Origin of the sequence: Neofamilia massiliensis (genome assembly GCF_001299475.1) — a bacterium.
Taxonomy (GTDB): Bacteria; Bacillota; Clostridia; order Tissierellales; family Peptoniphilaceae; genus Neofamilia; species Neofamilia massiliensis.
Map to the genome: position 1 here is coordinate 863,978 of NZ_CYUJ01000002.1, position 57,671 is coordinate 921,648.

Sequence of the window (57,671 nt, forward strand, 5' to 3'; positions counted from 1 at the left end):
TACTTTAATGGATGTAATCGGATGCGGTGATGAGGACAATGAAGGATCTTTAATTGCCAATGGAATTAAATACTCTGAAGTAGACCTAGTTAATAATAAAATTGACGTAAAAAGTGTATTAAAGAAAATTACTCCTAGGACGAAAGTTTTAGCTATTCAAAGGTCAACTGGCTATAGCGACAGGAGAGCCCTTACAATTGATGATATGGAAGTAGCAATCAAAGAAATAAAAAATGTTTATCCTAATATTATTATTTTCGTGGATAATTGTTATGGAGAATTTACAGATATTAAAGAACCTACAGATGTTGGTGCAGATATAATTGCAGGTTCATTAATAAAAAATATAGGTGGGGGAATTGCCTATTCTGGCGGCTATATAACAGGGAAAAAACGCCTAGTCCAACTTGTTTCCAGAAGACTTACTGCTCCTGGATTGGAAAAAGAAGTAGGCCTATCCTTTGGAACAACTAGATCAACCTTACAAGGCTTATTTTTAGCTCCACTAGTTGTTAATCAGGCTATGAAAGGCGCTACATTAATGGGCAAGGTTTTTTCAGATTTAGGATTTAGAGTGGTTCCACATTTTGACGATAAAAGATCTGATATTGTTCAGGCCATTCAATTAAATAAAGCAGATCTCGTAGAAATATTTTGTAAGTGTATTCAAGAAGCGTCTGCAGTAGACTCTCATGTTACGCCAGTTCCAAGTCCAATGCCAGGATATAACAATGACATTATTATGGCAGCTGGTGGTTTTGTAGATGGGTCATCAATAGAAATGAGCGCAGATGGACCCTTGCGAGAACCATATTTTGTTTATTATCAAGGTGGTCTTACAATAGACCAAATTAAGTTAGGAATTTATTTGACTTTAAATGAATTTCTAAATAAAGGATTCATTAATATTTAAATAAAGCTTGCTGGTGGATTAAAATAAAATTCTAGATTTTAAGTTAAATACCATCTAATTATTTTAAAACACCAGGAAAGTAGTAGTAAAAGTTTTAAATGACAAGTAAAATAATTTACTCAATGTCGTATAATAATAATTATGCGACATAATTGGAGGGAAATTGAGAAATTTAATAGTAACTGATTGGATCAAGTATTTAGAGTCTATTAAAGAAAACTCTTCAAATACGATTAGATCTTATGAGTTGGATGTGATACATTTTTTACAATTTCAAAAACACAGATATTTTTTATCAGATAAATCTTTAGATGAAGTGCCTAACATAGATATCGCTGATATTGATGAAGACTTTATAAAAAAAATTAATGTTAGAGATATTATTGCTTATATAAATTATACTGATAAGGTTCTTGAAAACTCAGCACCTACCAGGTCTAGAAAACTTTCATCTCTTAGAAGCTTTTATAATTATCTGCATAAAATCATTGCCTTAGTTGACGATAATCCTATGTCTTTAATCGATGGTCCTAAAATTCCTAAAAGACTTCCTCACTATTTAGAATTAGAAGAAGTCAAAAATTTATTAGAGGCTATTTTAAAAAATGAGGATCCTTATTATAGGTCTAGAGATTATGCTATAGTTATGATGTTTCTAAATACAGGTCTTAGGCTTAGCGAGCTTGTTAACTTAACCTTAGGCCATATACAAAGAGATGACTCTCTTATAAAAGTAATTGGTAAAGGTAATAAAGAAAGATCTATTTATTTAAACGATTCAGTCAAAGAAGCTATTGATGGATATCTAAGTCTTAGGCCTGAATCAGAACTTGAAAATATATTTTTAAACAAAGCTGGTAGTGATTTTTTAGGCCAAAGAGGAATTCAACATATGCTGAATAAATATTTAAAGGAATGTGGCTTAGCTCATAAATATTCACCTCACTCTTTGAGACATACAGCAGCAACTTTGCTCTACCAGTATGGAAATGTAGATATAAGGACCCTCCAAGTAATTTTAGGCCATGAAAGTGTATCTACAACTCAGATTTATACTCATGTATCTGACAAACAAGTGAAATCAGCTTTAAAATCAAATCCTATAAAAGATTTGGATTTAGACATATAATTCCATTAATATTTATTTTTAAAACCTTAAAATGCATTTAAACGCTAAAAAATCCTGGGTGAATTTACTAATAATTCTAATTCCAGGATTTTTTATTTATTTTATATGCTTTTTGGTAATTTTATTATTTGGCCTGATTTAATGTCACTTCCGCCATTTAAATCTACAACTATATCAACAACATCTCTAAAGTTTATATAAATAGGTTTAGAAATTTGATTATAATTTTCTTCTACAAGTTTCCATATTGAATCGCCAGACTTTACGTAGACAATAATATATTCTTCATCTTGGACTTTATTTGTAGCATATACTAGCGCTTGACTAGCAAAATTATTGAATTGAATAATATCATTTTCTGATACTAAATTTAATCCTAGGTTCATTGTTAGTAAAAATAATATTAATCCGGCAATTCTTAATTTATATTTAAATTTTAAATTTTTCATTTTTTCAATCCTTTCGAATAATTGTTCGGAACGTTTGTTCATTTATAATAATACCAGAACACTCGTTCGCTGTCAACTATTTTTTTAATAAAAAGGAACTAATGTTTGTTTTTTTATAATTTCTATGGTAAAATAAATTTAAAGATAGGGTGATAATAAAATGTATGAAGATTTAAATCAGAAAGAATTAGAAATATTATTTTTTATAAAAAGGAAAATTGAAGAACAGGGTTACCCTCCTTCAGTTAGAGAAATTGGCAATGGAGTTGGCTTAAAAAGTCCATCTTCTGTTCATGGATATATTGAGAGACTAGTAGCAAAAGATTACTTGGAAAAATCTCCTATGACTAATAGGACAATTTCTTTAAAAAACCCTGATGCTGACTGTCTGTTAACTAAAAAAACAACTGTTGATGTGCCAATTCTTGGAAAAGTTACTGCTGGACAACCTATTTTTGCAGCTGAAAATATTGAAGATACTTTTCCAATTTTAGCAAGCGTTTCAGAAAATAAGGATTTATTTATGCTAAGGGTATCTGGCGAGAGTATGATTAATGCTGGTATACTTGACGGCGACTATGTCCTTATAGAAAAAAGAAATGATGCAAGAAACGGAGATATAGTTTTAGCTTTAATAGATGATTCTGCTACTATAAAAACTTATTATAGAGAAACAAATAGAATTAGACTGCAGCCTGAAAATGACTTTATGGATCCAATTTACTCTGACAATGTTCAAATTCTAGGTCATTTAATTGGCCTGTATAGAAATCTAAAATAAAATTCTCAATTTTTAATTCTTAAAATTAAATTTAAATTTTAAATATAAAACTGACCTAAAAAGCTTGCTTACTGCATACTTTAAGGTCAGTTGTTTTTTATTTTAAGTTAAACTACTAAATCTTTTTTATTGTAAATTAAAATTCCTAATATAGAAAAAATTACTGCTGGCAATAACTTCCCTACTACTAGAACTGTATAAACTAGATTTTGAGAATACTCATCTAAAACCCTAATTGATCTTAGTGGAATCAATCCTTGTACAAATGGACTTGTATTAAAGACTTCAATTGTAACTAAAAGATTTAAAACCAATAGTATTATAAATATGAAAGCCGCAATATATCCTACACTTGCAGTTCTCTTACACAAGCTAGAAATAAAAGTTCCTAAGGCTAAAAACAAAAGTCCATCTACAAATATTACAATAAATGTAAATAGATAGTCCATAAGTGCATTAACATAGTCAATTTCAGCTACATATGAATATATATAAACACTAGTTATAAAAGTTATTGCTACTAAAAATAATAAATTAATAGTGTTTGCTAAAAACTTATCTAAGAAAATTTCACTTCTGCTAACAGGATTGATGTATAAGTAATCGATAGTACCAAAACCTTGTTCTTTTGCTAAAGAAATCAAACCAATATTTAAAGAAAAAATACAAATCATAAACTGAACAAAGATTAATGTTGATGTAAAATACAATTTAACATTATCAAAGATTTCAAGACCAAAAGGAAGTAAAATTTTATTTACTGCTTCTGGTAGCTTTGTTAAAGAGTCTATAATTATTGGCGAAACACTTTTGTCAGTTATAATTGGATAAGCCAACATAGTCATTACACTGATAATAATTAAAAATATTATCCAGGTAAATTGCTTGCCTAAATTAGAAGAAAATTCTCTATTAAAGATTGACATTTTCATCCTCCTTACCTTGTTCTTGCTTATTAGCAGCTTCAATTAATTCGTCATAGTTAGAATTAGAAATTATGACTGTATTTTGGTCATAAAGATTTCTTTCGACTTGCTCTTCTTTAACAGCCTCGTTATTTTCTGCTTTATCTTCAACTTTTTTATTTACTTCAACTTTTTCTAAATTATCTGAAGAATCTTTGTCAAATTTTACATTAGAGCTAGGAAGAATTCTTTCTTTTTCTATAATTGAAATCTTTTCATCAAGAGTTGAATCTTCTACTGTATAATCTATTAGACCAGATTTATAAATAGCTTCAGCAAGTAGGTCTAAAGGGCCGTTATAATAAAATATACTTTCATTTCCAGCCTTAACTAACTTACAACCAATTTTATAAAAAATTTCTTTGTTGACATCTTTGTCATAAAATCTCAAAATTTTGTCATTGGATAATTTATTTCTTTGATCTTCAGTTTCAATAAGTTCACCATCCATAAAATAAATAATTCTATGACATATACTTTGGGCTTCTTTCAAATTAGACGTTAAAAGTATTACAGTCGCCCCTTCCCTATTCTTTTCTTCTAAAATATCATAAAGTTTTATTCTAGTCGAAGTATCTGGGATATTGTCAGGTTCATCTATAATAATTAGTCGTGGATTGGTTACTAAGGCATTAATTAAAGCTAGTTTTCTCTTATCTAAATATGACAAGTCGCCAATCTTTCTTCCAAGTTTTAAATCAAAATATTCAATTAAAAACTCAATTTCTTCAAAAGTTTTCTTTCCTCTACTTTTAATAGTTTGTTTTAAAAGAGAAACTGGTCGCATGTTGTCGATATACCAGTTGCTTTGAGGTGCTGCTCCTATCTCCATTTTTATTTCCTTAGATTCGCTTTGAGTGTCTAGTCCAAAAATTTCTATATTGCCTTTACTTGGTTTAAAAAAATTAAGCATAAGTTTGTATAAGGTACTTTTGCCTGAATCTTTTTTCCCTAGTATACCTAGTATTTCCTTTTCTTTTACATAAAAAGATGTCGGCTGCAATTTAAAATTAGATAGATTTTTACTTACATTGTTAAACTCTACTATATTCATAATAATTCTCCTTGTCTTTCTATAATTATAGGAAATAAAAAATATTAATTCAATAATTAAGTATTTCAGAACAATTACATTTGTATACAATACGTAAAAATATTTATGGCGCACCCTAGAGGACTTGAACCTCCAACCTCTTGGTTCGGAACCAATTGCTCTATCCAATTAAGCTAAGGATGCCTTTAATGTTTTCCTTTATAAAAAAACACAGTCCAACTACAAATGTTAGACTGTGTTCTTATTAATGGTGCGGGAAAGAGGACTTGAACCCCCACGTCATAGACACTAGATCCTAAGTCTAGCGCGTCTGCCAATTCCGCCACTCCCGCATGGGGTGAATAGTGGGATTCGAACCCACGGTCTCCAGAGCCACAATCTGGCGCCTTAACCAACTCGGCTATATCCACCATATGCTCTCATAAGAGAACATTTATAATTATAGCAACTATTCCTATGAATGTCAAACACAAAATTTACTTTTTTTACATTCTACTAACACAAAATTAAGCTTCTATACATTAAATCTAAATAATACTACATCTCCATCTTTCATAACATAGTCCTTGCCTTCAGACCTTACAAGACCTTTTTCTTTAGCTAGGTTCATGGTTCCACAAGATATTAAATCTTCAAAAGATATTACTTCAGCTTTAATAAAACCTCTTTCAATATCAGAGTGTATCTTTCCTGCTGCTTCTGGTGCCTTAGTCCCTTTTTTAATGGTCCAAGCCCTAGTTTCCATAGGTCCAGCTGTTAAGAATGATATAAGACCTAAAAGTGAGTATGAGGCCCTAATAAGTTTATCTAAGCCAGATTCTTTTAAGCCAAGTTCTTCCAAAAACATTTGTCCATCTTCTTTGCTAAGTTGGGAAATTTGTGATTCTATTTCAGCTGAAATCATAACAATATTAGAACCCTCCTTATCTGCAACTTCTTTTACTTGATCTACAAGATAGTTGCTTTCAGAGTTTATGTCATTTTCTGAAACATTAGCTGCATAAATAACCTTCTTTAATGAAAGCAGGTTATAGGACCTAAGTATTTTTTCTTCCTCTTCACTAAATTCTAAATTTTGAACTGGCTTATTTGCTTGTAAATTTTCTATTAAAGTATTAACCAAGTCTAATTCAACTTGTAAGGTCTTGTCACCTTTTACGCCTTTTACAAGTCTTTGTTTTCTCTTTTCCAATAATTCTAGATCAGAAAATATAAGTTCTAAGTTAATTGTTTCTATGTCTCTCTTTGGATCAATACTACCATCAACATGGATTATATTTTCATCTTCAAAACATCTTACAACGTGAACAATTGCATCAACTTCCCTAATGTTAGATAAAAATTTATTGCCAAGTCCTTCGCCTTCGCTGGCTCCTCTTACAAGACCTGCAATATCATAAAACTCAATTGTTGCTGGTATAATATTTTTTGATTCATTTATTTTTGCAAGCACCTCAAGCCTGTTATCTGGAACAGATACAACTCCAATATTTGGATCTATAGTTGCAAAAGGATAGTTTTCCGCCTCAACTTGAGCGTGGGTTATTGCATTAAATAAAGTACTTTTGCCAACATTTGGCAAACCGACTATTCCTAATTTCATTTGTATATTACTCCTAAAAATAATTTTTTTCTTACATTAAAAAAGCACATAAAGTGCTTTAATTAAATTAGTTTTTTAGTTGTTGTCTATTGTCATTAATAATTCTTATAACTTCAGATAGATTTTCTTGAGTATTTTGAAGAACTTCATCAGCATAGTCTCTAGCACCTTGTCTGATTTGTGCAGCTTCTTCGTTGGCCTCACCAACAACCTTTTCAGCTTTTTCATAAGCTAATTTCATTATATAGTTTTCATCTAAAAGATTTTTTGACTTTTCTTCTGCTTCTGAAACTTTTTGATTTGCTTCAGTTTCTGCTTCAGATAAAATCTTGTCTCTTTCATCTTTTACCCAAGTAGCTTCTTTAATTTCGTTAGGAAGCTCTAATCTTAATTTTTGTATTAAATCAAGTAGTTGGTTTTTATCTACAGCAACTTTACCAGTTAAAGGAATAGATCCTGCTGTTTCAATAATTTCTTCTAGGTCATCAATGCTCTTTAAGATATCCATAATTTTCCTCCATTATTTATATTTTTCTTTTAATTGTTTACATACAACTTCTGGAACCATGTTTTTTACGTCCCCGTTAAAGCTAGCAATTTCTTTTACTACACTTGAACTTAAAAATGTATATTCAGATTTTGAAACCATAAATATTGTTTCAACATCGTTGTTTAAAGAATTATTAGCAAGGGCATTTCGCATTTCATTTTCATAATCAGAAATGGCCCTAAGTCCTCTTAAGACTGTATTTGTATTTGATTTTGCTACATAGTCTACTAATAGGCCTGAAAAGCTATCTATATTAACATTTTCAAGTGATTTAGTTGCTTCTTTTAACATCGCTATTCGTTCTTCTATTGTAAAAAGTGGACTTTTAGATTTATTATCTAAAATTGCCACTGTAACTTCATCAAAATTTTTTGCTGCCCTCTGAATAATATCTAAGTGGCCATTAGTTACAGGATCAAAGCTCCCTGGATAAATTACTTTCAACTTCTTCCTCCTTAAGAAAATATATAACAGTTGACCTATAAGTTCTCTGGTCTAAAATCTTAAAGAGACTTAAATTATCTAATTTCATATTTTTATCAGTTTCTACAATTACTAAAGCTTTCTTAAAGTTTTTATTACTAGCAATATTTTTTAAAGAAGCTTCATATATATTCTTTTCTTGATATGGTGGATCAATATAAATATAGTTAAATTTGATATTAGAAAGATCTCTTAGGGCTTGAATATAGTCAGATTTTATAATTTTACATCCTGGAAGATTAATTTTTTCAACATTTTTATTTATGACATTAATTGCATCCTTGTTATTATCAACTAAATAAACTTCCTTCGCCCCTCTACTTAAAAACTCTAAACCAATATTACCAGTTCCAGCAAACAAATCTAAAACTAAAGACTCAGATACATTTCCTAAAATATTAAATACTGACTCTTTAATTCTATCTTCTGTAGGTCTTGTATCAAAATTTTTATTACTATTTAATTTTAATCCCTTACGTTTGCCTGTTATAATTCTCATAGTTCTCCTAATAAGATATTAGCACAATTATAGGACTTTAACAAGTTAATTTTTGCTCTCAAATCTAACATTTACCATGTCTGTGATATAATAATCCAGCTGAGAAAAATTATTTTTATTATTCTGAATTTTTTGGTATATTTCTTTATAGCTTTTCTTTACAAACTCTATTAATTCTAAGTCATTACTAAAATTAATAAATTGAAAATCTGATATACCATGTTGCTTCGTCCCCATTAATTCGCCTTGACCTCTTAATTCTAGGTCTTTTTCTGAAATATAGAAACCATCAGTAGATTGTTTCATAACTTTCATTCTTCTATATGCCAGCTCAGTTTTATTATTATTTACTAAAACACAATAGGATTTTTCCTGACCTCTTCCTACCCTGCCCCTAAGTTGATGAAGTTGAGAAAGCCCAAACCTATCTGCATCATATATGATTATTAAGTTTGCATTTGGTACATTTATTCCAACTTCAATTACTGTAGTAGAAATGATAATATCAATTTTCCCCTTGGCAAAGTCATTCATAATTTCATCTTTTTCAGAATTTTTCATTTTGCCATGGAGAAATACTGTCTTTATATGGTTTTTCTTAAAGTCATTTGATACATATCTATTATAAACTTTTTCTACAGAATTTAAATTCATTGTCTCGCTATCTTCAATCAAAGGGCAAACTACAAAAGCTTGTCTACCTGCCTGAATTTGTTTTATAACAAAGCTATCGAGTCTAGTTAAGTAAGAATCATCTATTACAATTGTGTCAATTGGCTGTCTGCCAGGTGGAAGCTCATCAATTGATGAAATCTCCATATCTCCATAGATAATTAAAGCCAAAGTTCTAGGTATTGGTGTAGCAGTCATAGAAAGATTATGGGGATTATTTCCTTTTAAATATAAAATTTTTCTTTGATCAACTCCAAACCTGTGTTGCTCATCTATAATAGTTAATCCTAGATTATTAAATTCTACTCCCTCTTGGATTAAAGAATGAGTTCCAATTAAAATATCAATTTCTTGGTTTTTTAATTTATCTAATATAATTTTCTTATCACTTTCAGAAGTTGATCCTGTTAAGAGCTCTATTTTAGGACCAAAGTCTGAAAGATCCTTGTAAAAACTTTTAAAATGTTGTTTAGCAAGGATTTCTGTTGGAACCATTAGGGCTGTTTGATATCCATTTAAATAAGTCAAATAAGCTGCTAGAGAAGCTACAATAGTCTTTCCTGAACCTACATCTCCTTGTAAAAGCCTATTCATACTTGCTGACTCTAAGTCTGTAAAAATCTCTTCAGTGACTTTCTTTTGAGCATTAGTTAATGAAAAAGGAAAAGAGCTGATATATTTATTGATCTCTTTTTTATATTTTGTGTAAGAAATATTTGGTCCACGTTTTATAGCTGACCTATAGTTAGTCCTATCTAAACTTGCTTGTAATACAAAAATTTCATCAAAGGAAAGTCTTTTTCTTGCGCTTTCTAAGTCCTCATAAGATTTTGGGTAATGAATATTTTTTATAGCTGTTTTTAAATCTACAAGTTTTAAATCTTTTAAAAGTTCATTTGATAGATAATCTTCAATGTAGTTAGAATAATCGTCTATTGCTAGTTTTAATAGTTTCCTCAAAAAATTATTAGTTAAACCTGCGGTTAAATTATAAATAGGATTAAAAACTCCTATATCGGCTTTTTTTATAATCTGCCCTTGGACAATTTGTAAGCCGTTTTTATTATTTTTTATTTCTCCATAAATATATTTTTTATATCCGATTTTAAAATAATTTTTTAAAAAAGAGCTGTTAAAAAATATTAGCTCTGCTGTGTCTACTCCATCTGAAACTAAAACTGACATAATGTCTAGATTAGGTCTAGGTCTTCTTACTGTTGGGTTAGATAAAATTTCAACATAAAAAAGGCCTTTTTCCGCTATTTTATCCTTAAACTTATATGTAGTTGATAAGTCCTCATAAGCTCTTGGATAATATCTAAGGCAGTCATACACAGTAAATATATTTATTCTATTAAGGAGCTGGTTCATTTTTGGACCAACTCCTTTTAATTCAGATATTTTTATTTTTTTTAAATCTCTCATTATTCTATTGAAATAATATAATAATATAGTGGCTGACCACCATAGTTAAGTTCAACGTCCATGTCTGGATAAAGTTCTTCGATTTTTTCTAAAAATTCTTCTGCGTCATCTTCACTAGTGTCTTCACCATAATAAATAGAAATCAAACTTAAATCTTCATCATAAAGTTTCTTCACTAAGTCTACAGAAACTTCATTTACATCTTTACCTTTTTGAATAATATCCTTGCCAGTAATAGCTATAATGTCACCTTGATTAATGTCCGAACCATTAAACTTAGTTTCTCTAACTGCATAAGTAACTTCTCCTACTCGCATATGTTCAATAGCGTCTTTTGCAGCTGCCATTATGTCATCAGGATTTTCTTCGCTGATTCCACTAAATATAGCTGTTACTCCTTCTGGCATAGATCTACTTGGTATTACATAAACATTTTTATCTGAAAGGGATTTTACTTGTTCTGCAGATAAAATAATATTTGAGTTGTTTGGAAGAATAAAAATATTTTCAGCCTTTAAATTATTTACAGCTGACAGTAAGTCTTCTGTAGAAGGATTCATGGTTTGTCCACCTGCAATAATTTTAGCAACACCTAAGCTTTTAAATACTTCTGAGAAGCCATCTCCTGCAGAAACGGCGATAAAAGCATTTTTATATACTTTATCTTCCTCAGTTTTTGATTTGTCCAAATCTTCAGATTTTAATACATTATTAGAAATCTCTATATTATACAACTGACCATAAACAAGGCCTTTTTCTAATACTTTTCCTGGATTATTAATATTTAATGATAGGTATAATGAATCTTCATTGTTGTTTATTTCTATATTACTTGCAATATCATTTAAAAAGATTTTAAATTCTGCCACAGCAATTTTAGCAATTTTTGGATTTTTTAATTTAATGTTAAATGAAGCTGAATACTCATATTCATTTGTACTTGTAGCTTTAACTTTTATAGCTTGGGCTTCATCAGAATCTAAAATGCTTTTGTCCCCCATTAGATAAATAAAAGTTCCTTCCACTAAGCATAGAAGTCCTTTACCTCCAGCATCTACTACCCCAGATTCTTTTAATATTGGCAACAATTCAGGTGTTCTGTCAAGAGATTTTACTCCTTCATTATAGACAAATTCAATAAATTCAACTACATTGTTTTTATTTTTTGGAAATTTCTTTGCTGCCTTGGCCATATCTTTAGAAACTGTAAGTATAGTTCCCTCTGTTGGCTTCATAACAGCATTATAAGCTACTTCAGACGCTCTATTAAAAGCCTTAATTAAATCTGAAACTTCTAAAAAATTCTTATCTTCAGGAATTGTTTCAACAAAACCTCTAATTAGCTGAGAAAGTATAACTCCTGAGTTACCTCTAGCTCCAAGTAAAGATCCTTTGCTAAAACTAGATAAAAAACTTTTTATTGTATTTGCGTTAGAATCATTGGCTACTTTTACAGCAGACTTAATTGTCATGTTCATATTTGTTCCTGTATCACCATCTGGAACAGGGAAGACATTTAGGTCATTAACAATATTCTTATTAATGGAAAGATTGTTTGAAGCAGCTAAAACGCATTCTTTTATAACATTTAATTCTAATTGGTTCAAATCTATCCTCCACTCTAGTCTACTCTAACACCTTGAACAATAACATTGACATGGTCAACATCTAGTCCAGTAAATTGTTTTATATTATACTTTACGTTATCTACAATATTTTGTGCAACAACTTCAATTTGCATGCCATATTCTAAAATTACATTTAAGTCAATACTTACGTCATTATCCTCGATATTTACTAAAATGCCTTTTGTTATATAGTCAAGTTTAAGAAGTTCAAAAATTCCTTCTTTCGTATTTTTTGAAGCCATTCCCACTATACCATAACTTTGTAGAGCAGAATGTCCAGCTATAGTAGCTATAACATCAGATTCTAATACTATAGTACCTAATTCATTTTCAAATTTTATAGACATAACTACCTCCATAATTTAATCTTATTATTATTTTATCACATTTAAGCCATTTTTTAAATTAAAAAAGGTTATATAAGTATTATACCCTAATACTCATATAACCCTCAAACCTTATTTCTTATCTTTTTATTCGTTTTTATCTGATTTTTCTAATAAGGCTTTTCTAGAAAGATTAATTCTTCCCATTTTATCTATCTCAATAACTTTTACGTCTATTAGGTCTCCAACTTTTACAACGTCTTCGACTTTGTTTACTCTTTCGTTAGCAAGTTTAGAAATATGAACCATACCTTCTTTACCCTTTACTAATTCTACAAAGGCGCCGAAATTGGTAATTCTAACTACCTTTCCACGATAAATTTCGCCAACTTCTACTTCTTTTACAATAGACTCTATTATTTCCATAGCTTTATTTGCATCTTCTGAGTCTTCACAAATAATAAAGATTTTTCCATCATCTTCAATATCAATTTTTACTCCAGTGTCTTCTATTATCTTATTTATAGTTTTACCACCAGATCCTATAACTTCACCAATCTTTTCAGGATCAATTGTCATAGTAAATATCTTTGGAGCATATTTAGAAAGTTCTTTTCTTGGACCAGAAATTGTATTTGCCATAGAATCTAAAATAAATAACCTGGCTTTTTTTGCTTTTTCTAAAGCTTGTCTTAAAATATTTTCATCTATGCCATCTATTTTAATGTCCATTTGAATTGCAGTTATACCTTCAGAAGTTCCTGCAACTTTAAAGTCCATATCTCCAAGATGGTCTTCAAGTCCTTGTATATCAGTTAATATTGTTACATCTTCCCCATCTTTAATAAGACCCATAGCAATACCTGCAACTGGAGCACTAATAGGTACACCACCATCCATTAATGCTAAGGTTGAGCCACAAACAGATGCTTGTGATGATGAACCATTTGAAGATAGCACTTCAGATACAACTCTTATAGCATAAGGGAAGTCTTCAACACTTGGTAAAACTGGAAGTAGTGCTCTTTCTGCTAAAGCTCCGTGACCTATTTCTCTTCTGCCTGGGCTTCTAAGCGGCTTAGTATCTCCTACTGAGAAAGGTGGGAAGTTATAATGATGCATATATCTCTTTCCTTCACTTTCATCAAGGCCATCTAGAGTTTGTCCTTCTGCAATAGAACCTAGAGTTAAAATCGAAAGTACTTGTGTTTGACCTCTTGTAAATAATCCAGATCCATGAGTTCTTGGTAGTAAAGAAACTTCAGAGCTTAATTTTCTTATTTCATCAAACTTTCTTCCATCTGGTCTTTCTCCGTCTTTTATTATTTGCTCTCTAAAAACGCTGGCAATAATATTTTCTATATATTCGCTAATTTTGCCAACTTCTTCTTCATAGTCTGAATCAAATTTTTCATGTATTTCTTTTTTCGCAGCTTCAGTTAATTCTACTCTTGCCATTTTGTCAGAGTTTTTCATAGCAGCAGAAATTTTTTCTCTACCAAAGTCATTGACTTTATCAAATAATTCTTGATTAATTTCAGGCTTAATAACTGGATCTTTTACTACATTAAGGTCTTTTTGAATTTCCTTAATGAATTTACAAATTCTCTTAATTTCATCATGACCTTTAAGAATAGCTTGTAAAACAATTTCTTCTGAAAGAATGCCAACTTCTGCTTCAATCATCATAATTGCTTCTTCAGTTCCAGAAATAACCAAATACATTTGAGAGTTTTCTCTTTGATTAACATTTGGGTTTATAATATACTCGCCATCAATATAACCTACTGCAACAGAGCCGATTGGGCCCATAAAAGGTATAGGTGAAATTGATAGAGCTATTGATGCTCCATTCATAGCAGCAATTTCTGGACTGTTTTCTATGTCAGTAGATAAAACCGTTGAGATAAGTTGAACATCATTTTTATATCCTTCTGGGAATAAAGGTCTTATTGGTCTATCAATTAGTCTAGAGGTTAGAACAGCATTTTCTGTAGGTCTACCCTCTCTTTTAATAAAGCCACCTGGAATTTTTCCTGCAGCATATGATTTTTCAACATATTCTACAGTAAGTGGAAAGAAATCAATTCCTTCCCTTGGTTCATTAGAAGCTGTAGCAGTATTTAAAACTACAGTATCTCCATATCTTACCAAACAGGCACCTGATGCTTGCTCAGCTACTTTTCCAATAGTAACTTCTAAGGTTCTACCTGCTAAATCATATGAATATTTTTTCTCCATATTTCCTCCAATATTATAACTAAAGAGTGGGAAACCCACTCTTCTTTTGTACCTATATTCCTCTGATACCTAATTTATCAATAAGCTCTCTGTACTCATTAATATCTTTTTCTTTTAGGTATTTTAGTAGTCCCCTTCTCATACCAACCATCTTTAATAGTCCTCTTCTAGAGTGATGGTCGTTTTTATGAGTTTTTAAATGTTCAGTTAGAGATTGAATTCTATAAGTTAGAATTGCAATTTGAACATTAGCAGAACCTGTGTCATTGTCGCTAATTTTGTACTCATCAATTATTTGTTGTTTTTCTTCTTTAGTAATCATTTTTTTCCTCCATAAATATTCTTAGCAATTACCTAGTGGACGCCGAGGTACGTTTCACAAAGTAATCGACTCATAAATAATACCATATAAGTTAGTATTTGTATAGCTTTTATACGATTTTTTGCTTTTATTTTACAAAAAAGTTAATATTTTATACAAGTGAAAATTAAACTTATAGTTTTAAGTCTTTTAAAAAATCTTCTAGATTTTCTTCAGATATTATTGGTATTTTTAATTCTTGGGCTTTATCGTACTTGGAGCCAGGATTTTCTCCAACTAATACATAAGATGTATTTTTAGAAACGCTTGATGAAACTTTGCCAGAATTTTTTATAATTATTTCTTCTAATTCTTTTCTCTTATAGGAAGTAAAAGATCCTGTAATTACAAAATTTTGTCCTTCTAGTTTTATGCTCTTGTCGTCTTTGTCTGGGTATATGATTTGAACTCCAAGGTCAAATAGGTCTTCAATAACTTCTAAAACTTGAGAATTAGAAAAATATGCATGAATATTATGGGCGGTAATTGGTCCAATATCATCTAGTGATGCAAGATATTCTTCACTGGCAATCTTTAAGTCTTCAAAGTTATCAAAATGATTTGACAAGTCTAAGGCAGTTTTTTCGCCAACATTTTGTATGCCTAGAGAATTTATAAAATTATTAAAGGGAACTTTTTTACTAGCTTCAATTGCATTTAGCATATTATTAATTTTCTTGTCTCTAAAGCCTTCAAGTTTCTCAAAGTCTTCTCTTGTTAATGTATAAAAGTCAGATATTTTTTTTATATCGTGAATATCAATAAGTTGTTGAATAGTCTTTTCGCTTAGACCATCTATGTTCATTGCGTTTTTTGAAACAAAATATGTTAGCCTAGCTAAAAGTTGTGGTTGGCAAGACAAGGTATTGTTACAAAATAAATGGGCTCCTATTTCTTCTAACTTCGTATGGCAGGCTGGACAATATTCTGGTTTTTTTATTTCAAAAGTATCACCATAAGAATTATCAGCTGATAAAATTTCTGGTATAACATCATTTGATCTTCTAACAAGTACTTCTGAATTAATTCTTATGTCCTTTGATGCAATGAAATTATAATTATTTAAGGTCGCCCTTGAAATAGTTACCCCATCTATTTCTATTGGCTCGAGAATAGCTGAAGGAGTAACCTTTGAAGTTCTTCCAACATTCCAAACCACATCAATTAACTTAGTATATCTTTCTTCTGCTTCAAATTTATAGGCAATGGCCCATCTAGGAAACTTATTTGTATAGCCTAATTTTTCTCTATAGGATAAGTCGTTTACCTTAATTACAGCTCCATCAATTAAGAAGTTTAAGTCATTTCTAATGCTCTCAATAAATTCAACTTTTTCAATAACTTGGTCTATATTTTTACAAACAAAATAGTTCTGATTTACTGGAAATCCATTTTCTTCTAAAAATTTTTTAGCATCTGTATCTTTTCTTATACCTTGCCAGTTTGTATTTATATTATAAAAATAAGCAGAAATATTTCTCTTTGTTATTACTGAAGTATCTAAGTTTCTAATCGCTCCTGCAGCAGCATTTCTTGCATTTTTTAAAATATCTTCGTCATCTAGTGAATTTAGATAATTAAAGGTAGACAGGGGCATATAGGCTTCTCCAACAATTTCAAAAAAATTTTTTTCATTTATTTGAAATGGAATGTTCTTCATTCTTTTAACTTGTTCGGAAATATTTTCTCCAATAAAGCCATTGCCTCTTGTTGCAGCAGATTTAAATATGCCATCTTCGTAGGTCAAAGCTATAGTTAGCCCATCAAATTTTAATTCAACAACATAATCCAAATCTTTAACTGACAAAAGGTTTTTTATTCTATTATCAAAATCATAAAGACCTTCGTAGTTTTGTGACTTATCTAAACTATATAGTCTGAAAACATGTTTGTGTTTTTCAAACTTAGTTAGTATTAAATCCCCTACTCTCTGGGTTGGTGAATTAGAAAAAATTATTCCAGTTTCTGCTTCTAGTTTTTCTAACTTTTCATAATTTCTATCATATTCAGAATCTGAAACCATTGGGTCATCAAGAGTATAATAATGATATGACCAGGTATTTAATTTTTCAATTAAGCTTTTTATTTCTTCTATCTTAGTCATCAATAACCTCCATAGGAGCAAGATCAGCTAGTAGGGTTTTCTTTTGTCCATTGTCAAATAATACTGTAACAAGCTGGTCACCAGTTGATTGGTCTAGCTTTTCAACTCTTCCCTGTCCCCACTTTTTATGGTTGACATAATCTCCTACTTTGTATTTGTTTGTATTTATAGGAATTGATTCTCTTTCAGTTTCTTTTTTACTTGTATACTTAGTGTCTGTATAGGAGTAAGAATCAAAACCTGTAAATAATTTGCTTTCTCTAGGAACAAAAGTCTTTCTACTTAAATCTTCTTGGTCTATAGAGCCTTGAATTTCATCTAAAAATGTAGACCTTAACTGATATTCATTTTTTCCAAATCTGTTTCTAGATTTTGCACAAGTTAGATATAAGTCTTTTTTTGCCCTAGTTATTGCCACATACATAAGTCTTCTTTCTTCCTCTAGATCGTCATCCTCTATCGCATAAGCTGATGGAAAAATTCCTTGTTCAAGGGCTACTAAAAATACTTTTTCAAATTCAAGCCCCTTGGCTGAATGAACAGTAATTAGTGAAACAGAATTTTCAGTATCTTCTGTTTTGTCATTATCAGAAAGTAAGGCCACTCCAGTTAAATATTCATGGAGATCTCCTTCTCCTCTTTTTTCAAAGTCCTCAATAGATGATCTAAACTCTTCAATATTTTCTATTTTCGTCCTAGCTTCTACTGTATTTTGCTCTTCTAATATTTTTATATATTCAATCCTGTCTAGCAAAAAGTCTAATAGGTCTGTGATAGACATTGAATCAGCCTTAACTTGCAAGTTGTTAATTAAATTTTTAAAATCTTCCAATTTCTTTTTTGCATTGGCATTAAATAATTTATCGAATTGTTCTAAATACGTAAGAGCCTTAAATAAGGATACTTGTTTTTCCTTAGCTACTTGACTTATTTTTTCAACTGTAACATCTCCTATTCCACGTTTAGGAGAATTGATTATCCTTCTAAATGAGACATCATCATCAGTGTTTACAATTAGTTTTAAATAGGCCATTAGATCTTTAATTTCAGCCCTGTCGTAGAATTTTATTCCACCTATTACCTTATAAGGAATTTTTCTCTTCATAAGTTCTTCTTCAAAGGACCTACTTAAAGAGTTTGACCTATAAAGTATAGCAATTTCATCAGCCTTACAGTTTTCATTAAGAAGCTTTTCTATCTCATCTGCAACAAAGGCTCCTTCTTCTTGGTTATTAGCAGCAATAAAAAGCTTTGGTCTATTTCCGTCCTCATTATCTGTCCAAAGGTCTTTTTTTATCCTTTTACTGTTATTTTTAATTACATCATTGGCAGTATTTAATATATTTTTTGTTGACCTGTAATTTTGAGAGAGAATAATCCTTTTAGCTCCTTTAAAATCTTTTTCAAAATTTAGAATGTTATTAATATTGGCTCCTCTCCACTTGTATATTGATTGGTCAGAGTCACCAACTACACAAATATTGTTGTAGATACCAGTTAACAATTTTATTAATTCGTATTGAATGTTATTGGTATCTTGGTATTCGTCGACAAAAACATATCTAAATCTTTCTTGATAGTATTTTCTTGCCAGCTTATCTGAAGTTAATAATTCTATTGTCTTTATTATTAAATCATCAAAGTCAAAGGCATTATTTTCTACTAGTTTTCTTTGATAAGACTTGTATAGAATTAAAAGAGCCTTATCTATTGGATTGTTTGCAAATTTTTCAAATTCAGCTGGTGTAATACCTTCATTTTTCATAGATGAAATTTTTTCTTGGACAAATTTAGGAGAAAATATCTTTTCATCTAAGTTTGCTTCTTTGATACATTCTTTAATTAATGTTTTTTGATCACTTGTATCATATATAGAAAAGTTTTTGTTATAACCTGGAAGATTTAAATCTCTTCTTAAAATTCTTACACAAATAGAATGAAAAGTTCCAATCCACATGCCAGAAACATTAAAATCTAGCAAATTTGAAACTCTATCTTTCATTTCATTGGCTGCCTTGTTAGTAAAGGTAAAGGCAAGGATTTCTTGTGGATGAACATTTTTTTCTTCTATAAGATAAGCAATTTTTGTTGTAACAACTCTAGTTTTTCCACTTCCAGCGCCTGCTAAAATTAATATTGGTCCATCAATATTTTCAACAGCAGCCCTTTGTACATCATTTAATTCATTTAAGATACTTTCCATAAGGCCTCCTTTTTATAAACATATTATCATAAAACTTTATAAGAAACTAACTAATTAACAAAAAAAAGGACAGACTTAAATCTGTCCATATTATATCTTTATTAAGCTAGTTCTAAAGCAATCTCCATCATCTTAGTAAAAGTTGTTTCTCTTTCTTTTGGAGTAGTTGCTTCTTGTGAAACTAGTGAATCTGATACTGTTAAAATTGTTAAAGCATTTACTCCTGCCTTGGCAGCATTGGCATAAAGAGCATAGGCTTCCATTTCAACGCCTAAAACTCCAATATCCGCCCATTTTTTCCAAACTTCTGGATGATCATTATAGAAAATATCAGATGATAAAATATTTCCAACTCTTACTTTATAATTTTTATCATCAGCAATTTTTTTGGCCTTTTCTAAAAGTTCAAAAGACGCAATTGCTGAAAATGTTCCTGGAAGTTCATACTGGCTAGCAAAGTTAGAATTTGTACAGGCTCCTTGAGCCAAAATTATGTCATGAATTTTTACATCATCTTGATAAGAACCACAAGATCCAACTCTAATTAAGTTTTTAACTCCATAAAAATGAATTAATTCATAAGAATAGATTCCCATAGAAGGCATTCCCATTCCTGTTCCCATAACAGAAACTTCCTTACCCTTATACTTTCCAGTATAGCCTAACATATTTCTAACTGAATTAAATTCCACTACATCTTCTAAAAAATTTTCTGCAATAAACTTTGCCCTAAGTGGGTCTCCTGGTAATAAAATTGTTTCTGCAATTTGTCCTTTTTTAGCTTGGTTGTGAGCTGTTGTCATAATGTTCTCCTTTCGATGCTTTAAATTTTATAATAAATCTTCATTTATCCTACTAGTAGTTTCAATAAATTTTGGATCAAAATAATAATTATTTTCCTTAGCAAAAATTAGTAGCCTTTTTAAAAGATCGCTGGCTATGCCTTGACCTTTTAAATGACTAACTACCTCTATATTATTTATAATAATTTTTTTATTTTCAATTTTATAAGAAAGTTGAGCTAAAGGCTCTTTGGGATTTCCAATAAAAAACCTGTTTTCTTCTTGGATAATATCCATAAATCTATCCTCAATTATATCAATTTATTCTAATTCAAATTTACCATTCTTTATTAAATCTATATCTTTTAAAATATTTTTAGTCATTTCTTCAGTTGAAGAGAATTTGAGCATTGGTCTAATTTTCTTTATAAAGTGAATTCCTATATCTTTGTTATAAATATTTTCATTAAAGTTTATTATATGGGCTTCTATCTTTAAGTCTTTTTCATCTAAGGTATAATTTTTACCAAGACTTGTTGCTGCAATATATTTTTTATTGCCTATAAAGACTTCGCTAGCATAAACTCCTTCACTTGGAAAAACATAGTCTGTAGCCAATTGAATATTAGCTGTTGGAAAGCCTAAGGTCGAACCAAGCTTTTTCCCTGGAACAACTTTTCCATCGAGGATATAGGGTCTATTTAATAGTGCTTCTGCTTGAGCAAGTTTGTTATCTTGTATATAAGACTTTATTATAGTCGAAGACACTACTTCACTTTCAAATTTTTCTGCCTTGCTAATATTAACTAAAAAATCATTTTTTGCAAAGGATTTTAATAAACTCGTATCTCCCCTTGCTTCTTTCCCAAAACTATAATCATAGCCAACAAAAACTCCACATACATTTAAATTATCTTTAAGAAAGTATATGAAATCTTCAGCTTGGAAATTTTTTATCTCGTCAAAGTTTATAATAAAAACTAGGTCAACTTCGCTTGCCTCTAATATTTTTATTTTTTGATCCAAGGTTGTCAGTTGTTTTTGTTTTGAAAGATAAATACTGTTATTGGTATGACTTTCAAACAATAAGACAGCTGATTTCACCTTGTCTTTTTTACTTTGATCTACTAGATTATTAATAATTTTCATATGGCCTCTATGAAGACCATCGAAGTTTCCAAGGGCAATATAGGATTTTTCAATTATTAATTTTGCATTTTTATCTATATTAATTACTTTCATCTTATACATATAGGTGCTTAGTTAATTTAAGCATAGTCCCCTTTGCTGTTGTAAATATATTAGCTATTCCCAATATTTTATTTTGTTCATAAATGAGATAAGTCCCATTTTTATATTGGCTATTAAATGGCTCTGTCATACCATTTTTTAACCTCTTTATAAGAGCTTCATCAGAAAGAATGATTTTTTCCATATCTAAATGGATATCGTCTATATCAATTAAACTTGACTTTATAAAATCTTCATCTTCTTCTATAAAATCTATTGCCTGGTCTATAGAAAATCCACTGCATTGAATTCTCTCTAAGTCAGACATATAGGCAAAGTTTCCAAGAGCTCTTCCAATATCATCTACTAAAGTTCTGATATAAGTTCCAGCAGAAACTTGGGTTTTTATTTTAGCTTCTTGCTTTTCAAAAGAAAAATCTAAAAGCTCAATTGAATAAATAGTTGTCAATCTTTCTTTTCTGTCTATACTTATACCCTGTCTGGCTAAATCATAAAGCCTTTGTCCTTTATATTTTAAAGCTGAATACATTGGGGGAATTTGTGTAATTTTCCCAACAAAATCATTTAAAATCATATTTAGATCGTCAATAGAGACTTTTTCATCTGTTGACTCAGTTACCTTTCCTTCTGCGTCTAAAGTATCTGTAGCCTTTCCAAATTTAATACTAGCTATATAAGTTTTTTTCTCTTTTTGTAAATACTCAATTGTCTTTGTTGCCCTGCCTAAGCAAACAACTAAAACGCCTGAAGCTAAAAGGTCTAGGGTCCCTGAATGGCCAACTTTTTTTTGATTGAAAATCTTTTTTACCATACGAACATAATCAGTAGACCCAATGCCCTTTCTTTTATTTACTACTAAAAATCCATTATAATCAGTCATAATTATTTAAAATCTCTTCAATAGCTTTATCTAAGTTATTTTCTAAAATTGTAAAACCAGCGGCCTTTACATGGCCTCCTCCAGAAAACTTTTGAGCCAGTTCAGCTACGTTTTTATCATTCTTACTTCTCAAACTTCCCTTAAAACCATGATCAATTTCTTTTAGTACCATGGCCACTTCAACACCATCAATATCTCTGATAAATTCAACGCTGCCATCAGCATCTGATTCAACTGCTCCAAGTTTTTTTAAGTCATTTTTTAAAATATAGGAATAAGCAAAAGCTCTTTTTTTATCTATTACAAGTCTATTTAGGATTATAGATAGAATTTTTACTTTTTCTAGACTATTTTTTGAATATAAATTTGTGTTTATTTTATTTTGGTCAATTCCCAATTCAAGCAAGTCTGCAGCAATTTTGAAAGTACGCGGTGTGCACGTATCATATTTAAATGAACCAGTATCAGAAGAAATTGCCGTAAAAATAGATTCTGCTATATTAACATCCATAGGCAAATTATAATCCTTAATTAACTCATACAATACTTCACCAGTAGATGAATAATCTGATTTTACAATATTTAGATCAAAGTCTAAGTTGTTTGAGATATGATGGTCAATATTAATTTTATATTTAGCCTTGTTTACTATATCTTGTCCTGGACCAAATCTATCTAAGCTTGAAGAGTCTAAGGTAATTAATAGGTCAAAATCTTTTTCCCATTCTTTACTTAGTTTATCTATACCATATAAAAAATTTAAGTTATATGGGATTTCATCTAAACAAATGGCACTTACATCTTTTTCTAACTGTCTCAAAGATTCAGCTAAGGCTGTGAGGCAGCCTAAGTTATCTCCATCAGGGCTAATGTGTGAAATCAAAGCAATGGTAGTAGCTTGGTCAATATAGGCTCTAAAATCCATTACTTATGTTCCTCATTGACCTTTTCAATTTTTTCAAAAAGTTCAAAAGATTTTTCTATTGAATCATCTTCTACAAAGATTAATTCTGGCATTATTCTAAGTTTTAAATCCTTGGAAATTTCTCTTTTTATAAAACCTTTTGCCGATTCTAGTCCTTCAACTGTATCAGCTCTTTTGCTGTCATCTATAGTTGAAATATAAATTTTTGCAATAGAGTAATCATTGGTTAAATCTACATGAGTTACGCTAGCTAAAGAATCAATTCTTGGATCTTTTAAGCCATCTAAAATAAGCTTGGATACAGTTTTTTTAATTTCTTCTGCTATTCTCCTTACTCTTTTTTCACTCATTTTTTACTTCCTCCATTATTGATGCTTCAATGATATCGCCAACTTTAATATCATTAAAATCGTCGATGCCAATACCACATTCATAGCCAGTTGCTACTTCTCTAACATCATCTTTAAATCTCTTCAGTGAGGAAACATTTCCTTGGTGAATAATAATATCGTCTCTTAAGATTTGTACTAAAGAATCTCTTGTAATTTTACCTGAAATAACATAGCCTCCTGCAATAATATTTCCATTTGGCAATTTAAATGTATCTCTAACTTCACATCTTCCAATAAAGTTTTCAACAAATTCAGGAGCATGCATACCCTTCACAGCATTTTCAAGGTCTTCTATCGCCTTATAAATTACTGTATAAGTTCTTATATCTACTTCTTCTTTCTTTGCTAGTTCAAGTGAATTATTGTTAGGTCTAACATTAAATCCAATAATTATAGCATTAGATGCCTTGGCTAAAGTTATGTCAGATTCTGTAATTCCTCCGACTGCTGAATGGATTATGTTAATTTTAACTTCGTCTGTAGATAATTTTAGTATTGATTGACAAACTGCTTCAACACTTCCCTTGACGTCGCCTTTTACAACTAAGTTTAAGTCTTTAAGTGATCCTTCCTTAATCTTTGAGAATATATCATCTAAAGATACTTTAGTAGCTCTAAATTGTTCTTCTTTTTCTCTTTCGTGAACTGTTTCGGCAAAATTACGAGCTGATTTTTCATCTTTAAACACATATAAGAGATCCCCGGCATTTGGAACTTCAGATAAACCTTGAATTTCTACAGCCATTGAAGGTCCAGCTTTTTTAACATTTTTGCCCTTGTCATTGGTCATTGCTCTAATTCTTCCTGATGAAGAACCAGACGCTACATTGTCTCCAACTTTTAAAGTACCATTTTGTACTAGAACTGTTGCAACTGGTCCACGTCCAATGTCAAGCTGAGCCTCTATTACCGAACATACTGCTTCTCTATTTGGATTAGCTTTAAGTTCTAAAACTTCAGCTACTAATAGAACCATTTCCAATAGTTCATCAATTCCTTCACCTGTCTTTGCAGAAACTGGCACCATAATTGTATCTCCGCCCCAGTCTTCAGCTAAAATGCTTTGCTCTGCTAGTTCTTGCTTAACTCTTTCAGGGTTAGCTGTAGGCTTATCTATTTTATTTATGGCGACTATAATTGGAACTCCAGCCGACTTAGAGTGAGAAATAGCTTCTATTGTTTGGGGCATAACTCCATCATCTGCTGCAACAACTAAAATTGCTATGTCAGTTACTTGGGCGCCTCTCATTCTCATTGTTGTAAAAGCCTCATGACCAGGTGTATCTAAAAATGTTATTTTTTCGTCACCAGATCTTACTGTATAAGCTCCTATATGTTGGGTAATACCGCCAGCTTCTCCTGCAGTTACTTTTGTAGACTTAATTTTATCAAGTAATGATGTTTTTCCATGGTCAACATGTCCCATTACAGTAACTACTGGTGCTCTTTTAATTAAATCTTCTTCTTTGTCTTTTTGATCTAAGTCAAATAACTCTTCAACTGGCACTTCTATTTCAGGTTCAGGTTTTTCTATTTCTATTCCCATTTCTAAAGCAAGTAAGTCTACTACGTCTTCATCTAGGTTTTGGTTAATAGTTGCCATTACTCCAAGGCTCATTAACTTAGTGATAACCTCTGAAGTTGTAGATTCTATGGCTTCACTAAATTCTTTTACAGTAACTGGGAAAGTAACCTTATAAACTTTATCTTTTTCTACTTTGTCTTCTTTCTTAGCAGCTTTCTTTTGCTTACTTACTGTATTACCTGTCTTTTTTGTAAGGTCTCTTTTAAAATGTTTTATTTCATTATTATCATTATAAAACTTATTTTCCCTTTTTGATTGTTTTTGTTTTTGCTTTGATTTCGATAATTTTTTATTACTTCTATCTTTGTGTAATTCTAACTCCTCTATAGGGTTTTCATCTTGTTGATACCTATTATTAGACTTTTTGTGGTTTTTGTCCTTGCTATATGAAGAGTTATCGCTGTTTTTAGGGGAAAACTTATTAGCCTTGTGGTCTTTATTTTCTTTATTTATTTTTCCCCTGTCTTGTTTGCTTTTCGCTTGTTTAGCTGAAGCATTTTCTGATTTGTTCTCTTTATCTTTTTTATCTACCATAGGAGTTTTACTCTTTTGTTCTTGTATTTTACGTTTTTCTTCTTTTTTAACTTCTTCTAACTTCTTTTTTTCTTCAGCTTCTTTTGTAAGTTTCTTTTCAATTTCTTCAATGTTTACTCTAGGATTTGTTTTCTTTTTTGTCTTCTTTTCTACAGAATCATTGTTAGAATTGATTGCATTTTTAATTTTATTGGCTTCGTCATCTGTTAAAGTTGACATTGAATTAGCTATATCAATACTTAATTCTTTTCCTATTCTAACAACTTCTCTATTGTCTAACTTTAAATTTCTTGCAAGCTCATGTACTCTCAAATACAACACCTCCAAAGTGTTATTTTTCTATAACTTTATTTAATTCATCATAAATATCCTTATCAATTTTACATCTTAGACTACGCTCTAATTCTTTGTTTGTAAAAGCACTTTCTAGGCAGTTGCTATCTTTATGAATATAAACTCCCCTACCATTTGCTTTTCCACTTTCATCAACAAAAATGTTATCGTCCTTGTCCTTTACAATTCTAAAAAGTTCATTTTTTTCGGCATTTTCTTTGCAACCGACGCATTTTCTCATTGGAATTTTCTTAGATTTCATAAGTCACCTATATTTTATCTTCTTCTAGACTAATGGACTCAACATTTTCTACAAAATCGCTGTCAGTTTCTGTATCTAAACTAACTTCTTCATCATCATTTTCAATATTATAAGCAAAGCTTTCTTCTTCAAGGTCATCATTTTCACTTGAATACATACTATCTAAGCTGTCTAAATCTTCAATTGATACTCCTGTAGGATGATTGTCATCGTACTTAATCTCTTCTTCATAGGTCATATTCATAAGGTCATTTAATTCTTCTTGTTCTTCTTCAGATAAACTTTCATAGTATTCATCAAACTGACTTTCTGATTTTATATCAATTTTCCAGTTGGTAAGTTTAGCTGCTAGTCTTGCATTTTGACCTTCTTTACCGATAGCTAATGAAAGTTGATAATCTGGAACAATTACTAAGGCTGATTTTTCTTTTTCATTTACGACTACTTCAACAACCTTTGATGGTGAAAGTGCATTTGCAATAAAGTACCTAATTCTTTTATCATAAATAACTATATCAATTTTTTCATCGTCTATCTCATCTACTATGGCTTTTACCCTTGAACCTTTATATCCAACACAAGCCCCAAGAGGATCTACTTCTTCATTTTTTGAATAAACTGCAATTTTTGTTCTAGATCCAGCTTCTCTTGCTATAGAATAAATTTCTACAGTTCCTTCTTGAATTTCTGGTATTTCTAGTTCAAACAATCTTTTTATTAATGATGGATGAGATCTAGATAAAATTATTTGTGGTCCTTTAGTTGTTTTTTTAACTTCTAAAACATAAAGTTTTAATCTATCTCCAGCTTGATAATTAATTCCTTCAATTTGTTCTGATGGAGGTAAGATTGCCTCAGTTTGTCCAAGGTCAAAATAAATTATATTTCTATTTATTCTTTGGATAACTCCAGTTATTAGCTCATTTTCCTTGTCGATATAATTATTGTAAATTACATCTCTTTCAGCATCTTTAATTCTTTGAATGACTACTTGTTTAGCTGTTTGTGCTGCTATTCTACCAAATTTTGAAGGAGTAATTTCTTTTAAATAAGTATCTCCTACGTTATAAATTTGGTCAATTTCTTTAGCTGTTTTAATATCAATTTCTTTGCTGTCATCTACTACTTCTTCTACAATATCGAACTCAGCAAATACTTTTATATCGCCATTTTTCTTATTAATTTTTACTATTGCATTTTGGCTAGTTCCATAGTTCTTTTTATAGCTTGATACTAAAGCAGCCTCAAGAGCTTCAAAAATTACATCTGGTGAAATTCCTTTTTCCTTAGTAATTTGGTCTAATGCTAATAGAAAATCTTTGTTCAATTTTATTTACCTCCGAAATCTATATATTGTCTCATTAATGAAATGTTTTCTATAGGTATCTCTATAATATCTTCTTCAACCTGTAAAAATATTTCTTTTTCATTATAGTTAGTTAATTTTCCAATAAATTCTTTTTTATTTTTTATTTTTTTATATAAACGAACTTCTACATTGTTGTCTATATTTCTTCTATAATCATCTAATGTTTTAAGCTTTCTATCTAAGCCTGGTGATGCAACTTCAATACGATAATCATTTGCGAAATATTCATCTAAATCAATTTCATTATCAACTGCTCTTGAAATTAAAGTACAGTCATCTAGGTTGATACCTTCTTTCTTGTAAATTATTATTTCAAATAAAGCTTGCTTCTTTTCTTTTATATTAAGTTCAACTAATTCAAAATCATATGACTCTACAAGATTTTTTACTTTTTCTTCTAATTCTCTCTTGTTCACTTTTACCTCCTTTAATTTCAAAAAATTGAGAGTGGCTTTCACCACTCTCAACAATAACTCTCTCTTTAATACATTTATATATTATCATTTTTTATTTGAAATATCAAGGATTTCAAGCTTTTATCATAATTAAAATAATGATATTTGGTTTGTGTCATCTAATTTAGATAAAACACCTGTCTCCTTTAAATAGTCAACTACTTTTTTTGATAATTTTGTCTTTTTAATTAAATCTTCTATCGACAAAAAGTCTTCCCTTCCTCTAGCCGCAACTATTGAATTAGCAACACCTTCTCCTAAACTAGGAACAGTAACAAATGGTGGAATAATTTCATTATCAATTATTGTAAACTTTGTAGCTAAAGACTTATACAAATCTAACTTTCCTAATTTACAAGATCTAGCATACATTTCTAAAGCTATATCATAAATAGCTAGGTCTCCCTCTTCTTTTTTAGAAATTTTTTCTGCAGATTTTAGATCTTTAATTTTTTTCTTTATTGCATCTGGACCTTTTGCTATTGTTTCTAAATCGAAGTTTGATAGTTTCATACTTAAGAAAGTTGCATAGAAGGCTTCTGGATAGTAAACCTTGTAGTATGCTAATCTTACTGACATTGTTACATAAGCTACAGCATGGGCCTTTGGAAACATATACTTTATTTTTTTCAAAGAATCAATATACCAATCAGGCAAAGGAAGCTTAGAAATTATTTCTTCCTCTTCTTCTGTAAGTCCTCTTCCCTTTCTAACTTTTTCCATAGTGAAGAAAGAAAACTTCTTATCAGCTCCAGCTCTTATTAGGTCTTGCATTATATCTTCTCTAGTTGATATTACATCTTTTAATTCTGCTCTCCCAGAATTTACTAATTCTTCTGCATTGTTGGTCCAAACATCAGTACCATGAGAAAGACCAGAAATTCTAACTAATTCTGCAAAAGTAGTGGGCTTAGTTGATTTTAACATCTTTTGAACAAAGTTTGTTCCAAACTCTGGGATACCAAGTGTTCCCATATCAATATCAAAGATATTTCTATCTAAATTTAATGCATCAGCATTAGAAAATAAAGAAATTACTTTTTCATCATTTAAAGGCACCTTTAAAAAATCTGTTTTGGTTAAACTCTCAATCATCTTTATCATAGTCGGAACATCATGACCTAAAATATCTAGTTTTAAAATTGTAGAAGATATAGCATTATAATCATAGTGGGTAGTTGTAACATCACTATTCTTATCATTAGCTGGCCTTTGTACCGGAGAAAAGTCATGAATATCCTTATAGTCAGGAACAATCATAATCCCTCCAGCGTGTTGACCTGTAGTTCTTTTTATACCGACTAAAGACTTGGCATATCTTTCAGTTTCGGCCTTCGAAAAGTTTGTATTAGTCTCTTCAATAAATTTTAAAACATAACCATAGGCGGTTTTTTCTGCAATTGTTCCAATTGTTCCTGCTCTAAACACTTTTCCCTTTCCAAAAAGTTCTTCTGTGTACTTGTGAGCCTGAGTTTGGTATTCTCCAGCAAAATTTAAATCAATATCAGGTTCTTTATCTCCATCAAAGCCTAAGAATACTTCAAAAGGAATTTCGTCCCCATATCTGTTTAATTGTTCGCCGCACTTAGGGCAAGTTTTTTCAGGTAAGTCATTTCCTGAATAGACTTTCATTTCTTCTGTATTAATAAATTCTGAATATTGACACTTTGGACAGGAATAGTGTGGAGGTAGTGGATTTACTTCAGTAATACCGCACATTGTTGCTACTAAACTTGACCCGACTGACCCTCTTGAGCCTACTTGATATCCATCTTCATTGGCTTTTTTTACTAACTTTTGGGCTATAATATATAAAACAGAATAGCCATTTTTAATTATTGAATTTAGCTCGACTTCTAACCTATTTGCTATAAGCTCTGGCAAGTCTTCTCCATAAACTTCATGGGCTTTTTTATAAGTTATTTCTCTCAACATTTTATCTGATCCTTCAATTACTGGAGGATAAGTTCCGTCTGGTATAGGTTTTATATCTTCACAAAGATCAGCTATTTTCTTAGGGTTTTTTATAACTACTTCAACTGCCCTAGCATTTAAATAAGAAAACTCTTCCAGCATTTCATCTGTTGTTAAAAATGAATAGTCATTGTCATATTCATCTCTATTTAAACTTAAGCCATGTTTTAAAATCTTCCTAGACATTCTAGTTTCCTTGTCTAAATAGTGGACATCTCCTGTTGCAACAACTAATTTATTAAGTTTGTCTCCTATGGAAATAACTTTTTTGTTTAACTTTATTAAGTCTTCTTCATCAGAAAAGTATTCTGGTATTAAATTAAGATTATTTTTATTTGGCTGAATTTCTAAATAATCATAATAGCTTGCTATTTCTTCAATTCTATCCTCAGAAAAATCCTTTAAAATAGCTTGTTGTACTTCTCCATCTTGACAAGCAGGTGAAACTAAAAGTCCGTTTCTATGATTGTCTAAGACTGATTTCGGAACTTTTGGTACATAATTAAAATAATCTATGTGAGATTTCGAAACAATTTGGTAAATATTTTTCAATCCTTCTAAATTTTTTGCTAGTAATATAGCATGAAAACTTTGACCAGATTCTTTTTTTCTTTTCTTTATTAAACCTTGTATATTATCAATAGATGATGCAAAAGAATTTTTAATTAGGTTGTCATCTAAAAGCCTTATGAATACATCACCTGTTGCTCTAGCATCATCCACTGCCCTGTGGGCATTTTCTAAAGATACTCCCAATCTTTTTGCAACATTTCCAAGTCTGTGACTTCTAACATTTGGATAAAAAATTCTTGATAGCTCTAAAGTATCAATATAAGGTTTTTCAAATTCAAGACCAATTTTTTTAAAATTATTCTTTAAAAAAGCCATATCAAAATTTGCATTATGGGCAACCATAATAGAATCTTCTATAAAAGAATAAAATTTTGGTAAAACTTCATCAATTGTTGGTTGATTAACTAGCATAGCGTCAGTTATATTAGTTAACTCAACTATTTCTTCAGGAAGTTTTCTCTTTGGATTTATTAGAACGTTAAAACTATCTATTATTTCGCCATCTTTAATTTTTACTGCTCCAATTTCAATAACCTCATCATGTCTAGCTGAAAAACCAGTTGTCTCTACGTCAAACACTACAAAATTATCTAAATTATCAGTTAATTTATTTGAGTTCTTAATAATCTTTTCGTAGTCATCAACAAGATAAACTTCAAGGCCATAAAGGATTTTTATATTATTATCTTTTCCTGCTCTAGCTGCTTCAGGATAAGCCTGGACAACACTATGGTCTGTTATAGCAATTGCTTCATGCCCCCAAGCTGCTGCCCTTTTTATAAGACTAGTTGGATCTGTCATTCCATCTTGAGCGCTCATAATTGTGTGTACGTGAAGTTCAATTCTCTTCTCATTTCCTAGATCATCTCTTGGAGAGATTTTGTAAAATTCAAAATATTTTGCATCAACTAACGGTGAGTTATCAAAGTTATCAAAAGTATACTTTCCATAAACTTTAATTCCTATGCCTTCTTTCAAATTATCTTTAAAATATTGAGCCTTGTCTTTGTCTAAAAATTTTTTTAAATAGGTTGATTCAGTATAATCAGAAAAATAAATATAAATAATTTCTTTGTCGATTTTTGCTATTTCTTTAAAATCAATCTTAAAAACTTCCCCTTCTATATAGACTTCGCCAAATTGATTTTTTAAATCGCAAATTTTACAAGCTTCAACTTCTTTTTTTGGTGCCTTACCAAAGCTTAGATCTAATTTATCAACTTTATTTTCAGTCTTAGTGAAAGTCTTTTTTTCTTTTTGACTAGTATTGATTTGTTTTATGCCTATATGATTTTCTTCTTCTCTTATTTTTTCTAAATAATCATAAACATTTGAATCTTTGTTTACCATATAATATTCAAATTCATAAGAAAATTTTTGACACAAACTCTTTATCTTGTTTATATCGGTTTCATCTATAGTTTTGTAAAAATTTCCTATTATTTTATTGTTTTCTTCTTTTAAATAATAACTTAGTTTTTCAATTTTTAAAAAAGATGTAATATAATTATTTATCTCTTCAATTATATTTACATCTTCATCATCTATAATTTCTAATTGTATGTCTAATATGCCTAAATTTTTGGAAAAATAACTTTTAATTATTTCCTTATCAGCATCTGCTAAGATTATATTTTTATCTAAAAATAATACTACTACTGATTTAGCTTCTTCTTTAAAAATTTTAAGCTCTTTAAAATAAACCCCTTCCCATTTTTTCTCTAAAACAGGAAAGAGTTTATTTAAAGATAATAGATTTGATTCTCGATTTATATTGCACACTTATAATCAGTCCTCTAAATTAATAATTTCTATTAGCCTATTAATAAGGTCTTTTTCAGGCACTCTGTCAATTATTTTACCTTTTTTAAAAATTATTCCCTCTTTGTTTTTTCCAGTTATACCATAGTCTGCTTCTCTAGCTTCTCCTGGTCCGTTTACCACACAGCCCATAACTGCAATTTTATAGTTTCCTTTAATTTCATCAATTCTATTTTCTAGTTCAGCTACCATTTTTATTAAATCAATGTCGGTCCTTGCACAAGTTGGACAAGAAACTATTTCTACTCCAAAAGTTCTTAAATTTAACGATTGGAGAATTTGTTTGGCTACTTTTATTTCTTCAAGCGGATTATCACTTAAAGAAACTCTTATTGTGTCTCCTATTCCCATATAAAGAAGTGTGCCAATACCAATGGCAGACTTAATTGAGCCTCTTAAAAGTCCTCCAGCTTCAGTTACTCCTAAATGGAGAGGATAATCACATTTTTCTCTAAATAAAATGTTGCTATCAATGTTCATTCTAGGATCACTAGCTTTAATAGAAACTTTTGTATTAAAGAAATTATTTTTTTCTAAGGTTTCAATTTCTTCAAGAGCAGATGCCACAAGAGAATTTTTGTTTACACCAGCATATTTATCAATAATCCTTTTTGAAATAGACCCAGAGTTGACACCTATTCTAATAGGAATATCATAAAACTTACAAGCTTCTACAACTTCTTTAACCTTAAGCTCACTTCCAATATTTCCAGGGTTTATTCTAATACAATCTGCTCCATTTTCCGCAGCCATTAAGGCAAGCTTATGGTCAAATTGAATATCAACAATTAATGGAATAGTAATATTTTCTTTAATTTTCTTTAGGGCTAAGGCATCTTCATAATCAGATACTGCAACTCTAACAAGTTCACAACCTACATCTTCTAAAGCTTTTATTTGCTTAATAGTTCCTTGGTGATCTTTAGTTTTTGTGTTGGTCATTGATTGAATAGTAGTTGGATTACCTCCACCAATTTTTACATTACCAACAGTAATAACTTTGCTTTTTTTCATTTTAACCTACTTTATAAAATATCATTAAAAATTGTAACATATCCTATTAATCCAAGTAGAAAAATTAATCCTAGAGAATTAATAACAATCTTAGCTTTTTCTGGTAATTCTTTACCGACAATCCATTCTATTAGAGTTATAACAATAGTTCCTCCATCAAGGGCAGGAAAAGGAAACAAATTAAAGGCTCCTACGTCTGCGCTAATCATACAAGCAAACATTAATACATTTATAAATCCTTGTTTAGCAGAGTCGCCAATCATCCTTACAATGCCGACAGGTCCACTAAGGCCTTCAATTTTCGCCCTTCCAGTTAGAAGTTGACCCATAAAAATATAAACTTGTTTTATTATATCTTTGGTAAATTGAAAGCTGGCCCCTAGTGAACTAGTAAAGTTTTTTTCTAAAGTTGGATATATCCCTATTAGATGGTTGCCATTTTCTTCTTTAGTAGGGACTTGAAAAACTAATTCTTCGTTGTCTCTTTGAACTTTAATGGTAACCTTATCTTTTTTTGACGTATTCAAAGTCTGAGATATTTCAGGCCACGTTTTTATTTCCTTGTCATCTATATAAAGGATCTTATCTCCAGCTTCTAAACCAGCAGCTTGGGCAGTAGAATTTTCTACAAAAGAATCAATAGTTGTTGTTTGTTGACCTAAAGTAGAAAACACAATTACTCCTAGAACTATGGCCAAAATAAAATTCATTAGGGCTCCAGCAACTAGGACAGCTATTTTCTTTAAAGGATGGGCGTTTGAAAATGACCTTGGATCGTCAGATTCATCTTCCTCGCCTTCTAAGGCTACATAGCCACCAATAGGCAAAGCCCTAATAGCATATAGGGTTTCTTCGCCTTGCTTTTTAAAAATAGCTGGACCCATACCTATTGAAAATTCATTTACTTTAATATTATTTAACTTTGCAACAATAAAATGTCCAAACTCATGGACCATTATTACAAGTAGAAAAACAAGTAATGCATATATTATAGTCATAAAAACTCCTTAAATCTTATATAAAAACCTAACTCCATGCATGACAATTGGGGCAACAAGTAAAACAGAGTCAAATCTATCTAGTACTCCACCATGACCTGGAATTAGCTTTCCAAAATCTTTTATACCGGTATCTCTTTTTATTCTAGAGGCTACTAAATCTCCAGCTTGGGCAAATATTGATGCAAAAACTCCTACTATAATATCATAGCCTATAGAGGAAAAATTAAAGTAAGATAAATAAAGAATTGTCATAATACAAGTTCCTATTATTCCACCAATAGCTCCTTCAATTGACTTGTTAGGGCTTACGTCTGGTATTAATTTATGCTTACCTATAGTTACTCCAACTAAGTAAGCAAAAGTATCAGAAGAAAATGCAAGTAAAAAAACCAAGCCAATAAAAACTGGATTTTCTATTAACACTAAAGAAGAAAATCCTAAAATTATATAAAGTGAAGAAAATGCAAAAGCCGCTGTATTTAACACGTGGTCTCTTTTAACCAATAAGTCAAATAAAGCAAGTAACAAAATTACATAAAAAGTATAAGTGATTGTCTTTGTATAATATATTTCTAAAAATGAAAATACACTTATTATAACTCCAAAACCTTTTCTAATGTTAATGTCAATGTTTTTAAAGGCCTTTGATATTTCTAAAAATGCAATTACGGACAAAATTAAGGCAAATAAGTTTATCCAAATTCCATTAAAATATAAAAGTATAATTAATAAAATTACTCCTACAATACCTGATATAAGTCTTACAGTAAACTCAGACAATTTTATAGTCCTCCAAATCTTCTATTTCTGTTTTGAAACTCATAAATAGCCTTATAAAGTTCATTAGGTATAAAGTCTGGCCATAAAATATTTGAAAAGTATAGTTCAGCATAGGCTGCTTGAAATAATAAAAAATTGCTAAGCCTTAGTTCACCACTTGGTCTAATCATTAAATCAACATTATAATACTCATCAGAGTATAAGTGTTTAGAAAAATCTTCAACAGTCAAAGAGTCAATATCTTCCTCAGAAGATTTTTTATACTCTTTTATCATTTCTTTGCATGCATCTAATATTTCAAGTTGAGAGCCATAGTTTAGACAAATATTAAGAATCATACCAGTATTATTTTCTGTTTTATTAATGGCATAATCAAGTTTTTCTTTTACATTTCTTGGAAGCTCATCCCTGTGGCCTAAGACTTTCAAAATAACATTATTTGAGGCAAGTTCATCAATATATTTGTCAATAAAGGCAACAATTAGAAACATTATCTTATTTACTTCCTCTAAGGGTCTCTTCCAATTCTCTGTTGAAAAAGCAAATAAAGATAAAACTTTAATTCCTAGATCAGATGATGCTCTAACAATATCTACAACCCTATTAGCGCCTTCCTTATGACCATAGCTTCTATTTAATTTTCTATTTTTTGCCCATCTGCCATTGCCATCCATAATAATGGCAATATGCTTAGGCAGCTTTTCCTGATTTATTAATTCTAAATAATTTTTTTCCATAATAAAATTATAAGCCATAAACATAAAAATATCCATAAAAATTCCCCTGGAATTAACAAGTATCCAGAGGAATTTTTGTAATATCTTATTTACTAATTAATTCAACATGTTTAACAAAGGCTTTAACTGCCTTATCAATAAAATCCTTAGTATCAGCAAAAATGTTTCCTTTATCATCAAAAGAATCTTGAATATTACTTAAATAAACTTCTGGTCTTTGCATTGGCATTATATTTACATTTACAAAATTTTGCCTTAGGGCGAGATTTCCAGCCATACCTCCATAGCCGCCAATAGTTGCTGAAAAAACGGCCACTGGTTTTTTAGACCAAATATTTCCATCTGAACTCTTTGAACCAATGTCTATAATATTTTTTATAGCTGGTGCAAAACTTCTATTATATTCAGGTGTAAAGAATATAAAACCATCATGATCTTTTATTGCTGATCTTATTTCTTTATATTCGGCTATTTCATTTTCTCCATCTAAGTCTTCGTTATAAAATGGTATATGTCCAATTTCTACAAAGTCTACCTGAATATTATCAGGAAATAAAGTTTTAGCAACTTCTGCTACCTTCCTATTCCAAGATTCTTTTCTAAGTGAACCTACTATTAATCCTATTTTCATAAATATCTCCTTAATTTAAAATTATAAAATCCCTTCTTTTATAAAATATTACCCTTTTAGTCAGCATTTTAAAAGTTATTATACAAAATAAAAATAAGGCTAAAAATAGCCTTATTCTCATAGCAAATATTATTAAAAAGTTTATAGATATCTTTTAGATCTCCATTATTTCTTCTTCTTTATTTTTAGTGATCTTATCTATTTCTTCAATATATTTATCAGTAAGTTTTTGAATTTCGTCTTCTATTGTTCTTTTTTCATCTTCAGAGATGTCTCCAGCTTTTTCATCTTTTTTGACTTGGTCCATAGCATCTCTTCTAATATTTCTAATAGCTACTTTTGTGTTTTCACCCATACCACTTACTTGTTTTGTTAAATCTTTTCTTCTTTCAGTTGTAAGGGCTGGAATTGTTAGTCTAATAATTTTTCCATCATTTGCAGGATTTAGACCAATGTCTGCTTTTATAATAGCTCTTTCAATTTCCTCTAAAACACTTGCATCCCATGGTTGAATTGCAATTAATCTAGCCTCAGGTACAGAAATCCCTGCTACTTGATTTAAAGGTGTTTGTTGACCATAGTAATCAACAGTAATCTTATCTAAAATTGCAGGATTAGCCCTGCCAGCTCTTACTGTTTTTAAATCATCAACATAAACAGCAATTGAAGTCTTCATTTTCTCTTCATATGGTTGTAAAAAAGCCTTCATAATTAGTCTCCTTTTCTTACAATAGTTCCTATATCTTTTCCTACAACTACATCAAAAATATTTTTAGGATCATCAATTCCAAATACAATTAAAGGAATATCATTGTCCATACATAAGGATGTTGCCGTAGTATCCATTATCTTTAAATTTTGATTTAAAATTTCTCTATAAGATAATTGGTCATATTTTTTTGAGTCTGGATTTTTATTTGGATCAGATGTATAAATTCCATCTGTTCCTTTTTTTGCAAGAAGTATTACATCTGCGTCTATTTCAGCAGCTCTAAGTGCTGCAGTGGTATCTGTTGAGAAAAATGGATTTCCTGATCCTGCAGCAAAGATAACAACTCTTTTCTTTTCAAGATGCCTAATGGCCCTTCTTCTAATATAAGGTTCTGCAACTGCTCTCATTTCTATAGCTGTTTGGACTCTTGTAACAACACCGTTACTTTCAAGTGCATCTTGTAGGGATATAGCATTCATTACTGTTCCTAACATTCCTACATAGTCTGAGGCAGCCCTATCGTTAAGCTTTGCATCTCTTCCTCTCCAAAAGTTTCCGCCACCAACGACAATTGAAACTTCTACTCCAAGGTCTACAATTTTTTTGATTTCCTTAGCCATTGTATCCATAGTATCCATATCGATACCAACTTGTTTGTTTCCAGCTAAGGCTTCGCCACTTAATTTTAGAACAACTCTTTTAAATACAGGTTTCATAATTAATTACCTAACTATTTACCTATTTGTTTTGCTACTTCTTCAGCGAAATCCTCATTTCTCTTTTCTAGACCTTCACCTAGTTCATATCTAGTAAATCTTCTTATTTTAATATTTTCTCCAATTTTTGCTGCAAGATCTGTTAATAATTCATTAATTGTCTTATCGCCATCTTTAATAAACTTTTGATCCATTAAGCAGATTTCTTCATAAAATTTATCAAGTCTTCCTTCAACCATTTTTTCAACAATGTGTTCTGGTTTACCTTCGTTTAAAGCTTGAGTTTTTAGAACTTCTTTTTCATGTTCTACTACATCTGCTGGAACTTCTTCTCTTGATAGATATTTTGGGTTAGCTGCAGCAATTTGCATAGCTATATCTTTGCAGAATGCTTTAAAGTCATCATTTTTTGCAACGAAATCTGTTTCTGAATTTACTTCAACAATTACACCGATTCTTCCACCATGAACATAGCTTTCGATTATTCCTTCTGAAGCAATTCTGTCAGCTTTTTTAGCTACACTTGCAACACCTTTTTCTCTTAACCAATCAATTGCTTTTTCAAGTTCTCCATTATTTTCTTGTAGTGCCTTTTTACAATCCATCATACCAGCACCAGTCTTATCTCTAAGTTCTTTTACTAAAGCAGCAGTAATTTGCATAATTTTTCCTCCTTTTAACTATAAAATAAGAGTCCTTAATTAAGAACTCTCTTTTAATTATTTATTGAACATCCTCTTCAGATTCTTCTTCTGAAATAGTTTCTTCTTCAGAAATAACAACTTCTTCTACATCAGCTTCTTCAACATTTTCTTCTTCAGCTTCGTCGTCAAAGTTAATTTCTCCATCTTTCCCTTCAATAACAGCATCAGCTATAGTTTTTGTAATAAGTTTTACAGCTCTTATAGCATCATCATTTCCAGGAATTGGATAATCTATTTCATCTGGATCGCAATTTGTATCTAGAATAGCAATAGTAGGTATTCCTAAAATTTGTGCTTCTTTAACAGCTATTGCTTCTTTTTTAGGGTCAACAATATATAGTACATCTGGAATTCTTTCCATATCTTTTATTCCGCCTAAGAATTTTTCTAGCTTGTCTCTTTCAGCTAGCATTTTTAATACTTCTTTTTTAGGGAATAAATTAATGCTTCCATCTGCTTCCATGCGATTTAATTCGTGTAGTCTATCTATTCTCTTTTTAATGGTTTCAAAGTTAGTTAAAAGTCCACCTAACCATCTTTGGTTAATGTAATGCATTCCACATCTTTTTGCTTCGCTTTCAATAGATTCTTGGGCTTGTTTTTTTGTACCAACAAATAAAACTTCTCCACCTTGAGCTACTACTTCTCTCATAAAAGCATAGGCTTTTTCAATTTCTACAACTGTTTTTTGTAAATCTATAATATAGATTCCATTTCTTTCGGTAAAAATATACCTTGACATTTTTGGGTTCCATCTTCTTGTTTGATGTCCAAAGTGTACACCTGCTTCAAGCAGTGATTTCATTGATATTACTGACATAAGTCCTCCTGTTTTTTTCTTCCATAAATATCAACTGTTTAGGGACCAAATTGGCAACTCCTAATACATCAATTTATGTGTTTTTTCAAAAATTATTATAGCATATATTTATATGCACTGCAATTTAAATAATTTAAAAAGATTTTTTTTCTTTAACTCTAGCGCTCTTACCTACTCTATCTCTTAGGTAATAAAGTTTAGCTCTTCTAACTCTACCACTTCTTACCTTGTCAATTCCAGCAATTCTTGGTGAGTGTAGTTGGAAGGTTCTTTCTACGCCAACGCCATAAGATATTCTTCTTACTGTGAAAGTAGTTTTAATACCAGTGTTTTGTATTTTGATTACAATACCTTCAAAGGTTTGAATTCTTTCTCTGGAGCCTTCAACTATTCTATAGTGAACTTTAATTGTGTCCCCAACGTTAAATTCAGGTAATTCTTTTTTTAATTGCTCTTCTTCAAGCATTTTTATTATATCCATTAGTAACCTCCTAATTTATTTTTTGTTTTTTAATAGATCTGGTCTATTTTCTAAGGTCCTCTGAAAAGAAGACTCTTTTCTATATTCTTCAATTTTTTTATGATTGCCAGATAATAATACACTTGGTACTTTCATTCCCCTAAAGTCTTCTGGCCTAGTATATTGGTCATATTCTAATAAGTTATCTTCAAAGCTTTCAATATCTGCTGACTCTTTATTTCCTAAAACTCCAGGAATCATTCTTGATACAGAGTCTATAAGAACCATAGCTGCAAGTTCTCCACCTGTAAGGACATAGTCTCCTATTGAGATTTCTTGGTCTACATAGAGATCAATAATTCTTTGGTCTATGCCTTCATAATGGCCACAAAGTAAGATTAAATGTTCATAACTTGCAAGACTTTTGGATGTTTTTGCTGTAAGTTTTTTCCCTCTAGGACTAAGATAAACTAAAAAAGAGTTTTCTGTCTTTACAGATTCAATACAATCTGCAAGTGGTTGAGGGGTCATAACCATGCCTGGTCCTCCACCATAAGAGTAGTCATCTACTTTTTTGTGCTTATTTTTAGAAAAATCTCTAATATTTATAGTATTAAGAGTAAATTTTTCTTCATCAATAGCCCTTTTTATTATGCTATATTCTTTAATAGAATCTACAAATTCAGGAAAGAGTGTTAGTACATCTATTCTCATTCAAACAGCCCTTTTATTGCTTTGATTATAATCTTTTTATTAGCTGTATCAATATCTAAAATTATATCTTTTACTGCTGGAATATCTCCGCTTTTTTCTGGGCCTTCTACATGATAAACATCATTGGCTATACCAGAATAAACTTCAGTTAGATCTCCATAGTAAATTCCATCTTCGTCATAAACCTTACAGCCTATTAAATCAGCTATATAGTATTTATCATCTTCTAGGATTTTTCTATCTTCATCCTTTATATAAATTTCAGCATCTTTATACTTTAAGACCTGGTTTATATTATCAAACTCTTTAAAGGTTAATATTACTAAGTTCTTATAAGTCGATACATTTTCTATATGAACAGCTTCTTTGTCTTCACCAATATAAACTTCTTTGTATTCCCTAAATCTATTTATGTCATAGGTATAAGGATAAACTTTAAGTCCACCTTTAATCCCATGAGTGTTTGTTACAATTCCAACTAAAGTAAACATTAATCTGTTTCCATTATTTTTAAATTATAATTAACACTTTCCTTAATGGAAATAGCTCTTAGAATATTTCTTATATTCTTTGCAACCTTTCCTCTTTTGCCTATGACTCTTCCTAGGTCTTCTTCTGCTACATACAGTTCTAATTGTATTTCATAGTCACTTATTTTGTTTTCTAAAACTCTAACCTCTTCAGGCTTAGTAACTATTGATTTTGCAATATATTCTACTAAATCCTTCATCTAAATCACATCAATTAAGCTTCTGTTTCTTCAGTTGTTTCAACTTCTGGTTTAACTTCTTCAGTAGAAGAATAAACACCATGGTTGTTAAATAATCTGTTAACTGTATCAGTTGGTTTAGCACCTTTTGAAATCCAGTCGTTAGCTTTTTCATTGTCAACCTTAAATGTAATTGGTTCAGTTAGTGGATTGTAAATTCCAATTTCTTCAATGAACTTTCCATCTCTAGGAGCTCTTGAATCAGCTACAACTATTCTGTAGAAAGGATTTTTTTTGCTTCCCATTCTTCTTAATCTTATTTTAACTGCCATCTTGCACCTCCAAATTATATTGAAAAAGGAAATCTCATTTTCCCTTTTTTCATAGATTTACTTAAATTTCCAAACTGCTTCATCATCTTCTTTAATTCTTTAAATTGTTTAAGCAGTTTATTTACATCTGTCAAGTTTGTACCGCTACCTTTTGCGATTCTTTCTCTTCTAGACTTGTCTACAATTTCTGGTTTTTCTCTTTCTTCTCTTGTCATAGACTTTATTATCGCTTCGATCCTGTCGAATTCTTTTTCGTCTACATTTACGCCTTTTAAGGCCGACTTATTCATTCCAGGTATCATAGAAATTATATCTTCTAGTGGACCCATGTTTCTAACTTGTTGTAGTTGGTCTAAATAATCATCAAGGGTAAAACTTTGGTCTCTTAGTTTTTTTTCTAATTCTCTTGCGCTTTCTTCATTAATTGCTGATTCAGCTTTTTCTATTAGACTTAGAACATCTCCCATGCCTAAAATTCTCGACGCCATTCTATCTGGATGGAATACTTCTAAATCTGTAAGCTTTTCACCTAGACCTACATATTTTATTGGTTTGTCTACAACTCCTCTAATTGAAAGAGCTGCTCCACCTCTAGCATCACCGTCTAATTTAGTTATGACGACTCCAGTTATTTCTAAGTTTTCATTAAAACTTTTAGCCACATTAACAGCGTCTTGGCCAGTCATAGCATCTACTACTAATAGTATTTCATTAGGGTTAGTAGCTTCTTTAATGCTTTTAATTTCCTCCATCATAGAGTCGTCTATGTGGAGCCTACCTGCAGTGTCAATTATTACTGTATCAAAGCCATTTTTCTTGGCATATTCAATTGATGCCTTGGCAATATCAACAGGACTTATTTTATCTCCCATTGTAAATACAGGAACATCTACTTGCTTACCTACAGTTTCTAATTGCTTAATTGCCGCTGGTCTATAAACGTCAGCTGCTACTAATAAGGGTCTTCTATTCATTCCCTTAATTTTTAGGGCCAATTTTCCAGTTGTTGTGGTTTTACCTGCACCTTGAAGACCACTCATTAATATTACCGCTGGAGACTTTCCTGAAAAATCTAATTTTTCAGCCTGACCTCCCATCATTTGAGTAAGTTCTTCATTTACAATTTTAATAACTTGTTGTCCAGGAGTTAAGCTTTCCATTACTTCAGAGCCAATAGCTCTTGCTTTTATTTTTTTTACAAAATCCTTAACAACCTTATAGTTAACATCAGCTTCTAGTAAGGCAAGTTTTACTTCACGCATCGCTTCATTTACGTTGTCTTCTGTAAGTTTTCCCTTGCCTGTTAACTTTGAAAGGGCGTTTTGAAGTCTGTCAGATAAGTTTTCAAACATTAGTCTTCCAACTCCTTTTCTATTTTTTTTACTAAATTTGATATTTCTATATTTTCTTGATTGTCTTCTCTAGAAGTTATAGATTCTATCTGATTCAGAAAGCCTTTAATACTTGTGGATTTTTTTGCTAGCTTTAAGTTTTCTTCATAGAATTCTAATTCTTTAGTAGCTCTCTTTAAATTATCAGAAACACCTTGCTTACTGATACCAATTAATTCAGCTATTTCTGAAAGTGAGTAATCCATTCTATAATAATAGTAGAAGGATTGTTTTTGGTTATCAGTTAGAAGTTTTCCGTAATAATCATAAAGAGAATTTAATCTAATAATATCTTCAATCAAATTTATACTCCTTGTTAACTTTACGACCATCAAGTTTTTTACTTGACGAAGTCAATTATAATAGGTCCAAATAAAAAAGTCAAGCTTTTTACTTGACTTTTTTTAACTCAATTAAATCTCTTATAACTTCGCTTGAAATAGCCATTCCACAAGTTATTGGAACAAAGGAAATACTTGGCATTTGTTCAAAGTTTCCATCTATTGGTTTTTCATCTGAATAAACAACTTTTAAATTTTTTATACTAAGGTCTCTAAGCTCCTTTCTCATTTTTCTGGCCAAGGGACAAACAGAAGTTTTATAAATATCTGAAATCTTTATTTTCGTTGGATCTAATCTTTTTCCTGCTCCCATCGATGCTATTATATTTATATTTCTATCCTTACAATAATTTATAAGGGCAACTTTTCCATTAATGTCGTCTATTGCATCAATTACATAGTCATAGTCAGCTAAAGAAAATTTTTCTATGTTTTCAAAAGACAGTCTATCATTAAATTTTTCTATTTGACAAGATGGATTAATGGATAAGATCCTTTTTTCCCACTCATCGACCTTATATAAACCGATATTATCAACTGTAGCAATTAACTGTCTATTTAAGTTAGTTACATCGATTTTGTCATAGTCGACTAAGGTAATTTTTCCAATTCCAGATCGTGCTAGAGCTTCGACTACTCCGCCACCAACTCCTCCTAAGCCAAAAACAATAACCTTAGAAGCTTGTAATTTTTCTATATTTTCTTCACCTAATAATAGCTTACTTCTTTGTAAAAAATCAGTGGTCATTATTCGTATTTTAATAGGGATTCAACTTCATAGCCTTCTAAAAGTTTTCTTCCTTTTAAATCTAAAAGTTCAATCATAAATAAAAATGCTAATACTTCTCCACCTAGTTTTTCTACTAGATTAGCTGTTGCCCTACTAGTTCCACCTGTTGCTAAAAGGTCATCTACAATTAAAACTTTTTCACCTTTTTTTATTGCATCAACGTGAACTTCTATGACGTCTTCTCCATATTCAAGACCGTATGACTCGCTAATTTTATCATAAGGAAGCTTTCCAGGTTTTCTAACTGGAACAAAGCCACAGCCTAATTTATATGCTAGAGCCGCTCCAATAATAAAGCCTCTAGCTTCAACGCCAACTACTTGGTCTGGTTTATATTTTTTTGCAAGTTCAGCTAAGCTATCAATAGCTTCTTGAAAAGCATCTTTTTCCCTAAGTAAGGTGGTAATATCTCTAAATATAACTCCTTTAACAGGATAGTCCTTAATACTTCTAATTGAATTTTTTAATTCCATAATTCTACCTCCATAATAGTTATAATATATCACATTTATTAGTTTCTTACTATAAAATATTATCTTTTTAATGTGGTATAATTACACTGAGGTGATTATATTGGAAAAATGTCCTTTTTCTGTTGAAAAACTTAAATATTTAAACTTGTTGGCAAAGTCCTATAAAAATATTAATGCAGTTCAGTCAAAGATTATTGACTTGCAAAGTGTCTTGTATCTTCCTAAGGCAACTGAACACTTTTTATCAGATATTCATGGAGAATTTGATGCCTTTTATCATGTAATAAATAATGCGTCTGGTGTAATTAAGAATTATATTATTGAGCTTTTTGATGATGAGATGAGTGAAGAAGAAAAAAAAGAGCTTGCAACTTTAATTTATTATCCAAAAGAGAAACTTTATTATCTTGAAAATCAGGGTAAGGTAAATAAAGAGTGGCTAGAAAGCACTTTGAAAAGACTTATTGAACTAACTAGAAGAGTTGGTTCAAAGTACAATACTGAAAAAGTTAAAGAAGCCTTTCCTAAAGATATTTCCTATATTCTACAAGAATTAATTTTTGAAAGTCCAGAAAATCGTCACAAGGACTTGTACTACAAGAAGATTTTTTCTGAAATAATAAATATGGAAGCCTATGAAGTTTATATAATTGAACTTTCTAAGTTAATAAAAAGATTTGCAGTTGAACATTTGCATATTCTGGGAGACGTTTATGACAGAGGAGAAAATGCAGAAAAAGTTATGGACTTTTTAATTAATCACCATGATGCAGATATTCAATTAGGCAATCACGATATTGTTTGGTATGGTGCCTTTACTGGTTGTGAAGCCCTAATAGCCAATGCAATTAGGATTGCTGTTAGATATAATAATCTTTCAACCCTTGAAGATGGCTATGGCATTAATTTACTTCCCCTAGTTAGGTTTGCCTTAGATGAATACAAGGATGATCCATGTACTAAGTTTATTCCAAAGGGCGACCATTTAGAATCTGAAAGAGATATGCTAGCCAAGGTCCATAAGGCAATAACTGTCATCCAATTTAAGGCTGAATCTAAAATTATAAAAAGAAGACCTGAATTTAAAATGGCCCACAGAGATTTAATTTACTCTATGAACAAAGATTTTACAAAAGTTAAAGCTTATGGAAAGGAATATCCAATGGAAGATTCTTACTTCCCTACTCTTGCTAACGGGACAGATTATACTAAAGAAGAAAGAGCTATAGTTGATAAGTTAGTAGACTCCTTTAAAAATTCAGCTAAAATGAAAGAGCACATGAAGTTTTTAGTTGAAAAAGGAAATATTTATTCTATCTATAATGACAACTTACTCTTCCACGGATGTATACCGCTAAATGAAGATGGATCTTTTACTGTAACTGATTTTATGGGAACATGGCTTAAGGGTAAAGAATTATTAGACCTTTTAAATGATACTGTTAAAAAAGCATTTTATACCAATGAAAATAGAGAATACTACAATGATATTTTGTGGTACTTGTGGTGCGGTGAAGATTCTCCTCTTTTTGGTAAGACAAAAATGACAACCTTTGAAAGATATTTTATAAAGGATAAAGAAACTCACAAGGAACCTAAAAATCCATATTATTATTTTAGAGATGATGAAAAAGTAATTGATAATATTTTAAAAGAGTTTGGTGTAACTAACCAAATTGGAAAAATTATTAACGGTCACGTACCTGTCAAGGCAACTCATGGCGAAAATCCTGTTAAGGCAAATGGAAAATTATTAGCAATTGATGGTGGTTTTTCAGAAGCCTATCAGAAAACAACAGGAATTGCTGGTTATACTTTAATTTCAAATTCTTATGGTTTGGTTTTAGCTACTCATGAACCCTTAAAAGGCGTTGATGAGGTTGTAGAAAATAACTTTGATATAACTAGTGAAACGCACTTTGTTCTCAAGTATGAAAATAGAAGACGAGTAAATGAAACTGATCTTGGTAGAGCTTTGAGAGATAGGATAAATGATTTAAATGATTTGCTTGAAGCCTACAAAAAGGGCTATCTAGCAGAAGAGAAATAAATAAATTTTTAGTTTTAAGAATAGAAAAAGTGTTGATGAATTTTAGATTCCTATCATTTCATCAACACTTTTTTGTTTGTATATATTTATTTTACAAAAATTGAATCTATAAACTTGTCGCTATCAAAGTCTTGAAGGTCATCTACTTGTTCTCCAACTCCAATATAGGTAACTGGAACCTTTAGCTCATTAATTAGTGGAAGGATTATTCCTCCCTTGGCTGTACCATCAAGTTTTGTAATAACTATACCAGAAACTTTTGCAACTTCTTTAAATTGTTTGGCTTGTAACAAGGCATTTTGTCCTGTTGTTGCATCTAAAACTATTAGAGATTCCTTGTTAGCTTCTGGGAAGTTCTTATCTATAATTCTATAAATTTTCTCAAGCTCATTCATCAAATTAGCCTTGTTGTGAAGTCTGCCAGCTGTATCGCATAGGATTATATCTGAGTTTCTAGCCTTAGCTGCTTGAATAGCGTCATAAACAACTGCTGCTGGATCTGAACCTTCTGCATGGTGGACAATATCAACTCCAGTTCTTCTTGCCCATTCTTGGAGTTGTTCTGTTGCTGCCGCCCTAAAAGTATCAGCTGCTACCAAAAGAACTTTTTTTCCTTCAGCCTTATATTTTGCTGCTAGTTTACCAACTGTTGTTGTCTTACCGACTCCATTTACACCAACAACTAAGATAATTGTTGGGCTTATGTTTGGATTAAAGCTTTTATTGTTTTCATTAAGGTCAATTAACTTTTTAGCCTCCTCTCCAAGTAGGCCTAGTACTAGAGATGGGTCTGTAATTTTTTCTTTCTTTATTGTCTCTCTTAAATTATCAATTAGTTTAAGAGTTGTATCTACACCAACATCTGCTGTAATTAAAATATCTTCTAGATCTTCATAAAGATCGTCATCTATAGTAAGATAATTTCCTAAAACTTGGTTAATCTTATCTGTAAAATTATCCCTAGTTTTTGTTAGGCCAGAAAACATTTTTTGAAAAAAGCCTTGCTTTTTATTTTCTTCTTTGTTTTCTTCCTCTAATTCTTCGTCAACTAGTGAAGAATCTTTTTCATTTAAAGTAAGTGAGTTTGAAGTATCTTCACTTCCTTCTTTTAGGTCTTCTTCTACATTTTTTTTAACTTCTTTAGCCTTTTCTTCTAAATTCTCTTTAGCTTCTTCAAGATTTTTCTCTAGATTATCCTTAGTATCTTCGAGCTTTTCTTCTAGATTTTCTTTTGTCTCTTCTAAGTCGTCCTTTATTTCTTCAAGGTCATTGTCTAAATTAGAAGAACTTTCTTCAGTCTCTAAACCTTCTTCCTTTACTTCAATATCATTTTCATCTTTTTTATCAAATTTATCTTTAAACCATTTAAACATCTACTTACCTCCATTGAATTTTAAGGATATTACTTTACTTACCCCAGTTTCTTCCATTGTTACCCCATAAATATAATCTGCAGCTGCCATAGTTGTCTTCCTGTGAGTAACTATAGCAAATTGTATGTTGTTTAGATTTTTTAAATAGGATAGAAATCTTTTAATGTTTGCATCGTCTAAGGCTGCATCAACTTCGTCTAAGAGACAAAAAGGAGCTGGCCTAGTTTCTAAGAGAGCAAAAAGCAAGGCTACAGTTGTAAGTGACCTTTCTCCACCAGACATAGCAGACAAAAGCTGCTTTTTCTTCCCTGGTAGTTGAGCCTCTATATCTACTCCTGCTTCAATAGGGTTGTCATCATCAACTAAGATTAAGTTTGAGCTTCCCCCTTCAAATAAATAATTAAATATCCTGTTAAAGTTCTTGTTTATTTCTTTAAAAGATTGACTAAACTTTTCTTCCATAGTTCTTTCTATGTCTCTTAAAAGTTTTTTTAGTTTCTCTTCACTATTTACTAGATCTTCGTATTGTTTTTTTGTAAAATCAAATCTTTCTTTTACTTCCCTGTAGGACTTAATTGCTCCTAAGTTTATATCTCCAAGAGCTGAAAGATCCTGTTTTAATTTTTTAACAGCAGACTTTGACATAATTTTTTCTATATAAACTTCATCAAGAGAAAATTCAAAGAAAGATAAATTATAGTTTTCGCCTATATAGTCAGCTATATATGATTTTTTCTCAAAAGAATTCTCTAGGTTATTATCAATAACATAAATTTCTTTTTCCAATTCTAAAATTGTTTCCTTGTTGTCATTAATCTTTTTTAAGTCTCTATCTAGAAGTTCATTTTGATTTTTTCTTTGATCATTTAAAGCTTTGAAGTTTTCAGTAAAAGATCCATTGATTGTAGAAATTTCTTCTAATTCTTCTTCCCAATTTTTTATATCACTTGCTAGAGTAGATAAAATTTTTAAATTCTCTTCATTAGTCTCTGCAGCTAATTTTATATCTTCTTCTAACTTATCCTTTTCCATAAGAAGCCTTTGGAAGTTTTTATTAGTAAACATTTTTTCGTTTCTAATATTGTTAAGACTAATGTTTAATTTATTTTTTTCATCTATAATATTTGTCTTTTCTTGGTCCAAGCCTTCAAGTTCTTTTAATATCTTGTCTTTATCTGCAGCTAAACTTATTAGGTCTTCTTCATTAGACTTTTTACTTTCTATAAGCCTTTCTATTTCATCTTGGCTTTGACTAATTAACTGGTCTAGATTTTCTAAGCTTGCATTTATATCTGAAATATTATTATCATAGCTGTCTAACTTTAACTGACTTTCAAAATATTCTTTTTCAAAAGCTTTTAACTGACTTTCTAAGCTAGAGTTTTCTAAGCTTAAATCTTTTATTTCTTCATCTTGCCTTGTTAAATCTTCTAATAAGGTCTTGCCTTCTCTATCTAAGGTCAGTAGATTCTTTTTATTGGCTTCTAAATCACTTTTTATTTGGTCTAATTCATTTTTCCTATTAAAGATATTTCCAGTCCAGTTATTGGACCCACCTGAAACAGAACCTCCTGGATTTAATACGTCTCCTTCCAGGGTAACAATTTTCATATTAGTTGTTCCTGAAGAATAAATTTTCTTGGCATAAGAAAGATCTTTTACAACGATAACATTTTCAAGTAAAAATCTTATTATCTCATCATAAAGAGGGTCATAAGAAACTAAATTTGAAGCCAAGTCTATATATAGGTCTGGACTAGCCTTAAAGTTTTTCTTATAGGATTTAACTGTATCCATAGGAAGAAAAGTTATTCTACCTAAATTATTTTTTCTGAGTATTTCTATTATAGCTTGCGCTTGGTCGTATTTATTTACAAGTAAATTTTGAGATGCTCCACCTAGGGCTGTGGATATAGCTTTTTCGTATTCTTTTGGGACACTAATTAGGTTGGCAACTGTATCATGAAGGCCATCTATTTCCAGATTTCTCTTCTTTATAAATCTAAAAAAATCTCTAATTGATTTATTATAGCCTTCATAATTTTCTTCCATATTCTTTAGAGTATTTAATCTTAATTCTTGATTGTTAATTAATCCTTGTAATTTAGTATAAGCACTTCTTTTATCTTCTATAGACTTATTAAGATCTTGCTTTTTTTTGCGACTTTCATTAAGACTATTATTGTTAGCTGTAAAAGAATTTTTTAGGTCTAATATCTTATTATTTATACTTTCAATAGATTTTTTTAATAATAACCTATCAGCATCTGACTTTGTAAAGCTGTCTTTTATTTTTTCTTTATTGGCTAATCTTTCAGTATTTAAATTGCTCAGTGTGTCTATTCTAATTGTGCCTTGCGATATATTTTCGTTTAGACTTGTAATTTTTTTAATAATTTCTTCTAATAGTTTGTTTTTTTCTATACTATTATCAGACCTAGATTCAAGATTTATTATAAAGTCACTTTCTTTTTTTTCTAAGGTTTTTATTTTCTCTTCAATAGACTTAAGTTCTGTATTGAGACTATCTATTTCTTGGTCTAATTTGCCTAAGTCTTCTATTTTTATTTTTTTTCTTAAAAGTAGCTCTTCGTTTTCTTTTTCTTTATTTATTTTTCTTTCTTTGGCCAAAGATATTTGATTGTAAAGGTCTTTTTCCTTTCTTACATTTTCGATGTTTTCTAATTGTAATGAGTTGATTCTTTCTTCAATTTCTTCAGCTTTATCTCTATTTTTGCTATAAGTATCTTTAAGGTCTTCAAGGTCTTTATTAATTTTATTCTTGTAGTCTACTTGTTTAATTTTTCTCTCGTTAAGGTCTTTAATCGATTTTTCAATTTCCAATAAATCTAAGGCAAGGTTATTTATATCAGCTTGTAAAATTTTATAGTAAAGCTCATTGTATTTTTCTGCCTTGGCTGCTTCTATTTTTAAATTGTCCTTTTGGCTTTCTATTTCCGACAAAAGATCTTGAAGCCTAAAAAGATTTTCTCTAGTTTTTTCAAGTTTTCTTTCAGTATCTTGTTTTTGAAATTTAAATTTGCTTATTCCAGCAGCTTCTTCGAAAATTGACCTTCTTTCACTAGGCCTAGAATTTAATATTGCATCAATTCTTCCTTGGCCAATTATAGAATATCCATCTCGGCCAATGCCTGTGTCCATAAAAAGCTCTCTAACATCTTTTAGCCTACATTGGCTATTGTTAATATAGTATTCGCTGTCGCCATTTTTGTATAGTCTTCTCTTGACTTCTACAATATTATAATCAAGGTCTAAGGTCCTTGAGTTGTTGTCAAAAGTTATTATTACTTCAGCCATACCTAGTGACCTTCTATGGTCTGTTCCAGAAAAAATAACATCAGACATTTTACTTCCTCTTAAAGTCAGGGTACTTTGTTCTCCTAAAACCCAGCGGATTGCATCTGTTATATTACTTTTTCCTGACCCATTAGGGCCTACTATACAGGTAATATTTTCATTAAATTCAATTTTTGTTCTTTCTGCAAATGATTTAAAACCATATAGCTCAATACTTTTTAAATACATCCTACCAACCTTTAACGATTTTTTTGATATTTTCTTTTATATCAACAAGATAAGTTTTCTCTGCAATAATTTTTATTTGGTCTGCTAAAGTATTATCTACTTTAAATTTAATTTTATCTGTCTTAAATAATTTTTTAAGGTTTTCTTTGTTTGATCCTCTTTGTCCTACTAAAAGAGCATTGTTTCTGGCATTTGAATAAAGGCTTATATTTTCATTTTCTCTTATATCTAACTTTGCTGCTTTTAATACCATATAAAGCTTTTTTGATTCACAAAGTTCTCTAAAGGCATCATGCAAGGGACCTGCTACAACATCCTTATCAAACTTCAGATTTTCTGTTGCTTGTAGGCCTACTCTTATTATTTCAATATTAGAATTTTCATAAAGCATGATTAATTTACTAGCCAGGTCTACTGCCTCGTCTAAAGTTAAGGGCTTATAAGTACCGTTTAAATACATGTGTTCAAGTTCTGTATTTTTAATAACTAAAGTTGGGTAAATTCTTACAAAGTCAGGCTTTAATCCAATTATTTCTTTACAAGTTTCAATTGAATATTCTTGAGAGTCTCCTGGCAGACCTAACATTTGTTGAAGACCTAGCTTAAAACCAGCTTCTTTTATTAATTTACTGGCATAAAAAATACTAGATCTGTCATGGCCTCTTTTTGAAAGATTTAAAACTTTTTCATTAGTACTTTGAATGCCTAGTTCTATTGTATCGACACCGTAGCCTTTGAGATAAGTAAGCACATGGTCGTCTATACAATCTGGCCTTGTAGATAGTCTAATTCCATCAACTAATCCTCGGTCCTTATAGGACTTTGCTATAGAAAGTAATTCTTTTTGCAAATCTTCTTCTATAGCAGTAAATGACCCGCCATAAAAGGCTATTTCTCTAGGACTTAAAGGAGAAAAATAAGATAAGTGGTCTTCTATTGTTTTTAAAACATTATTTATATCAAAGTTACTTACTCCTGTTATTCTCTTTTGATTACAAAATACGCAGTCATTTGGACAACCTAAGTGAGGGACAAAAATTGGAATAATATTAATCTTAGCCATTTTTTCTAGCCTCTAATATTTCTAAGGCCAACCTTGCTGCTTCTTTCTGGCTGTCTTTTATAGTTGGTCCCTTGCCTTTGGCCAATGTTTTTCCCGATACTTTTACAGAACTAATAAAGGATTTATTATGGTCTGGGCCCTTACTTTCAATAAGTTGATATTCTGCTTTTTCTAATTGGTTTTTCCCGATAAACTCATTTAAAAGAGACTTGTAGTCACTATTTTCATTTGATAAAATCTGCAAAAAATCATCTCTAAAATTCTCAATTATTATTTTTTCAGTTATATCGTAATTTGAATCTAAGAAAATTCCACCAACTAAGGCTTCAAAGGAATCAGCTAAAATGCTATCCTTGTCTTCAATATTTATTTTTCTAGCAGCTTTTGAAAAAAGTAAATGTTCACTTAAATTAATTTTTCTCGCTAGAATAGCTAGTGAATGTTCGTTTACTAGCCTGGCTCTATTTTTTGTCAAGTAGCCTTCGTCTAGAGAAAAGTCTTTTTGAAATAATAAAAAATTAGAGACAATTAGATCTAAAACTGAATCTCCAATAAACTCTAATTTTTCATTATCATAATCAATGAGTGGCAAACAATCATTTTTTAAAGAGCTATGAGTTATGGCATGTAAAAGTAACAAGTCATTTTTAAACTCATAGCCCAATTTGTTTTCTATATTAATTTTTGCTTTTTCTATTTCGTTTTCGAAATTATAGGTTTTCGATGTATTCAATTACATCACCAACAGTTTCAATTGACTCAATATCTTCTTCGTCTATTTCTGTATCAAATTCATCTTCTAAGGTCATTACTAACTCCATTAGTTGGATAGAATCAGCTTCAAGGTCTTCTTTAAAGGATAAATCTTCATTTAGTTCGTCAATATCAAGACCAAATTGGTCGGCAATAACTTCTAATACTTTTTCTTTCATTTTTTTCTCCTAAAAATTATTTTTTATAATATTTATAACGTCTCTTTCAACAAATAACTTGGCTTGCTTTGAAGCGCCTAAAATAGAGTTAGCATCTGATATTCCATGGGCCTTAATTATTGGCTTTGAAAGTCCTAAAAGTGGAGCTCCACCTAGGTTGTCAATGTTAAACTTATTAAAAGTTGCTCCCAATAGTTGTTTTGCTTTTAAAAGAGTTTCTGGGTTCTTTTCTTCTGCTAATTGACTTTTTATAAGGTCCTTTATCATAGATGCAGTTCCCTCGTAAGTTTTTATAAAAATATTTCCTACTAAACCATCTGCAACAACAACATCTGTAACTCCATAAGGAAGCTCTCTTGGTTCAATATTGCCAGTAAAGTTAATTGTCTTATTTTCTTTTAAAAGTTTATAGGTTTCTTTTAGTGTATCAGTGCCCTTTCCCTCTTCAGTTCCTATATTCATTAGGCTAACTTCTGGATTATCTATACCTAAAACTTCTTTGGCATAAACGCTTCCCATAAGACCATATTGGTTAAGGATTTTTGGACTAACTTCTAAATTAGAACCTGAATCTAATAATAAAAATGATTTTGTCATTGTAGGAATCAAGGTAGCAATTGGACTTCTTTCTATGCCTTCAATTCTCTTTACAATAAAAATTCCGGCAGCTAATAAGGCTCCTGTTGATCCTGCTGAAATTAAAGCATCTCCATGACCTTTTGCCAAGGCACTTGCAGCTACAACTATTGAAGAATCTTTTTTCTTTCTAATTGCCATAACTGGCTCTTCTTCGTTTTCTATTTTACTTGTTGCTTCTAATATTTCAACAGATGAAGGATCTTCTCCTAAATCATTTAAGACAGATCTAATCTCATCTTTTCTTCCACAAAGAATAGGTTCAATTGAAAGCTCATTTTTTGCAAGAAATGCACCTTTTATAATTTCAACTGGGGCCTTGTCGCCTCCATGTACATCATAAATAATTTTCATATATACCTACCTTTCAAAATTATATTATAGTAAGTCATAAAAAAAATCAATAGAAAAAAAAGTTGATAACCACCACTGGTGGTCGTCAACTTATTTCATTAAGCTTCTGTATTTATTACTTCTTTTCCATCATAATATCCACAAGCTCTACATACTCTATGTGGTAATTTTGGTTCTGAGCAGTTTGGACATAAGGTTACAGTAGGTTTGTTAAATCTATAAGATGAAGCTCTTCTCTTATTTTTTCTTTGTTTTGATGTTTTTCTCTTTGGTACTGCCATTTCCTACACCTCCTCATCAAATTTAAAATCTTTTAATACAGAAAATCTAATATCTGTATTATCTTTATTACAATTGCAAGTTCCTTCGTTTAGATTTTTGCCACATTGAGGACATATTCCCTGGCAAGAATCTTCACATAGGTTTTTTGTGGGAATAGATAGAATAACAAGTTCTCTTACTAAGTTACATATATCTAATTTATAAGAATCTACAAATACAAGATCTTCATCTTCAGATTCTTCCTCTTCATTAAAGTCAGAGGAATTTATTACCTTTGCACTATAAGAAAAAGACTGGTCATTTTCTACCCTTGTTAAGCACCTGTCACAAGGACAAGCATAGCTATAATCTAGGTCTATGTTTAGAATTAATTCACTGTCAACCTTACTAATCAAAAGGTTGTATCTAACCTCATCTAAGAGTTCAATTTGTGAATCAAAGTTATCTATATTACATGAACCTGATTTTTGAAATATGAGTTCATTTTCATTTTGAACAAATTCTAAAATATCTATATACATAACTCCCCTTTTATAACTTCCTAATTATATATTTAAACAATAGCTTTGTCAAGATATAATATTATTTAGTTAATTCAACTGTGTCCTTAGCAATCATAAGCTCTTCATTAGTTGGTACAACAAGTAGTTTTATTGTTGAGTCATCAGCTGAAACAATAGTATCTTTTCCTCTAACATTGTTTCTTTCTTCATCAATTTTTACACCAAAGATCTTTAGACCTTCTGCAATTTGTTGTCTCATTTCAATTGAGTTTTCTCCAACACCTGCTGTGAAACAGATTCCATCAATAGAGTCAAATTCTGTCATGTAGGCACCGATGTATTTAATTACTCTTGTAACAAACATATCTAGTGCAAGTCTTGCTCTTTCATTGCCTTCTTCTGCTGCTGTTTCTAAGTCTCTAAAGTCAGATGAAACTCCAGAAATTCCAAGAACTCCAGATTTTTTATTCATCATTGTATCTATATCTTGATAGCTTAGATTTTCTTTTTCGCCAATAAATGGAATTATTGCTGGGTCAATATCTCCGCATCTAGTTCCCATTACTAGACCTTCAAGTGGTGTTAGGCCCATTGATGTGTCTATACATTTTCCTTCTTTTACTGCAGAAAGAGATGAACCATTACCTAGATGACAAATAATTAGATTTGGCTTGTCTTTTCCGAGAATTTCTGCTGCTCTTTTTGAAACATACTTGTGAGAAGTTCCGTGGAAGCCGTATCTTCTAACTCTGTATTTTTCGTAGTATTCATAAGGTAGAGCATACATATAGTTTACTGGATCCATTGTTTGATGGAAGGCAGTATCAAATACAGCTACGTTTTTCTTGCCTGGCATTAATTCTTCACAAGCTTCTATACCAAGTAAGTTTGCTGGGTTGTGAAGAGGTCCAAGAACAAAGCAGTCCCTAATAACTTTTTTAACATCTTCGTCAACTACAATTGATTCACTGTATTTTTCTCCACCATGAAGTACCCTGTGACCAATAGCTGTAATTTCGTCAAGACTTGAAAGTATTCCATGTTTTTCATCTACTAAAGTCTTTAAAACTAATTCTATTGCTTCTTTGTGAGAAGGAATATCTTGGTCGATTACGATTTTTTCCTTGTCTGCTGGTTCAAATTTTAATCTAGAACCTTCAATTCCAATTCTTTCAACTAAACCTTTTGCTAGTATTTCTTCATTTGCCATATTTATTACTTGGAACTTTAATGAAGAAGATCCACTGTTAATAACTAAAATATTCATATACATCCTCCGATTTGAAAATTTCCATACAATATTATATTATTATATCTAGCAAAATTAGTCAAATACAATAGGTGAAAAATGAACACAATTGGTATAATCGCAGAATTTAATCCCTTTCACAATGGACATAAATATTTTATAGAAAAAATTAGAGAAGAAGTTGGAAATGAGCCTACTATAATAAGTGTTATTTCCTCTTCTTTTGTCCAACGCGGCCAAGGGGCTGTTTTAACAAAATGGGGCCGTGCAAATCTAGCCTTAGATAACGGCATAGACTTAGTAATTGAGCTTCCCTTTGTTTTTGCCTGCCAAAATGCAGAAGTCTTTGCTAAAGGCGCTTTAAAAACTTTGTCTTTAGTTGGAATTGATACTCTTTATTTTGGTAGCGAAGTTAATAATAGCCTAAGGCTTTTGGATATTTCTAAAAAAATTTCAGCTAACAAAAAAATAATTGATGCCCATATAAAAAATAACTTAGCTGAAGGTCATAGTTTTATTGTCTCAAGAAATTTATCTTATCTTCAAAGTAAGGTTTTAAATAATGAAGAAGTCAAAATAATAAGTCAGCCTAATAATATATTAGGGCTAGAATATATTAAGGCAATTGAATATTACAAAGAGAATATCAGTGTAAGGACTATTCAAAGAACTGTTGACCACGACAACAATTTTACTAAAGATAACTTTGCATCTGCTAGCAAATTGAGAGATGATTATTTTAATAAAATTAATATCGAAAGCTTCATTCCATTTAGAAGTAATGAATATAAGTTTTTAAAAACAAATGATGAATTTTTACTAAAGCTTTTGAAATA

57 protein-coding genes and 3 tRNA genes (2 of these 60 running past the window's edge) are annotated in these 57,671 nt (G+C 30.5%); 5 read left to right on the forward strand and 55 right to left on the reverse strand.

Features of this window, described 5'->3' with window-relative positions:
• Window positions 1-913, forward strand: the 3' portion of a protein-coding gene (locus BN2667_RS04180; protein ID WP_054252063.1) for a methionine gamma-lyase family protein. Its footprint begins 377 nt before the window's first position; the window shows 913 of its 1,290 coding nt (coding positions 378-1,290); its start codon lies off the left edge, out of view; its stop codon occupies window positions 911-913.
• A 163-nt stretch (window positions 914-1,076) separates the two neighbouring features.
• Entirely contained in the window at window positions 1,077-2,042 is a 966-nt protein-coding gene (locus BN2667_RS04185; protein ID WP_054252064.1) for a tyrosine recombinase XerC, read from the forward strand.
• Between the two features lie 101 nt (window positions 2,043-2,143).
• Here BN2667_RS04185 and BN2667_RS04190 read toward each other — a convergent pair whose 3' ends face one another.
• A complete protein-coding gene (locus BN2667_RS04190; protein WP_154865145.1) occupies window positions 2,144-2,533 on the reverse strand; it encodes a hypothetical protein in 390 nt (129 codons plus the stop codon).
• A gap of 118 nt (window positions 2,534-2,651) precedes the next feature.
• Here BN2667_RS04190 and lexA point away from each other — a divergent pair, with 118 nt between their 5' ends.
• Window positions 2,652-3,272 (forward strand): transcriptional repressor LexA, encoded by a 621-nt coding sequence (gene lexA / locus BN2667_RS04195; protein ID WP_054252066.1) that lies wholly within the window; start codon window positions 2,652-2,654, stop codon window positions 3,270-3,272.
• A 107-nt stretch (window positions 3,273-3,379) separates the two neighbouring features.
• On the opposite strand, the gene BN2667_RS04200 is transcribed toward lexA, so the two are convergent.
• The 45 genes from BN2667_RS04200 to BN2667_RS04420 all read right to left on the reverse strand — a co-directional run bounded on the left by BN2667_RS04200 (window position 3,380) and on the right by BN2667_RS04420 (window position 44,847).
• The gene (locus BN2667_RS04200; RefSeq protein ID WP_054252067.1) at window positions 3,380-4,198 is read right to left on the reverse strand and encodes an ABC transporter permease subunit; all 819 of its coding nucleotides are present in this window, start codon (window positions 4,196-4,198) and stop codon (window positions 3,380-3,382) included.
• A complete protein-coding gene (locus BN2667_RS04205; protein ID WP_054252068.1) occupies window positions 4,185-5,291 on the reverse strand; it encodes an ATP-binding cassette domain-containing protein in 1,107 nt (368 codons plus the stop codon). Before BN2667_RS04205 ends, BN2667_RS04200 begins: the two co-directional genes overlap by 14 nt.
• A gap of 106 nt (window positions 5,292-5,397) precedes the next feature.
• A tRNA-Arg gene (locus BN2667_RS04210) sits at window positions 5,398-5,474 on the reverse strand.
• A gap of 65 nt (window positions 5,475-5,539) precedes the next feature.
• Window positions 5,540-5,623, reverse strand: a tRNA-Leu gene (locus BN2667_RS04215).
• Between the two features lies 1 nt (window position 5,624).
• Window positions 5,625-5,701 (reverse strand) — tRNA-His (locus BN2667_RS04220).
• A gap of 104 nt (window positions 5,702-5,805) precedes the next feature.
• The gene (gene ychF, locus BN2667_RS04225) at window positions 5,806-6,894 is read right to left on the reverse strand and encodes a redox-regulated ATPase YchF (protein ID WP_054252069.1); all 1,089 of its coding nucleotides are present in this window, start codon (window positions 6,892-6,894) and stop codon (window positions 5,806-5,808) included.
• A gap of 67 nt (window positions 6,895-6,961) precedes the next feature.
• Window positions 6,962-7,402, reverse strand: coding sequence for a hypothetical protein (locus BN2667_RS04230; protein ID WP_054252070.1), 441 nt, complete (start codon window positions 7,400-7,402; stop codon window positions 6,962-6,964).
• A gap of 12 nt (window positions 7,403-7,414) precedes the next feature.
• Window positions 7,415-7,888, reverse strand: coding sequence for a pantetheine-phosphate adenylyltransferase (coaD, locus tag BN2667_RS04235; RefSeq protein ID WP_054252071.1), 474 nt, complete (start codon window positions 7,886-7,888; stop codon window positions 7,415-7,417).
• Window positions 7,860-8,426: a 16S rRNA (guanine(966)-N(2))-methyltransferase RsmD gene (rsmD, locus tag BN2667_RS04240; protein ID WP_054252072.1), complete on the reverse strand. Its 567-nt coding sequence runs from the start codon at window positions 8,424-8,426 to the stop codon at window positions 7,860-7,862. Before rsmD ends, coaD begins: the two co-directional genes overlap by 29 nt.
• A 45-nt stretch (window positions 8,427-8,471) precedes the next feature.
• Window positions 8,472-10,523, reverse strand: a complete 2,052-nt coding sequence (gene recG, locus BN2667_RS04245) for an ATP-dependent DNA helicase RecG (protein WP_054252073.1) — start codon at window positions 10,521-10,523, stop codon at window positions 8,472-8,474.
• The gene (locus BN2667_RS04250; protein WP_054252074.1) at window positions 10,523-12,130 is read right to left on the reverse strand and encodes a DAK2 domain-containing protein; all 1,608 of its coding nucleotides are present in this window, start codon (window positions 12,128-12,130) and stop codon (window positions 10,523-10,525) included. Before BN2667_RS04250 ends, recG begins: the two co-directional genes overlap by 1 nt.
• A gap of 14 nt (window positions 12,131-12,144) precedes the next feature.
• Window positions 12,145-12,498, reverse strand: coding sequence for an Asp23/Gls24 family envelope stress response protein (locus BN2667_RS04255; protein WP_054252075.1), 354 nt, complete (start codon window positions 12,496-12,498; stop codon window positions 12,145-12,147).
• A gap of 126 nt (window positions 12,499-12,624) precedes the next feature.
• A complete protein-coding gene (locus tag BN2667_RS04260) occupies window positions 12,625-14,718 on the reverse strand; it encodes a polyribonucleotide nucleotidyltransferase (protein ID WP_054252076.1) in 2,094 nt (697 codons plus the stop codon).
• A 52-nt stretch (window positions 14,719-14,770) separates the two neighbouring features.
• Window positions 14,771-15,040, reverse strand: a complete 270-nt coding sequence (gene rpsO, locus BN2667_RS04265) for a 30S ribosomal protein S15 (protein WP_054252077.1) — start codon at window positions 15,038-15,040, stop codon at window positions 14,771-14,773.
• 172 nt (window positions 15,041-15,212) lie between these two features.
• On the reverse strand, window positions 15,213-17,183 hold the full coding sequence (ligA, locus tag BN2667_RS04270) for an NAD-dependent DNA ligase LigA (protein WP_054252078.1): 1,971 nt from the start codon (window positions 17,181-17,183) through the stop codon (window positions 15,213-15,215).
• Entirely contained in the window at window positions 17,176-19,386 is a 2,211-nt protein-coding gene (locus tag BN2667_RS04275) for an ATP-dependent helicase (RefSeq protein WP_054252079.1), read from the reverse strand. Before BN2667_RS04275 ends, ligA begins: the two co-directional genes overlap by 8 nt.
• 101 nt (window positions 19,387-19,487) lie before the next feature.
• Complete coding sequence (deoD, locus tag BN2667_RS04280) at window positions 19,488-20,189, reverse strand: purine-nucleoside phosphorylase (RefSeq protein ID WP_054252080.1); 702 nt, start codon at window positions 20,187-20,189, stop codon at window positions 19,488-19,490.
• 27 nt (window positions 20,190-20,216) lie between these two features.
• Window positions 20,217-20,465 carry a GNAT family N-acetyltransferase gene (locus BN2667_RS04285; RefSeq protein ID WP_054252081.1) on the reverse strand — a complete coding sequence of 83 codons (249 nt, stop codon included), beginning with the start codon at window positions 20,463-20,465 and terminating at the stop codon, window positions 20,217-20,219.
• 24 nt (window positions 20,466-20,489) lie between these two features.
• The gene (locus tag BN2667_RS04290; RefSeq protein ID WP_054252082.1) at window positions 20,490-21,419 is read right to left on the reverse strand and encodes a bifunctional riboflavin kinase/FAD synthetase; all 930 of its coding nucleotides are present in this window, start codon (window positions 21,417-21,419) and stop codon (window positions 20,490-20,492) included.
• Window positions 21,412-22,299, reverse strand: a complete 888-nt coding sequence (gene truB / locus BN2667_RS04295; protein ID WP_054252083.1) for a tRNA pseudouridine(55) synthase TruB — start codon at window positions 22,297-22,299, stop codon at window positions 21,412-21,414. The genes BN2667_RS04290 and truB overlap by 8 nt, the downstream gene beginning before the upstream one ends.
• Complete coding sequence (locus tag BN2667_RS04300) at window positions 22,292-23,224, reverse strand: DHH family phosphoesterase (RefSeq protein ID WP_054252084.1); 933 nt, start codon at window positions 23,222-23,224, stop codon at window positions 22,292-22,294. The genes truB and BN2667_RS04300 overlap by 8 nt, the downstream gene beginning before the upstream one ends.
• The gene (gene rbfA / locus BN2667_RS04305) at window positions 23,224-23,574 is read right to left on the reverse strand and encodes a 30S ribosome-binding factor RbfA (protein WP_054252085.1); all 351 of its coding nucleotides are present in this window, start codon (window positions 23,572-23,574) and stop codon (window positions 23,224-23,226) included. Before rbfA ends, BN2667_RS04300 begins: the two co-directional genes overlap by 1 nt.
• Window positions 23,567-26,047, reverse strand: a complete 2,481-nt coding sequence (infB, locus tag BN2667_RS04310) for a translation initiation factor IF-2 (RefSeq protein WP_075967873.1) — start codon at window positions 26,045-26,047, stop codon at window positions 23,567-23,569. The genes rbfA and infB overlap by 8 nt, the downstream gene beginning before the upstream one ends.
• 19 nt (window positions 26,048-26,066) lie before the next feature.
• Window positions 26,067-26,330: an RNase P modulator RnpM gene (gene rnpM / locus BN2667_RS04315; RefSeq protein ID WP_054252086.1), complete on the reverse strand. Its 264-nt coding sequence runs from the start codon at window positions 26,328-26,330 to the stop codon at window positions 26,067-26,069.
• Between the two features lie 7 nt (window positions 26,331-26,337).
• Window positions 26,338-27,657, reverse strand: a complete 1,320-nt coding sequence (nusA, locus tag BN2667_RS04320; protein ID WP_054252087.1) for a transcription termination factor NusA — start codon at window positions 27,655-27,657, stop codon at window positions 26,338-26,340.
• Window positions 27,658-27,659: 2 nt separating this feature from the next.
• Complete coding sequence (locus tag BN2667_RS04325; protein WP_054252088.1) at window positions 27,660-28,115, reverse strand: ribosome maturation factor RimP; 456 nt, start codon at window positions 28,113-28,115, stop codon at window positions 27,660-27,662.
• Window positions 28,116-28,244: 129 nt separating this feature from the next.
• Window positions 28,245-32,483, reverse strand: a complete 4,239-nt coding sequence (locus BN2667_RS04330; RefSeq protein WP_082380188.1) for a PolC-type DNA polymerase III — start codon at window positions 32,481-32,483, stop codon at window positions 28,245-28,247.
• A gap of 6 nt (window positions 32,484-32,489) precedes the next feature.
• Window positions 32,490-33,536, reverse strand: a complete 1,047-nt coding sequence (gene ispG, locus BN2667_RS04335; protein ID WP_054252089.1) for a flavodoxin-dependent (E)-4-hydroxy-3-methylbut-2-enyl-diphosphate synthase — start codon at window positions 33,534-33,536, stop codon at window positions 32,490-32,492.
• A gap of 11 nt (window positions 33,537-33,547) precedes the next feature.
• Window positions 33,548-34,534 carry an RIP metalloprotease RseP gene (rseP, locus tag BN2667_RS04340; protein ID WP_054252090.1) on the reverse strand — a complete coding sequence of 329 codons (987 nt, stop codon included), beginning with the start codon at window positions 34,532-34,534 and terminating at the stop codon, window positions 33,548-33,550.
• Between the two features lie 9 nt (window positions 34,535-34,543).
• Entirely contained in the window at window positions 34,544-35,317 is a 774-nt protein-coding gene (locus tag BN2667_RS04345; protein ID WP_054252091.1) for a phosphatidate cytidylyltransferase, read from the reverse strand.
• 2 nt (window positions 35,318-35,319) lie between these two features.
• The gene (locus BN2667_RS04350; protein ID WP_075967887.1) at window positions 35,320-36,078 is read right to left on the reverse strand and encodes an isoprenyl transferase; all 759 of its coding nucleotides are present in this window, start codon (window positions 36,076-36,078) and stop codon (window positions 35,320-35,322) included.
• A 61-nt stretch (window positions 36,079-36,139) separates the two neighbouring features.
• Window positions 36,140-36,685, reverse strand: coding sequence for an NADPH-dependent FMN reductase (locus BN2667_RS04355; protein WP_054252092.1), 546 nt, complete (start codon window positions 36,683-36,685; stop codon window positions 36,140-36,142).
• Between the two features lie 154 nt (window positions 36,686-36,839).
• Window positions 36,840-37,394, reverse strand: a complete 555-nt coding sequence (gene frr, locus BN2667_RS04360; protein ID WP_054252093.1) for a ribosome recycling factor — start codon at window positions 37,392-37,394, stop codon at window positions 36,840-36,842.
• Between the two features lie 2 nt (window positions 37,395-37,396).
• A complete protein-coding gene (gene pyrH / locus BN2667_RS04365; protein ID WP_054252094.1) occupies window positions 37,397-38,113 on the reverse strand; it encodes a UMP kinase in 717 nt (238 codons plus the stop codon).
• 14 nt (window positions 38,114-38,127) lie between these two features.
• Complete coding sequence (tsf, locus tag BN2667_RS04370) at window positions 38,128-38,775, reverse strand: translation elongation factor Ts (RefSeq protein WP_054252095.1); 648 nt, start codon at window positions 38,773-38,775, stop codon at window positions 38,128-38,130.
• Between the two features lie 61 nt (window positions 38,776-38,836).
• The gene (gene rpsB / locus BN2667_RS04375) at window positions 38,837-39,637 is read right to left on the reverse strand and encodes a 30S ribosomal protein S2 (protein ID WP_054252096.1); all 801 of its coding nucleotides are present in this window, start codon (window positions 39,635-39,637) and stop codon (window positions 38,837-38,839) included.
• A gap of 133 nt (window positions 39,638-39,770) precedes the next feature.
• Window positions 39,771-40,118 carry a 50S ribosomal protein L19 gene (gene rplS / locus BN2667_RS04380; protein ID WP_054252097.1) on the reverse strand — a complete coding sequence of 116 codons (348 nt, stop codon included), beginning with the start codon at window positions 40,116-40,118 and terminating at the stop codon, window positions 39,771-39,773.
• Window positions 40,119-40,133: 15 nt separating this feature from the next.
• Entirely contained in the window at window positions 40,134-40,811 is a 678-nt protein-coding gene (trmD, locus tag BN2667_RS04385) for a tRNA (guanosine(37)-N1)-methyltransferase TrmD (RefSeq protein ID WP_054252098.1), read from the reverse strand.
• Window positions 40,808-41,302, reverse strand: coding sequence for a ribosome maturation factor RimM (gene rimM / locus BN2667_RS04390; protein WP_054252099.1), 495 nt, complete (start codon window positions 41,300-41,302; stop codon window positions 40,808-40,810). Before rimM ends, trmD begins: the two co-directional genes overlap by 4 nt.
• Window positions 41,302-41,541: a KH domain-containing protein gene (locus BN2667_RS04395; protein WP_054252100.1), complete on the reverse strand. Its 240-nt coding sequence runs from the start codon at window positions 41,539-41,541 to the stop codon at window positions 41,302-41,304. The genes rimM and BN2667_RS04395 overlap by 1 nt, the downstream gene beginning before the upstream one ends.
• Window positions 41,542-41,555: 14 nt before the next feature.
• On the reverse strand, window positions 41,556-41,852 hold the full coding sequence (gene rpsP, locus BN2667_RS04400) for a 30S ribosomal protein S16 (protein WP_054252101.1): 297 nt from the start codon (window positions 41,850-41,852) through the stop codon (window positions 41,556-41,558).
• A gap of 14 nt (window positions 41,853-41,866) precedes the next feature.
• Window positions 41,867-43,204, reverse strand: a complete 1,338-nt coding sequence (gene ffh / locus BN2667_RS04405) for a signal recognition particle protein (protein WP_054252102.1) — start codon at window positions 43,202-43,204, stop codon at window positions 41,867-41,869.
• A complete protein-coding gene (gene ylxM / locus BN2667_RS04410; RefSeq protein ID WP_054252103.1) occupies window positions 43,204-43,545 on the reverse strand; it encodes a YlxM family DNA-binding protein in 342 nt (113 codons plus the stop codon). The genes ffh and ylxM overlap by 1 nt, the downstream gene beginning before the upstream one ends.
• Before the next feature lie 88 nt (window positions 43,546-43,633).
• Window positions 43,634-44,332, reverse strand: a complete 699-nt coding sequence (locus BN2667_RS04415) for a tRNA threonylcarbamoyladenosine dehydratase (protein WP_054252104.1) — start codon at window positions 44,330-44,332, stop codon at window positions 43,634-43,636.
• Window positions 44,332-44,847: an adenine phosphoribosyltransferase gene (locus tag BN2667_RS04420; RefSeq protein WP_054252105.1), complete on the reverse strand. Its 516-nt coding sequence runs from the start codon at window positions 44,845-44,847 to the stop codon at window positions 44,332-44,334. The genes BN2667_RS04415 and BN2667_RS04420 overlap by 1 nt, the downstream gene beginning before the upstream one ends.
• Window positions 44,848-44,938: 91 nt before the next feature.
• On the opposite strand from BN2667_RS04420, the gene BN2667_RS04425 reads away from it, so the two are divergent.
• Complete coding sequence (locus BN2667_RS04425; protein ID WP_461786641.1) at window positions 44,939-46,897, forward strand: fructose-1,6-bisphosphatase; 1,959 nt, start codon at window positions 44,939-44,941, stop codon at window positions 46,895-46,897.
• An 86-nt stretch (window positions 46,898-46,983) separates the two neighbouring features.
• On the opposite strand, the gene ftsY is transcribed toward BN2667_RS04425, so the two are convergent.
• From ftsY to BN2667_RS04470, 9 genes are all read right to left on the reverse strand, one after another.
• Window positions 46,984-47,883: a signal recognition particle-docking protein FtsY gene (ftsY, locus tag BN2667_RS04430; RefSeq protein ID WP_341436210.1), complete on the reverse strand. Its 900-nt coding sequence runs from the start codon at window positions 47,881-47,883 to the stop codon at window positions 46,984-46,986.
• 387 nt (window positions 47,884-48,270) lie between these two features.
• On the reverse strand, window positions 48,271-51,816 hold the full coding sequence (smc, locus tag BN2667_RS04435) for a chromosome segregation protein SMC (protein WP_054252107.1): 3,546 nt from the start codon (window positions 51,814-51,816) through the stop codon (window positions 48,271-48,273).
• Between the two features lies 1 nt (window position 51,817).
• Entirely contained in the window at window positions 51,818-52,879 is a 1,062-nt protein-coding gene (locus tag BN2667_RS04440) for an elongator complex protein 3 (RefSeq protein ID WP_054252108.1), read from the reverse strand.
• A complete protein-coding gene (rnc, locus tag BN2667_RS04445) occupies window positions 52,872-53,612 on the reverse strand; it encodes a ribonuclease III (RefSeq protein WP_054252109.1) in 741 nt (246 codons plus the stop codon). The genes BN2667_RS04440 and rnc overlap by 8 nt, the downstream gene beginning before the upstream one ends.
• Window positions 53,590-53,811 (reverse strand): acyl carrier protein, encoded by a 222-nt coding sequence (gene acpP / locus BN2667_RS04450; RefSeq protein WP_054252110.1) that lies wholly within the window; start codon window positions 53,809-53,811, stop codon window positions 53,590-53,592. The genes rnc and acpP overlap by 23 nt, the downstream gene beginning before the upstream one ends.
• Window positions 53,812-53,820: 9 nt before the next feature.
• Entirely contained in the window at window positions 53,821-54,801 is a 981-nt protein-coding gene (plsX, locus tag BN2667_RS04455; RefSeq protein ID WP_054252111.1) for a phosphate acyltransferase PlsX, read from the reverse strand.
• 98 nt (window positions 54,802-54,899) lie between these two features.
• On the reverse strand, window positions 54,900-55,082 hold the full coding sequence (gene rpmF / locus BN2667_RS04460; protein WP_054252112.1) for a 50S ribosomal protein L32: 183 nt from the start codon (window positions 55,080-55,082) through the stop codon (window positions 54,900-54,902).
• Between the two features lie 3 nt (window positions 55,083-55,085).
• Complete coding sequence (locus tag BN2667_RS04465; RefSeq protein ID WP_054252113.1) at window positions 55,086-55,604, reverse strand: YceD family protein; 519 nt, start codon at window positions 55,602-55,604, stop codon at window positions 55,086-55,088.
• A gap of 61 nt (window positions 55,605-55,665) precedes the next feature.
• Window positions 55,666-56,853 carry an acetate/propionate family kinase gene (locus tag BN2667_RS04470; protein ID WP_054252114.1) on the reverse strand — a complete coding sequence of 396 codons (1,188 nt, stop codon included), beginning with the start codon at window positions 56,851-56,853 and terminating at the stop codon, window positions 55,666-55,668.
• An 81-nt stretch (window positions 56,854-56,934) separates the two neighbouring features.
• Here BN2667_RS04470 and BN2667_RS04475 point away from each other — a divergent pair, with 81 nt between their 5' ends.
• A protein-coding gene (locus BN2667_RS04475) for a nucleotidyltransferase family protein (RefSeq protein ID WP_054252115.1) crosses the window boundary here: on the forward strand, window positions 56,935-57,671 show its 5' portion. Its footprint extends 448 nt past the window's final position; only the first 737 of its 1,185 coding nucleotides appear in the window; its start codon is at window positions 56,935-56,937; the stop codon falls past the right edge of the window.

Excerpts from the sequence above, each read along its gene's own strand:
- BN2667_RS04190 (WP_154865145.1), bottom strand. The coding sequence starts at position 2,533 with ATGAACAAACGTTCCGAACAATTATTCGAAAGGATTGAAAAAATGAAA.
- lexA (WP_054252066.1), top strand. The coding sequence starts at position 2,652 with ATGTATGAAGATTTAAATCAGAAAGAATTAGAAATATTATTTTTTATA.
- BN2667_RS04200 (WP_054252067.1), bottom strand. The coding sequence starts at position 4,198 with ATGTCAATCTTTAATAGAGAATTTTCTTCTAATTTAGGCAAGCAATTT.
- BN2667_RS04205 (WP_054252068.1), bottom strand. The coding sequence starts at position 5,291 with ATGAATATAGTAGAGTTTAACAATGTAAGTAAAAATCTATCTAATTTT.
- ychF (WP_054252069.1), bottom strand. The coding sequence starts at position 6,894 with ATGAAATTAGGAATAGTCGGTTTGCCAAATGTTGGCAAAAGTACTTTA.
- BN2667_RS04230 (WP_054252070.1), bottom strand. The coding sequence starts at position 7,402 with ATGGATATCTTAAAGAGCATTGATGACCTAGAAGAAATTATTGAAACA.
- rsmD (WP_054252072.1), bottom strand. The coding sequence starts at position 8,426 with ATGAGAATTATAACAGGCAAACGTAAGGGATTAAAATTAAATAGTAAT.
- recG (WP_054252073.1), bottom strand. The coding sequence starts at position 10,523 with ATGAGAGATTTAAAAAAAATAAAAATATCTGAATTAAAAGGAGTTGGT.
- BN2667_RS04255 (WP_054252075.1), bottom strand. The coding sequence starts at position 12,498 with ATGTCTATAAAATTTGAAAATGAATTAGGTACTATAGTATTAGAATCT.
- BN2667_RS04260 (WP_054252076.1), bottom strand. The coding sequence starts at position 14,718 with ATGGAGAAAAAATATTCATATGATTTAGCAGGTAGAACCTTAGAAGTT.
- rpsO (WP_054252077.1), bottom strand. The coding sequence starts at position 15,040 with ATGATTACTAAAGAAGAAAAACAACAAATAATTGATGAGTACAAAATT.
- ligA (WP_054252078.1), bottom strand. The coding sequence starts at position 17,183 with ATGACTAAGATAGAAGAAATAAAAAGCTTAATTGAAAAATTAAATACC.
- BN2667_RS04275 (WP_054252079.1), bottom strand. The coding sequence starts at position 19,386 with ATGGAAAGTATCTTAAATGAATTAAATGATGTACAAAGGGCTGCTGTT.
- deoD (WP_054252080.1), bottom strand. The coding sequence starts at position 20,189 with ATGACAACAGCTCACAACCAAGCTAAAAAAGGACAAATTGCAGAAACA.
- BN2667_RS04285 (WP_054252081.1), bottom strand. The coding sequence starts at position 20,465 with ATGGATATTATCCAAGAAGAAAACAGGTTTTTTATTGGAAATCCCAAA.
- BN2667_RS04290 (WP_054252082.1), bottom strand. The coding sequence starts at position 21,419 with ATGTATAAGATGAAAGTAATTAATATAGATAAAAATGCAAAATTAATA.
- truB (WP_054252083.1), bottom strand. The coding sequence starts at position 22,299 with ATGACTGATTATAATGGATTTTTAGTAGTAAATAAAAGAAAGGGCATT.
- BN2667_RS04300 (WP_054252084.1), bottom strand. The coding sequence starts at position 23,224 with ATGGATTTTAGAGCCTATATTGACCAAGCTACTACCATTGCTTTGATT.
- rbfA (WP_054252085.1), bottom strand. The coding sequence starts at position 23,574 with ATGAGTGAAAAAAGAGTAAGGAGAATAGCAGAAGAAATTAAAAAAACT.
- rnpM (WP_054252086.1), bottom strand. The coding sequence starts at position 26,330 with ATGAAATCTAAGAAAATTCCAATGAGAAAATGCGTCGGTTGCAAAGAA.
- ispG (WP_054252089.1), bottom strand. The coding sequence starts at position 33,536 with ATGAAAAAAAGCAAAGTTATTACTGTTGGTAATGTAAAAATTGGTGGA.
- rseP (WP_054252090.1), bottom strand. The coding sequence starts at position 34,534 with ATGACTATAATATATGCATTACTTGTTTTTCTACTTGTAATAATGGTC.
- BN2667_RS04350 (WP_075967887.1), bottom strand. The coding sequence starts at position 36,078 with ATGTTTATGGCTTATAATTTTATTATGGAAAAAAATTATTTAGAATTA.
- BN2667_RS04355 (WP_054252092.1), bottom strand. The coding sequence starts at position 36,685 with ATGAAAATAGGATTAATAGTAGGTTCACTTAGAAAAGAATCTTGGAAT.
- frr (WP_054252093.1), bottom strand. The coding sequence starts at position 37,394 with ATGAAGGCTTTTTTACAACCATATGAAGAGAAAATGAAGACTTCAATT.
- pyrH (WP_054252094.1), bottom strand. The coding sequence starts at position 38,113 with ATGAAACCTGTATTTAAAAGAGTTGTTCTAAAATTAAGTGGCGAAGCC.
- tsf (WP_054252095.1), bottom strand. The coding sequence starts at position 38,775 with ATGCAAATTACTGCTGCTTTAGTAAAAGAACTTAGAGATAAGACTGGT.
- rpsB (WP_054252096.1), bottom strand. The coding sequence starts at position 39,637 with ATGTCAGTAATATCAATGAAATCACTGCTTGAAGCAGGTGTACACTTT.
- rplS (WP_054252097.1), bottom strand. The coding sequence starts at position 40,118 with ATGGATATAATAAAAATGCTTGAAGAAGAGCAATTAAAAAAAGAATTA.
- trmD (WP_054252098.1), bottom strand. The coding sequence starts at position 40,811 with ATGAGAATAGATGTACTAACACTCTTTCCTGAATTTGTAGATTCTATT.
- rimM (WP_054252099.1), bottom strand. The coding sequence starts at position 41,302 with ATGTTTACTTTAGTTGGAATTGTAACAAACACTCATGGGATTAAAGGT.
- BN2667_RS04395 (WP_054252100.1), bottom strand. The coding sequence starts at position 41,541 with ATGAAGGATTTAGTAGAATATATTGCAAAATCAATAGTTACTAAGCCT.
- rpsP (WP_054252101.1), bottom strand. The coding sequence starts at position 41,852 with ATGGCAGTTAAAATAAGATTAAGAAGAATGGGAAGCAAAAAAAATCCT.
- ffh (WP_054252102.1), bottom strand. The coding sequence starts at position 43,204 with ATGTTTGAAAACTTATCTGACAGACTTCAAAACGCCCTTTCAAAGTTA.
- BN2667_RS04415 (WP_054252104.1), bottom strand. The coding sequence starts at position 44,332 with ATGACCACTGATTTTTTACAAAGAAGTAAGCTATTATTAGGTGAAGAA.
- BN2667_RS04420 (WP_054252105.1), bottom strand. The coding sequence starts at position 44,847 with ATGGAATTAAAAAATTCAATTAGAAGTATTAAGGACTATCCTGTTAAA.
- ftsY (WP_341436210.1), bottom strand. The coding sequence starts at position 47,883 with ATGTTTTCTGGCCTAACAAAAACTAGGGATAATTTTACAGATAAGATT.
- smc (WP_054252107.1), bottom strand. The coding sequence starts at position 51,816 with ATGTATTTAAAAAGTATTGAGCTATATGGTTTTAAATCATTTGCAGAA.
- BN2667_RS04440 (WP_054252108.1), bottom strand. The coding sequence starts at position 52,879 with ATGGCTAAGATTAATATTATTCCAATTTTTGTCCCTCACTTAGGTTGT.
- acpP (WP_054252110.1), bottom strand. The coding sequence starts at position 53,811 with ATGAAAGAAAAAGTATTAGAAGTTATTGCCGACCAATTTGGTCTTGAT.
- plsX (WP_054252111.1), bottom strand. The coding sequence starts at position 54,801 with ATGAAAATTATTTATGATGTACATGGAGGCGACAAGGCCCCAGTTGAA.
- rpmF (WP_054252112.1), bottom strand. The coding sequence starts at position 55,082 with ATGGCAGTACCAAAGAGAAAAACATCAAAACAAAGAAAAAATAAGAGA.
- BN2667_RS04465 (WP_054252113.1), bottom strand. The coding sequence starts at position 55,604 with ATGTATATAGATATTTTAGAATTTGTTCAAAATGAAAATGAACTCATA.
- BN2667_RS04470 (WP_054252114.1), bottom strand. The coding sequence starts at position 56,853 with ATGAATATTTTAGTTATTAACAGTGGATCTTCTTCATTAAAGTTCCAA.